The organism is Shewanella sp. SM29 (genome assembly GCF_025654245.1).
GTDB lineage: Bacteria > Pseudomonadota > Gammaproteobacteria > Enterobacterales > Shewanellaceae > Shewanella > Shewanella oncorhynchi.
Genome location: NZ_JAKKRN010000027.1, coordinates 1 through 55,454 on the forward strand (window position 1 = coordinate 1; position 55,454 = coordinate 55,454).

The following is a 55,454-nucleotide window of genomic DNA, read 5'->3' on the forward strand; positions in this document are numbered from 1 at the left end:
GAAATCTGTCATTCCAAGGCGCCGCTATAAGAATACACCCTATAAGAATACACCTCAAGAAAGAGTCGATTGGTGCTTATATCGGTATCGACATTTAGTGGAGAATGCTTTTGGAAGAATTAAGCACTATCGAGCAATATCAACAAGATATGACAAGCTAGCAAGAAATTACGCCAGTATGGTGTCACTGGCGTTTATGTTAATGTGGCTGCCGATGTATTGCTGAACAACATTTGTACAGCAAAGATCAACAGACCCTAGTTTTTATTGGCAATATATATCTATTAAAGCTATATCATTTAGTTTTTCACTTAGTCGCTTGAGACACTAAAAAATGAATTCTGAAGTTTTGAAGTATGTAAACGAGCATCAGCTTTCGTCTGTAATGAATAAAACAAAGTGGTGCGAGCTTGAAAAGGCTTTGAATGAGTCTGAAGACTTTATTCCCTATGTGCGATACAAATTGATTTATGATGAAAACCCTAATGCAGGTTTTACTGCCGTGTGGTGGCACGAGTTACTTGAAATAGCAGAAACCATTGAGTGGTTAGAAGTTGATCCATTCAAAAGAGAATGGCTAGGCAGATTAGTGGCGGATCGAGTGACGGACTTTTCTGATGTTGTAAGCGCACAATTAGCCCAATATTCAATTCCTTATTCGATAGAAAATGGCATGTTTCGAATTTGGGGTTATCTGAGGAGGGATGAATCTCCAGAATTTATCTAACTGAAGAGTTTTATCTCTGTAAGTTACTTATTTTAAAGCTAAAACCACTCAAAACTGAGACGTCAATACTGATTGTTGGGATTGAGCATAGAGACAAAAGACATTAAAAAAGTGCTTTATTTTTCAATAAAGCACTCATTTTAAAGCGACTCAAGCACTCGTTAACCTACTGAGCACAGTACTGATTAAAGGACCGATCAAAGTACTATGTAGAGTGGCCAGCCGAGGAGGCCGACGAGACCTTCTTTATGTTCGAATCTTTCTAAGCGCTCGGGTGAAGCGTCGCTGAGTAAGAGTTCGCGATAGCTTTTCGCAAAGTGCAGGGTACGCAGTAGGGCGGGGACAAAGTTTTTACCGAGATCTTTACTGATGGTTTCAGCGAGTTCTGCGGGTAATTCTGCTAACGCTTTCTGAGTTTCCAATTCAATATGCTCACGGGTAAACCACTCCTCTTTTAAGGTGATTTTGCCGATACGCTTTTTCAAATCTTGTCTGACTTTGGCGCCATCAAACAACAATCGATACAGTACCGCTTCGGCTAATACACTCTCTAGATTGAGAAAATCTAGCGGATCATAGCTCGATTGCGCGTAAAACTGTGCCAATAAGGCCGCAATTGACTGTTGGCGTTGGTGTTCAAGCAGGGCATCTTGATAGGCTTCATAGCCTAACCACTCTTCCGCATCTGGCGGGCTAGACACTTGTTCTAGCAAGAACTTGTCGACATCGCCGTACAGTGACTTGCCGTTGACGAGTTTATGCTTGCTGACAGTGCTGAGCATGCTCCAGCCTTTTTGGAAGCATTTGACTACGCCATCGGCGGTGATCAACAGGCGTATCGCCTGCTGCAGGTTTTGGTTTGATAATTCCATCAAACCAAGGCTGACCACACCAATGACATCGTGCGCTGCTTGTTCGAGCAGGTGCATTTTGTACTTGTTGTAAAACTTATCGGCCAGTTTGAGGCTCATCAAAATGGCTTTGGATTTGATTTGTGACAGCTGTTCACCGCTCAGCGTTTCGTCTGCTTGGCCTTGGATCAATACCTTGCTCAGGTAGGGTCCTTGATCTACATCACGCAGTACCAGTTGCATCAAATAATTCCTTAATCCAAAAAGCTAAACATATCATCGACTTCAGCGTATTCATCCGTCACTTGGTTTTTCTCTTTGGCTTGAATAACCAGCTCGTTGACAAACTTGCTGATGATCATTTCCCAACCTGAGCTTTCGTTTCGTAGCAGACTCTTAATGGCTTTTTCAACATCGGGCGCGAGCTCGTGGATCAAGGCCATTAGGCTGCGTGGGTCGTCTATGCTAAGGCTGTGTGCATCTTCACTGGCGACGCGGCTGTCGTAGCCGATGGTTTCAGTGTCTTCTTCATCATCGTAGAGATCTGTGTAGCCGTCTTCATCTTCATGTTTTTCGCCTAACATCATTTCGATGAAAGGGATCGACAGGTAGAAGAGGCCCGCAGGATCTTCGGCGATACATTCTAAAATCGCAGTTTGCTTTTCTTCGCTATCTTGAATGCGAATTAAATAGGTCAAAAAATCAAAGGTATGCTGAATAAGTTCTTCGGCATTGTTTTTGATTTTTTCTTCCCAGTACAAAGGTTGCTGACAGACGATGTCGCGAATTTGTTCCGGGGTCATGAGTTCAGACATGATCGAAGGGCAAGAGATATCATGGTGACTGTTGATTTGGGTCAGCGTGACGATATCCATGTGTTCGATGACTTCGACTAATTGCTCGTCGCTCATGGTATTTGCAATGATTTCAAAGCGTTTGCTCGCTTGTTTTGGCTCTACGTCCGCCAACTCTTTAATTTCGGCGACGGTAATCTCAATGAGACTAGTGTTCATTAGCGGTCCTCATCATCGTAGTGATCGTAGTAGCCATCTTCCTCTTCGCCTTCATCATCATCGTCGTTATCTGAGGTGCCAACATAATCGTTGTCATCATCTTCATCGTCGTGATGTTTTGCTGCTGGCGTTGCTTTACCTTGAGTTTCAAGTAAATACAGCACGGCGCAGCTTTCAATCAGTAAGGTTTCCGAGTAACCACGCACGGCTAACACTAAAGGTAAATCAGCATTGTTAAAGCCAATCGTGACTTTAAACTCATCCCACTCGGGTTGAGTTGCCGTGTTTATCCAATGTGCCCACTTGAGTTTGGCTTCGGCGGGAAATTTAATTCGACCGTAAAGCGCGACAGGCAGGTACTCAGGCACAGTATCGAGCATCTTAGGATCGGCTTCTAACACCTTTTTGATTTGGCTAGTAAATTGCTCTAGCGCTTTAGGTGTATCGGGATCGTCGTAGGACTCGATATTGTCGTAGGCATTATTTTTTAGCTCATTAATGCGTGAGATATTCAGTTTTTTGACCATTTGACACTACTCTAGAAAACGCTCAAGGATAAAATTGATCCCACAGCTCGCGCATGGCGCTAGCGGGATCGGTCACTATGACGTTATTGAAATCTTTGATAAACGCATTACGTCGCTTAGGATCGGACAACACATCATAAGCATTTTTAACGCGTTCAAGTTGTACGGCGGCTTGCTGCTTTTCCTCTTCCGAGGCGCCTAACAACTTGTCGGGATGATATTTGTTTGACAGCCGTCGATAGGCTTTTTTAATGTCGTCTTCTTTGGCACTGGGTTTTATACCAAGCACACTAAAGTGGTTAATCATACTTGTACCTGCAGGCGATGGGGCTGATATCGCGAGATAAAAAGGGTTTGACTCTGATTATCTTTAAATTCGTGGAATTATGATTAGTCAGCCGTGGATGATAGCAGAAATCCCCACTCAGCGGCAAACGCGCGAGCAGGAATTTGTGCTTTAGTGAAGGGTTAAAAATCCTTTAAACTTTAATCTGTTGTGGCGCATGGATTAAGTCTACCGCTATGCTGTTGAAATCCCATTATCAAGCCAGATTCACTGCTAACTTAACCTTGTTTTTAGGCGAGATAATGGCCCTCGATTAAGGGCAATATTTTAGCGCCGAACAGTGTCGAATCCTCGCTAAACGCATTCACACAGAGCTAACTTATACTCGCCTCGGCCACGTTAGGCAGAGCTAACGCCGTAACCGCTAAGTCAGACTAGACACTAAACGCAGGTTCATTCCAAGGGTGAGCATTTGTTTTTGTTCTCGCTGTAAATCTTTCATAAACAAGCTGATTTTCCGCTTATGGCTTGGTAGTACTAGCATGAGTCCATCGGGGATCACTTTAATATGATCTAAGGTCAGCGTCTTAGCGATACGGCCAAGATTGAGCAAGACAGCGAGCCTAAGCAGGCTGAGTAGGCGATTGAGCGTGAGCTTATGGTTGGGATCGAGTTCAGCGAGCATTAATTCGTTAGGCTTTTTTCTGTGGTTGGTGATAAGTCGTGCTAAATCCAGCTGTAATGCTTCGCTAAATCCTGGTAAGTCACTGTTACTGATAATGTAACCGCCGTGTTTGTGCAGGGATTTTGAATTAATGTGTAATCCGATTTCATGTAAAGTCGCGCTATAGGCGAGCAAGCGCGCATGGGGCCTTAATTGCCATTCGTCGGCGACCTGTTCAAACAAGGCCATAGCAGTGTCGCGTACCTTAGCGGCGTGGGCCATATCGATATGATAAAGCTGGGCAATACTGTCGACGGTGCGGTGGCGAATATCCTGATATTGACCAATCTTTGCCAGTTCATAGAGTACGCCTTCACGCAGTGCGCCTGGGCTAAACTCAAGTTTTTGAATCGGTAAGCGCCTAAAAAAGCTGATCAAAATGGCAAGTCCGGCGGGCACTAAGGGAATGCGTTTATCATCGACGTTGGCAAATTGGATTTGGCTAATATGGCCACATTTGATTAACTTGATTTTGAGCTGTTTGAGTCGTGGCAGCGTGATGGTTTCATCGCCGTGCTCTTCTTGAATTGCTTCGCAGATGGCTTTCACTGTACCTGAACTACCCAAGGTGAGTTCCCAGCCGCCCGCGAAATATTCCTTTGAGAGCGACGCGAACTGCTTATCGGCCGCACTTTGGGCATCGCGAAATGAGGCTGGGGTGATGAGCCCATCAATAAAGAAACGCTCATTAAAACTCACACAACCGCAGCGCAGGCTAGATAACTGAGTTGGGGTATTTTTCTGGCCGATCACCACTTCGGTAGAACCGCCACCGATGTCGATGACTAAATTACTTTTTCCTAGCACTTGGCTTTGGGCAATACCGTTATAAATCAAACGCGCTTCTTCATGGCCCGAAATGACCTCCACCGGATAGGGCATGATGGCGAGCGCAGCCTCGATAAACTGATCGCGGTTTTTGGCGATTCTCAGAGTGTGGGTGGCGACTAATCGCACTTGCGCTTGGTCGAGATTGGAAAATCTTTGGTTAAAATCCCGCAAACAATTGAGGCCACGTTCTATGGCGTCATTGTCGAGAATATTTTGCGCATTGAGCCCAGTGGCGAGCTGAACCTGTTGTTTTTCTTTATGTAAAATCTGCAAACTGCCATCTTGCTCGCGGGCAATGACCAGATGAAAACTGTTCGACCCCATATCGATGGCGACAAAGTGGCGCGATTTAGAGTTTGCGAGTACATTGCTGGGCGTAGCGTGTGACTGTGTGTGCGAATATGTGGTTACCAATCGGATTATCCTTAGGCAATCAAAGCGATATAAAGCCAGTGATTAGCTGGCTTTGGCCCGTAACTCAGGTGTTATGTCAGGCTGAGTTTTCACTTCTCGCTCAGCGTCACCCTCATGGGTGGACATACGTAAGGCATTAAATTCTTGCAGTTGGCGCTTCTCATAATTAATCAGATATTGATAAATGGCAATTTGAGAACGCACTTTTCGTTTGTTACCGCGATTCCGATAAGGATTACTTTGTTCCTTGTTAATGACACGTGCTTTAGTGTTGTCATTGAACTGTAAGGATAAAATATCCATTATCATCTGTTTTAGGCGCAGATCATAAATCGGCACACTCACTTCAACGCGATTATCTATGTTGCGGCTCATCCAGTCGGCGGAGCAGATAAAGAGTTTGTTCTCTCCACCCGCGTGGAACAGCATCACCCGTGAGTGTTCGAGGAATCGGTCGACGATACTATAGACTTCGATGTTGTCGCTGATCCCCGGAATTTGCGGGATAAGCGAACACATGCCGCGAATAAGTAACTTGATTTTGACCCCAGCGGCTGAAGCCTCATAGAGTTTTTGGACCAAGGATTCATCGAGTAAGTTATTTAATTTTAAGGTAATCGCCGCCTTCATATGGCTCTGGGCATTAACGATTTCATTATCAATTAAATGGCTCAGTTTTTGTCTGGCATCGTAGGGCGACACAATTAAATGCTGGAAATTATCGCGGCGATACGGATGTTCAATCAAGTCAAATACTTGCTCTACTTCTCGGGCAATTTCTTGATTGGCGGTGAACAGCGACAAGTCAGTGTAAACCCGCGCCGTGCCTTCGTTAAAGTTGCCTGAGCCGACGTGACAATAGAGTTTGATTTCCCCTTGTTCTTCGCGGCCAATCAAGCACAACTTGGAATGCACTTTTAAACTGGTGATACCGTGGTGAACTTTGACGCCCGCTTCGGCCAAGATGCGGGTCCATTCGATGTTGGATTGCTCATCGAATCTGGCCCTGAGTTCAATGACGGCGGTGACTTGTTTGCCGTTCTTCACTGCATCGATAAGCGATTGCATTACATGGGATTTTTTCGCCACTCGATATAAATTAATTCGAATAAAGCGCACCGCCGGATCGTATGCCGCTTGGCGCACCATTTCGGTAAAGTGGGAAAACTTATGGTACGGATAATTGAGCATGATATCGCCCATCCGAATCGCATCGAAACTGTTGGCACTGCGGCCAAAACCTGCGCTATTGAGCGCCGGTAGTTTTTCGTTTTCGAGGTAGTCGCGGCTCGGGTTGGGGAAGGCGATAAAGTCTTTAAAGCTGTGGTAACGCCCGCCTGGGATCAAACATTCGGTCGAGCTGATGTTCAGGTTTTCTTTGAGCATCACCAACATGTGTTCAGGCATTTCTTTGTCGTACACTAAGCGTACAGGCTCGGCGGTAAGACGTTTTTTCAATCCCTTGGTCATTTTCTCAAGCTGGGTTTGTTCAAGCTCGTCAGTGATATCAAAATCGGCATCGCGGGTTAACTTCATCGAATACACTTCGATAGCATCGTACTCGAAGAAGGGACCAAAGAGTTCATCTACGCAGTGGCGAATAATATTATCTAATAAAATCAGATATTTTTTCGCTTTACTCTTTTCAGCTGGGAGTTCGATAAATCGCGGTACATTTTTAGTCGGCACTTCGACTAAGGCGTATTGGCGGCGCGCCTTAGTGAACAAACAAACACACAAATAGGTGGCGTCGTCGTTGATTTGCTTGATCAGATCGCGATTATTATTGACCATAAGCGGCGCGATATGGCGTTTGAAATGGTCTCTAAAATGCTTTTTCAGCCAGTCGCTGTGGAACTCGCTTAATTGTTTCTCATTGATTAACAAAATATTACGACGTACAAGTTCGCGCATTAAATCCGTGTATATGCCATCGAATCTTTCTTGCAATGCCATCACTTTCGATTGGATCTTGGCCATTAAATGGCGGCTATTACTGCGACCTTCCTGCAGGGATGACAGCAAAATGGAGCGTCTGACCGCAGCCACACGCACCCTAAAAAACTCATCCATGTTATTGGAAAATATCCCTAAAAAGCGGACTCGCTCCACTAAGGGAACATTGTGATCGCAGGCTTCTTGCAATACCCGCTCATTAAAAGACAACCAAGAGAGTTCTTTATCAATCGAAAGTTTATCGGTATTCGGGGACACTGCACAGCTCCTTTAAGCAAGCGTCATGGCGCAATATACAATAGCATTCATCCGCCGTTGTGCAATCAGATTTACTGCCGACAAGTGAAGGAATTTCAATGATAAATATTGCGTACACGCCAAAATCAGTCTGGGATTTATCTGGGATAAAGATACGAGGGAAATATGTCAACTTGATGACGAGTGTGACAGAAATATGACCTTATGATGATCATCTTGGATTGAGCTCAAACTCAGTTCGCGTTACTGCGATTTAAGTCTTGAGAAACTGTGCAAGCGCGGCTTACTGGGGATAAATCCGTCAGTGTTAACTCCTTGGGCATTATCGCAAACTATGTTATCTTGCTCGGCTTTTTTATCGCGGGAGTAAAAGGTATGTTTGTTGGATTTGATTATGGTAGTGCTAACTGCGCCGTAGGGATCATGCTGGATGATGGTGTGCAGTTATTGGCGTTATCAGAGCAATCAGCTTATTTGCCTTCGACCTTATACGCGATGGACAGGGAACTGATCGCCGAGGCGGTTTACCGTGGTCTTCCTATTGAGTTAAAAGCCGATTACGCCAAAAAGCGCGCCGCGCAATTGAGTCGTGCCCGTATGGTGCGCCATGAGTTAGATCTCGATGCCGATGTTCAGGCTGTATTTGTTGGCGAGCAGGCGGTGAGCGCGTATTTAGAAATGCCGGAGGAGGGATTCTATGTCCGTTCGCCAAAATCCTTTTTAGGCGCGACAGGGCTTAGACCCGAACAAGTGGCCCTGTTTGAAGATATTGTTACCTTGATGATGCAGCACATTAAAGTGCGCGCCGAATCTGTGTTAGTTGAAAAAGACCTTGTGAAACAGGGTAGCACTGCGATGATCACCCATGCGATTATTGGTCGTCCGGTGAACTTTCAAGGCATAGGCGGTGAAGAGAGTAACCGTCAGGCCGAAGCCATTTTGACCTTAGCGGCAAAACGTGCGGGTTTTATTGACGTTGATTTTCTGTTCGAGCCGTTAGCGGCGGGGATGGATTATGAAGCGACCTTGACCGACAACAAAACGGTATTGGTCGTCGACGTCGGCGGCGGTACAACGGACTGCTCTGTGGTAAAAATGGGACCCGCCCATAAACAAAAAGCGGATCGCAGTGAAGATTTCCTCGGTCACAGCGGCCAGCGGATCGGCGGTAACGATCTCGATATCGCCCTTGCAATGAATGCCTTTATGCCGCACTTTGGTTTAGGTTCCTTGATGATCAATGGCAAACCTATGCCCAGTAAAACCTTTTGGAATGCGGTTGCAGTGAATGATATTAGCGCCCAGCGAGAATTCAGTACCTTAAGTAGCCGTAAATTGATTGATGAATTGGTTAAAGAAGCCGAGCAGCCACAGTTACTGAAGCGATTGTTAAAGGTGCAACAGCAGCAGTTAAGCTATCAACTGGTTCGCCAAGCCGAGCGTGCGAAAATTGCGCTGTCAGATACCGATAATACTGATGTTAATCTGGATTTTATCGAAGCGGCGCTGCACGCGGGTGTGAGTCGTGAATTGTTTGAAAATGCCATTGAGCCGTCGCTGACGAAAGTGGAAGCCCTGATGCACCAAGCGCTCGCGCAAGCTGCAAAAACTTTGGCTGCAACAAATGTCGCGGTAAACCGCTCAGCAACTGATGATTTATCCGCTGAAGCAGAGTGTAAACCCGATGTGATTTACGTGACGGGGGGGACGGCACGAAGCCCTGCGATTTATGCGAAAATCGCTGGTATTTATCCCGATATTCCGGTCGTGGTCGGCGATCACTTTGGCTCTGTGACAGGCGGATTAACCCGCTGGGCACAAAAGCTATTCGCTACGCATTAATATATAAGCGCTAGCATATAAGCACTAATGTAAAAGGATGTATGAATGAAAACTCTGTTGAAGTGTGCGTTTGCGGCCTCTGTAGGTTTATTGCTTGCGGGTTGTGGTGACGATGTGGGTAAGGTGAGCTTAGGGCTTTTTACCACTAAAGATGTGATTATTGATGCTAAAAACGATCCTAAAATACCTGGGGTGACTTGCCATATCAGTCGTATCGAAGCCAATTTAGATTTTGCTGATCCGTCCGATATGGGGATCAGTTGCCGTCAAACTGGGCCAATTACTGCGGCCGATCTGGCGAAGATAGACATGGGAAAACACGGCGAAGTGATTTTCACCGAATCCCTGAGTATTTTATTTAAGTCATTAAAAGTGCGCCGAATTTATGATGCGCAAAATCAGACTCTGTTGTATTTGTCCTATTCGACGAAAGAGACCAATGGTAGCCATAAACATGCGCTCTCAACAGTGCCGCTTTATGGCTCTGCGGCTTGGGTCGATCCTGCATTAAGTATTGGAACGAAAGCGCATTAATCGCTGTAGAGTTTATGGTTTAGCGGTTTATTTGCTATAAGCATAATGATATTGCAATAAAAATTCGTATTTGTGTCAGTATCGATAAGAGAAGGGGCGGAATATTTATTCAGCCCCTTTTTTATATTCTGCTAGCACTTAGTACATTAAATATCGTTACTTAGCTTTGGCCGCCAATACTGCGTTAAAGCGTTCAAACCCAGCACTGAGATCGGCGATTAAATCAGCGGGATCTTCTAAACCAATATGTAAACGGATCAAAGGTTTGCTCGCATCCCATTGAGTTGCTGAGCGGATTTTTTCAATACCGAAAATGCCGAGGATTAAACTCTCGTAGCCGCCCCAAGAAAAGCCCATCTTAAAGTGACTCATATTTTCAACCAGTGCGGTGACCGCATCGCCATCGCCCTGTTTTAAGATAAAGGAGAACAAGCCGTTGGAGGCACTAAAGTCGCGTTTAAAGAATTCGTGCCCAGGGCATGTATCAAACGCGGGATGACGTAGATGATCGACTTCTGGCCGGGTTTTCAACCAGTTGGCCACTTGCAGGGCATTTTTTTCATGTTGCGCCATACGCACGCCTAAGGTACGTAGGCCGCGGGCAGCAAGGTACACATCGTCTGGCGATGTGGTTTGTCCCATCAAATAACTGTGTTCACGTAATTGTGGCCAGTATTTCTCGTTGGCCGTGGCCGTGCCTATCATCACATCTGAGTGGCCGACGATATATTTGGTCGCCGCTTGAATTGAGATATCTACACCCATTTCAAAGGGTTTGCTATTGATGGGCGAGGCCCAAGTATTGTCCAGCATAGTGATCAGCCCATGTTCGTGGGCGATGCGGCACAAGGTCGGTACATCTTGCACTTCCATGGTGATTGAGCCCGGAGACTCTAAAAACAGTACCTTAGTATTGGGGCGAATGAGGTCGCGAATGCCTGCGCCAATCAGCGGATCGTAGTAAGTGGTTTCGATACCAAAACCGCCGAGAATATGGGTGCACAGATCCCGCGTTGGCTCATACACGCTATCAACCATTAACAGGTGATCGCCCGTTTTTAAAAATGACAGTAGCGCCGCACTGATCGCCGCAGCGCCAGAAGAATACAGCGCCGTACCGACGCCGCCTTCTAGTTCGGCAATCGCGGCCTGAAAGGCAAAATGGGTTGGGGTGCCACGGCGGCCATAAAACATCTCGCCATTGGTTTTATTTTTTGCGGCGTGGCGCATTTCATCCATGGTTTCGAAGACGATAGTCGAAGCGCGAAAGACGGGCGGATTGATCACGCCTTTGGTCCATTTTTTGTCTCGACCTAAGCTGACGATTTGAGTAGCTTGATGATGTTTATCTGTCATTGGATCATTACCTTGGCATTTAGGTTGAACGAAGAGGTTGAACAATTTGGGAGAATAATTGGCGTTTCTTATCGATTGTTATGGCGGTCATCTTAGCATCTGCACGCATAAATGACAGGAGGCGCGTGATGAGTTTGGCTCATGTTATTGGCCTCCTGTATTTTAGCTGTTGAGATTATGACGCAGGGCTTAAAAGCTGTAACACGCTTAACTTAAAGGCCGTATGTTCTTAATTTAAAGGTAAGGTAACAAGGATATCCACACCATTATGTTCGCTGCGATTACGGGCAAGGATTTGTCCTTGGTGGAACTCGGCGACCAATCGCGCGATATACAGACCTAAGCCTAGGTGGGGTTTATCTTGGGCTTGATTTATCCGTACCGACACCATGGAATCGAAAATCTGCTCCGACATATCAATGGGCAGTTCAGGCCCTAAGTTACTGATAAGCAGAGTCGCTTGCTTACCCACTTGTGTGAGCGTGACTTCGATAGCACTGTCTTTATGGCAAAACTCAATGGCGTTGGCGATAAGTTTGTCCATTAACTGGGCGATATATTCTGGCACACCTTGCATCATCAGTGGTTGTTCGGGCACTTTCACACTAAAGCCTTGTTCTGGATAGGTCATTTGATAACCTTGCATACAACCGCTGACCACTTGAGAGAGTGGGAACTTAGTGATATCGGCCTGCGTTAAACTCTGTTCTAAGCGTGTTGCCTCGCTCATGTTATTTAAAATCATGCTTAAGCGGCTGACACCTTCTTGGGCGCGGTCGACATATTTTTGCGTGTCTTTATCTAAGGTCTGCAGGTTTAAATGCTCAAGGGATGAACGCACCACAGCCACGGGCGTACGTAATTCATGGGACAGGCGCGATGACATGTTCTCCAGATAATGGGTATATTGGCCGAGACGGCCGACTATGCTCGAGAAGCTACGGGACAGATCGCCAATTTCATCCCGAGCCTTCGACGGTTTGAGGTGATTACGGACACGGCCTTGGCTATCGATGGCGTTTTCGGCTTCATCGCGCAATTTACGGATGCGGTTAGAAATACTCGAGGCGAAGAAGAACAGCGCCAAGGTGCCCATACTCATTATGGTCAAAATCACGTTAAAGAGTTTTTCCAGCGCTCGGTTACGTAGAGTTCGAATTCCGTGGGTGGTTTCTTCGGCGACGACGGCACCCATCACATTGTTATCAATCCAAATGGGGCTCGCGGCGGCGAGTACCACAGCTTTGTTGTCTGGGGTTAACCGCCAAGTCGAACTTTGCTGACCCGCGAGGGCTTTTTGGATATGACTGCCGTCAAGCTCGGTGGAATCTTGTAAGGAATCAATAAAGTCTTTGGGCGGTTTAGTGAGAATTTTATAGTACAGCGGATGCAGATAATCACGCTTGAAGGTATCCCACAGCGCGGTGCTCTTTTCATCTTCTAAGGTGCGGGTCCATACACTGTCATTAGCGCGAATGTCACCGGATTTTGCCAGTACGCGGCCGTGTTTATCAACCACCCAAATACGTGAGCTATAGTGGCTCATGCCTTTGATAATACTTTCTATTTCCGGTGATGGTACCAGCACAGTGCCGAGATTGTCGACCGTATCTAAAGCCGAGGTGCCGACAACTGCAGCCACATCACGGTATTTGCTGTCGTTGACATCGGCAATGGCAAATCCGAGTTTGCTGCCGACCATGTCTAAGGGAATACGCAGCTCGACATTGTAGCCCACATCGGTCGTCGCCCATTGTCCTTGGATACGCACCTCAGGTGTGACGGGCACAGTTTGCTTAGGATTAGCGGGTAATTCGAAGGCGCTGATCCAGCCGGGTTGAGTCGTGGCAACGATATAGCGTTTGAATTTATTGTCGGGCGCGAGTGTCGCAATCGAGAGATGATCGTTTCTATCAACACTTAGAGCATTTTTACCCCGCAGTACCACTGTTGGATCAATGACTTGAAAAAAAGCATACAGATAACCATCGTATTGGCCGACCATGTGGGTAAAGCTTAAGGTCAGGGGAGCGTTCGGATCGGCACGCATAATTTGGTGCGCCTCACCGTATTGGATAAATCTGTGCTGATATTCCTGCCATTCGTTGAGTTTGCCGTCGAGTAGAATCGCCCCCGCCAGTGGATAGGCGTATAGATCGCGGCTTTTTTCCACTTGTTTTAAAAAACTCGCTTGCCCATCGAACAATTTCGGCCGCTCGTGCAGCGCGGTGGCCAGTGCTTGAGTGGTGCCTTCTAAGGTGCGTTCTTGGCCGTGGCGAAGATACTTTTCCATTTCCCACACATATTGGTACCCCAACCAAGGTAGGCAGAGCAAGAACAGGCTAAGGCCGATGACTTTAGTGCGTAGACCAAAGGGGAAACGTGTCATAAGTTAGGGATCAGCATTAATGGGTTTAAAAGTTCATTCATCCAAGGTTATCTGGTTCAACGCCGTGCGCTTAAAGGTTGGTTAAGCCATAGATCAGGCTAAGCTGTCCCAGCGATAACCCATACCATAGACAGTATCAATACAATCAAACTCTGGCGCGGTAGCGATAAACTTTTTGCGAATGCGTTTCACATGGGAGGTGATAGTGCTGTCATCGACAAAGATTTTAGCCTCTTGCATTAATTCATGGCGACTGCGTACATGGCCTGGATGTTTGGCTAACGCATGCACCATCCAAAATTCGGTCACGGTAAGCTCGATTGGTAACTGGTTCCAATAGACTTGCATGCGGTTGGCATCAATGGTCAGTGGGCCACGTTCGAGCAAGTTTTCCTGCGCCGTTTGGCTGGCCGCAAGTTCAGATCGTCGAAACAATGCGGCTAAGCGTGCGGTTAAATGGGGAAAACTCACTTCTTTACTCAAGTAATCATCGGCGCCTAAACGCAGGCCACACACAGTATCAAAGTCACTGTCACGGGCGGTTAAAAAGATGATCGGCAGCGTGCTCGACATGGCGCGCAATGACTGACATAGCATAAAGCCGCCGTCAATTTCATTACCTAAGCCGATGTCGATAATGGCTAAATCTGGTAAACGGGTATTAAAGGCTAGCATGGCCGATGGTCTGTCGGCGTAGGTTTGCACGCTGTAACCGTGTTGTTGCAGCACGTCCTTGTAATTTTCGCGAATGGCCGCTTCATCTTCCACTATGGCTATACGCTTCATAGAGCCGTATTCCTATTGACTTGGGGGAGTAAGTTTTCGTGACTATACAGGATTTTACCCGAGAAAAAAGGCCACAAATGCAATTGCCATTTTGTTGCCACAATTGATAGTTGTATTGCCATTTTCCATCCCTGCTCATGCCATTCCACTTGTGTTTAATAGCCCCATTCAGTTTTGTACCCGTTTGACCTGATGTGGTGTTGAGTGGATTGCTTCAGGTACGAGTCCAAGCTCAGCTAATAATCAAAAAGGAATGAGATGATGAAAAAGACACTAATTAATCTATTGGTTTTGAGTTTATTAAGCGCACCTGTAGCCAGTGTGTCGGCGCGGGTTTCACTGCAAAATAAAGTGATAGGACAAGACCTCACCCTAGAAAATGATGCCTATGCAAGCGGTATAGCGATGGATGACGAATACGCAAGCGAGGACGAACAACCGGAAGCCCTCATTGGCCTCGGTGGTGGAGCCTTAGTAGGGGCGTTAGTCGGTGGTCCAGTGGGGGCCATTATTGGTGCGTTCACAGGCACCTTAATTGGCAAATCGGTCAGCGATACAGACACACTGCACGTTCAGCAAAGACAGATCCATTTGCAAGAGTCCCAGTTATCCGAGTGGAGTGTAAAACAGCAAGCCGCCGAAAAACGGGCGAGCGAATATACCAAGGCGCAGCAAGAGCTGGATGAGTTGCTGTCAGCGCAACGTCAATTGCTCAGTGAACTCGCCTTGGGGCTTAGCGTACAGTTTCGTACCGGTTCCTCTGAGGTTGAATCGCATTTTTTGCCCCAATTAGATGATGTGGCTGAGGTGATGAATTTGTCACCAGAACTCAATCTTGAGCTGAAGGGTTATGCCGACCGCCGTGGTGATGAGAGTTACAACCAAGCCCTTTCTGAGCAGCGTCTACTGGAGGTGCGTGGCTACCTGATTAAGCAAGGCGTCACTGCCGAGCGTATGACCACTCAAGCCTTTGGCGCTTTATCGCCTTTGCAAGCCGACCAAGACAGAGAATCGGATGTGTTCGACCGCCGCGTGACATTAACACTACAGCCTCATTTGGCCTTGACGGCCAGGCACGCTGCTGACTAGCGGTCAATTTAAGTAGTCCATTTTACGTCGTTCATATTAACGACAACCAACATCAGTTCATATTTGTTAATAAAGGAAGCCTTTGTGATGATCACAGGGAAAAGGGTAAAAGAAGTGAGTGAAGCGGTAGCGGTATTGCTGATCAGTGCCGCCGTGTGTTGGGGTTTGCCCTTTGTGGCATTGGCTTCGCCGAATAGTACCGGCACATTATCTGCGCCACAGAATATGGCTTCGGCATTGGTCGGGCAAAATAGTGCTCACAGAACGGCAGAGTCACACATCATTAATTACGATGATATTACGCAGGGGCTGTTGCTTTATCGCCAGCCGAGCGGTGCATGGGTGCCATCTTTGCCGCTCGATACACAAGTGTCGATGCAAGTCTCTGGCTTAAGTAATCGCGTGAGCGTGAAACAGGTTTTTCGCAACAACACTGAATTTGTGTTGAATGGGCAATATTTGTTCCCGCTGCCCAATGAGGCTGCGGTGGATTCGTTGCGATTACATATAGGCCAGAGAGTGATCGAAGGGCAAATTCATCCTAAGGCCGATGCCAAGCAGATTTTTGAGCAAGCGAAAGCTGAAGGCAAACGTGCCAGCTTAGTGAGCCAAGAGCGGCCTAATATGTTTACGACCGAAGTCGCAAACCTAGCACCTCAAGAGGAGCTGATTGTAGAAATCAGCTATCAGGAGACCATTAAATATGAAGATGGTTTGTTTAGTTTACGTTTTCCGCTGGTGGTCGCGCCCCGTTATATTCCGGGATTAACATCGGATTCAAGTGCTAGCGACTCACATGATCCTATGGCATTGGTTCGCCAATCAAGCCGAGTGACAAGTTCGCAGGTGTTTGATGCTGACCGGATTGTGGCACCAGTGCGGGACGGCGCCAGTGGATGCGATCCTGTGCTGAAGGCAGACATTCAAGTTTTACTCTCAAAGGGGGTTGATAAAGCGTCCATTGAGAGTCCTTACCATGACATCAAACTCAAGCAAGACAACAGCGGCGCGGTCGATGTATCGCTGGCGCAACGTGTGCCCGCTAATCGGGATTTTGTGCTGCAATGGCGAGTACAGCAGGGCACTAGCCCAATGGCTTGGGTGTTTAATCAGCAAGGTAAAACCCATAAGCTCGATGGCGAAAATCTGTCTCAGGATACACTTGAGACAAGTAAAACCAGCGGCGTAAATGATGATAATTACAGTCTCGTCATGGTGTTGCCTCCTAAGGTTGAAAATAGTACTCAGCCGAGTTTGCCCCGTGAATTAATTTTAGTGATTGATACTTCGGGCTCTATGGCGGGGGATTCTATCGTTCAAGCTAAAAATGCACTGTTATACGCGTTAAAAGGACTGAAGCCGGAGGACAGTTTTAACATTATCGAATTTAACTCCAGTTTGTCTCAGTTCTCAGCAGTGCCATTACCGGCGACCTCGTCGAATTTGTCACGGGCCCGTCAATTTGTGAGCCGTTTACAGGCCGATGGTGGCACTGAAATGGCGTTAGCACTGGACGCTGCCTTGCCAAAATCCTTGGGCAGTGTATCGCTTGATGCAACGCAGCCTTTGCGCCAAGTGATCTTTATGACCGACGGCTCTGTGGGCAATGAACAAGCGTTATTTGATTTGATCCGCTATCAAATTGGCGAGAGTCGCCTATTTACTGTCGGCATAGGTTCGGCGCCTAATTCTCACTTTATGCAAAGGGCGGCTGAACTCGGTCGTGGCACTTTTACCTATATTGGCAAAGTGGATGAAGTCGATGAGAAGATCAGCGCCTTACTGAGCAAAATTCAATATCCGGTGTTAACCGATATTCAAGTGCGTTTTGATGATGGCAGTGTGCCCGATTACTGGCCATCACCGATTGCTGATCTGTACCGCGGTGAGCCAGTGCTCGTGAGTTTAAAGCGCAGCGCCCGTGAGCCACAGGAGTTAGTGATTTCAGGACGCCAAGGGCATCAAAACTGGCAACAGTCGCTCTCGCTGCAGGACAACTCCGCAGGATTGATGACCCATCAAGGTGCAGGTTTAGACTTACTGTGGGCGCGTAAACAGATTGGTGCATTGGAGTTGAGTAAAAATGGCGCGAATGATGACAAGGTCAAACAGCAAGTGACGGCCTTATCAATGAATTATCACTTAGTCAGCGCCTATACCAGCTTAGTGGCGGTGGACTTAACCCCAATTGATTCAACTGCAATGAGCCGTGATGCCGTGGTTCGTCAGCACTTGCCCTTAGGTTGGCAACCTTTTGGAGCCTTGCCGCAAACCGCGACGTCAAGCCGTTTGGATATGTTATTAGGTGCGCTGACCTTGCTACTCGCCTTGATTCTTACTGGATCGATTGTTCGACAAAGACGGGAAGAGAAGGCGGCCTTGGTGGCACTTACCAGTGAACGATGAGTTAAGCGCGATGAGCAAAAGCAGAACACAGCGATTCTTAGTGGTGGGATTATTTTTAATTGGCGCAACATTGTTAGGAAAGGGACTCTATATGCAAGCTAAAGCACACTTTGCCCAGTATTTGATTGAACAGGCGTGGACTAAAACCTTGGCTGATGGCCAATCCCATAAGCCTTGGTCATGGGCGGATACTTATCCCGTGGCAAAGCTGTCTATTCATCGTGAGCAAGTGGCGGCGAACAACAATATTGAAGCAGAGCTTAATGACAGTTTATACGTTCTTGCGGGGGCTTCTGGGCGCAATTTGGCCTTTGGTCCGAGTCTGGTGTTGTCCAGTGCGCCAGCGGGGCAAAAAGGCAATACTGTGATTGCCGGCCACAGGGACACGCATTTTGCGATACTTAATGGCATGGCGGTGGGGCGTCGATTATCGTTACAAACGCTTAAAGGCAATCACATTATTTATGAAGTGGTGGCGACTCAGGTCGTACATGAAACAGAAACTCAATTTATGGCGCCATCCGATGATAATCGCTTAACGTTAATTACGTGTTATCCCTTCGATTCACTTCAAGGTGGTGCTGAACTGCGGTTTGTGGTGCAGGCGATCCCTGTCGAAAATGAGTCGATGGAAACACACGGTATGAATGTATCCGTTTCAATAGGGAGTGGCGTGCAAGGGAATATTGGAACTGTTTCTCGCAGTTTCAAACATTAATCTGAAATCTAATTTAAATCCTTCATATAGCTTTCAAAAAAATGCTCTTTTGTTAATCATCTTAGCCTGAAGCTGAATTATCGGCTTCAGGCTAAGTTATAACCATCAGTTACTGATAGGCAGCACACGATTTCGTCCTAAGCGTTTGGCTTCATAAAGTAATTTGTCTGCCGCTTCAATCAATTGCATACCCGTTTGTTTTTCTTGCCATTGGGCGACGCCAAAGGAAGCACTGATATTATTGATGCGTTCGTCTTTGCGTCTGTCTTTTAAACTGAGTTTTTCGAGTCCACGGCGCATAGCTTCGGCCAGTTGCCTTGCGATACGTAGCTGACTTTTAGGGACAATAATCGCAAATTCTTCACCACCAAAACGATACAGTTTCGTGCCATCGCGGCAGGATTCCTGTAGCCGTTTTGCCACGGCGCGTAACACTTGGTCGCCGAGCTGGTGGCCATAGGTGTCGTTAAACACTTTAAAATGGTCGATATCGGCCAAGATCACACAAGTGCCTAAGGGGGCTTGGGCTATCATTCCTGCAAAATCAGTGTCAAAGGCGCGGCGATTAAAGCAGCCCGTCAGTGCATCGTAGAGAACGTCTTTTTCTGTTTGTTCAAGTTTTTTCTTTAGTGCGTCTATTTCGGTTTGAGCCTTCTGCAGCTGACCGGTAAAGAACTCTGTGCTCGAGCGAATATTGTCCGACTCTTTCACTAAGCTGCGGACCAGATCGAGTACTTGTTCGACGCTAAAGCCTTCGTCTTCGATGCGGTTGAGCTTTTCAAAATTACTTTCGATACGTGACTGGAAGTCATTGGCATCTAGATTGGTATCTTTGAGTGATTGGGAAAGCTCAGTCACCATAGCATCCAGATTTTGGCGCATTTCTCTGACATCGAGTTCAACTGGGTCGGCAACATATTGGCGATACAAGATTTCGCTACTGACAGGAGGGCAAGTATTGTATTGGGCAATAACAGTATCGAGTTGTTGATTTAATTCGGGATTTTGTTCACCAACATAAGTGTACCAAAGCGCATAGTTAACGGGGGTGGTCGGAATTTTATGTTTGAGCATCAGAGGCACTGCTTTTTTGAGGTTCAGTGCAGCGGCTTGTAATAACTCTAGCGACATATTGTTACCTTACTCAATGAAAATACACGGATATTTTAAAATTTCGCTATTTTTTATTCTGTTGCAGTCAGGTTTAGGTCAACGACAAGAATATCGGTCAGATGGAGACATGATTACCGTTTACTCTTGGATGCAGCGACTCCGTTTGCGCTAAGACTTCCATCATAAATTAAAGATGATATGGTAAAGTCTATCCTTAAAACCAAATAATGATAATAACTTGGGAGAAAGTTGTGAAAAATTTAATCATAACCACAAGTCTGTTGGCCACTATTTCATTACCTGTCTTTGCTGAAACGGCATTTGTGAAAAGTCTCGATCTCGTGCAATACCGAACCGATGTGAAAACCTTAGCGAGCGATGCTTTTGGGGGACGCGCGCCCTTGTCTGAAGGTGAAACGTTAACTTTAGACTATTTAGTGACAGCATTTAAAGATATGGGTCTCAAACCCGGATTTGGCGATAGCTATTTACAGGCGGTTCCTTTGGCGCAAATTAGTGCCGATCAAAACATGCAGCTTGATATCGGCGGACTTAAATTTGCCAATGGCAGTGAATTTACCGCGAGAACCCAAAGAATCGCCGAAAAAGTCAGCTTGAATAAAAGTGATGTGGTATTTGTTGGCTATGGTATCAATGCACCCGAATATGGCTGGAATGATTATCAAGGGTTAGATGTAAAAGGCAAAACGGTCATCGTACTCGTGAATGACCCCGGCTTTGCGACCCAAGATCCAACAATATTTAAAGGCAATGCTATGACCTATTATGGTCGCTGGACTTATAAATATGAGGAAGCGGCGCGTCAAGGCGCTGAGGCCGTGTTTATTGTTCACGAAACAGCGCCTGCCGCCTATGGCTGGGGAGTGGTGCAAAATTCCAACACAGGGACTAAGTTTACTCTGGTCGATGCCAATAATAACCAAGGTCAAGTGGGCGTGATGGGCTGGGTTCAGCACGAGGCCGCACAAAAAATCTTTGCCAAAGCGGGATTGGATTTTGATACCTTAAAACGGCAAGCAGCTAAGCCAAACTTTAAGGCTATCCCACTTAAGCTGAGCGCGCAGCTCACCTTAAACAATAAAATTGAACGCGCCGAGTCCCATAACGTCGCGGCCTTACTGCCCGGTAAAACGCGCCCCGACGAAGTGGTGATGATGCATGCCCATTGGGATCACCTTGGCACTGTGATTGAAGACGGTAAGTCAGAGATTTTAAACGGTGCGGTCGATAATGCCAGCGGTGTGGCGGGGGTTTTAGCGTTAGCGCGTTACTTCAAACAGCAAGCTAGCACGGCGCCACTGGATCGCTCGGTGCTCTTCAGTGCCTTTACTGCAGAAGAAACGGGTCTGATTGGTGCACAGCATTTTGCTCAGCATCCCAGTGTGCCAACCAAAAATATCGTCGCCTTTTTAAATATCGATGGCATGAATGTAAATAAAGGCGTGGATTACATTTTGCGCTATGGGGAAGGGGTATCTGAGTTGGAGCAATACTTAGATAAAGCTGCCAAAGCCCAAGACCGTTCGGTAAAAGCGGATCCAAGACCACAGAATGGATTGATGTTTAGATCAGACCATTTTGCGCTGGCCCAGCAAGGTGTACCAGGATTGTTATTTATGAGTCTTGGGGATACAGATCCTGACTATATTGCGCATAAATATCACCAAGGAGCCGATGATTATGATCCAAATTGGACGTTGGAGGGCGTGAGTCAAGACCTAGACTTGATCGCCAGTATGATAACCACCTTAGCGAATGGTTCTGATTGGCCCCATTGGCTTGAATCATCAGACTTTAAAGCCAAACGTGAGCAGGATGGCCGTAAATAGGTTTAATGGGTTGGATCATGAGGGCGTCCAGTAGGCGCCCTTATTTTTTAGCACTAATTTGGGCTAGGGTTCGGGCAACTGTTTGAGCGAGAAGGGGTGTTTAATACAATATGGGAAGAGATTTTTATAGAATTAAAAGGAATAGCTGATAGAAAGCATAGGGCCAATAAAATTGTAATAGATGTTGTAATCGGCGATTTGAGTATCTTTATTCGGCGAATTTTGGGCGATATCAACGTCAACTTTATAGTAGTTATAGGCCACGCTCATACGCCAGTTTGGGGTGATTTGTGCATTAACCCCCACTTTAATATCAACCAGTTCGCCTTTGACATCATTGAGTTTGATGTAAAAATACTGTGCATGGCTGGTGATTTGCCAACCAGGAACAAATTCATACTGACCATATATGCCAATGTCGGGCAGTGGCGCAGTGACATTTTCGTCAACAATGCGCGGAATTGCTTGGCTACCGCAGACATTATTGAGTAATTCCGATGAAGCGCAAACACCAATCACCCCTTCAAAACCTGTCTTGATAAACATAGTATGTAAACCAAGTGATAGACCGACATCATAGTTACTGCCTTGAAATACATCATAGCCATAGCCGAAGCGCAGTACATCAATGTTTAAGGTTGAATTTAGATTACCGCCTGCTTTGATATCGTAAATGGTGTCGTTAATCTCGAGCTGGAAGGGTTTCGTTAAGGCTTGGGTTTCGGCGTTACGATGAAGCTGTTTCCAGTCTAGGTAGATATTGTGCCGTTCGTTAAAGTGATAATTTAACTCGATAAAGGGTAAAAATTCGTTTTCTGCAAGTTGTAGATCGGACTCATAATCTAAGGTGAAATTATTACCCGAAATAGGGTTAGTGACTTCCATATTGGTGTCTGATTGCGAATAAAAGCCGCCTAACTGAATAGTAAAATCATCGGCTTGCACTTGAGTGCTGAGCAGTGACGCTATGATTAGGGGTAATAGGCGGATCGACATGTTAAGGAGTGACTCCTGCATTATTCTTATTATGTTTAGCGATAAGGTCAGAATTTAGTGCCATAAAAAAACAACATTTGGAGTTTAACAGCAAATTTTTTAATGTGAACAAAATGTTTTAAAAAATTCAAAAAATTGTGATTCAAAACAAAAGTAGGGCTGGTTCTCGTGAGGTTGAATGAAATTTGGGCGAGCGATCACATCAATTGTGGATTGAAAGACTCAGGGCAAGTGTTTCCTTCCTGAACGGCTTTAGGATTGTTGCGTTGTTGATGGGGCTAGATACAAATGGATATAGACACAAACATGGAGGAGAATCATCGATATTGAGAATATCTAGCGGTACGATCCCGCTAGATATTGATATGTCCTAGTGCTTCTATTTCGTCTCGATAGAGGACGCAGACGATAGAAGTGACGGGGTAGAAGTCTCAGCCTCTACGCTATCAGCTACGATTTTTGGGCTACTTGGTTCATCTTTATTAAACATGCCTAAACGGATGCGAATAAAATGCAAAATTTGCGCGGCAATATCCACATTCAAACAGGACTCTAAGCCCTCAAACCCTGGAGATGAGTTAGCCTCACAAATTTTGTAATGGCCGTTATCAAACAATAAATCGATACCTGCAACATCAAGATCGAGAATATTGGCTGTTTGGGTGGCAAGCCATTCAATTTCAGGAGTGATCTGAAATGGACGCGCTGAACCACCGGCACTGACATTGGCTTTGAAGCTGTCTTCTTGACCACGTCTTTCATAGCAACCCGCCACACGACCACCAATAGTGAATACGCGTAGATCGCGCCCATGACTGTTAGCGATAAACTCTTGCAGAATGATGTTAGCGTTTTTATTGGTCGCTTCAATCAACTGCATTAAATCGTCAAATTCACGCGCCTTATGGGATAAAAACACACCACTGCCCTGTGAGCCTGAAAGTGTTTTTATCACCACAGGAAAACCGAGATGGCGTTCTACGAGGGCGATATCGACGGGGAATTTAACCAACATGGTTTTAGGCGTAGGCAGATTTTTCTCGGCCAACAATTGTTGGGAGAATAACTTGTCTTTAACGATTTCAATGGCTTTAGATGGATTGAGGCAATATACCCCTAATCTTTCTAAGTGACGAATAATGGCTAAAGCAAAGTAGGTCGTGCCTGAGCCCATTCGCGGAATGATAAAATCGGGCAGCTCGACGGCTTGCCCATTCAATAAAATACTCTTGTTATCTTCTCTGGTGACAGTCAGATCAAATTCATCAGGTGCGTAAACTTCCAACTCTATGTTATCGGCTTTTGCTGCCGCCAGTAGACGCTCAATTTCATACCATTCAGGTTTTAGCTGAGTCGCGGTTTCTTTATATAAAATCCAACCACGCATTTAGTAGCAAACCTTAATCTTCATTCTTTATCCTCGGGTTCAGGTTCATCCTGAACATCATCTTCAATATCAAATACAGCCTCAGCCTCTATTTCTATCTCGGGCTTGGTTGCAGGCAAATGCACTGTACCAACCACGGCATAAAAGGGTTTCCCCATGGCGAGCCTGCGATACTTTACCCAGATCTGCTCTAACAAGCTACTGGGGGCGATATTTCCTTTGGCGACTTCCACAAATTGGGCTTCATCAGAGGTGCAAGGCAGCGTTTTCCCTTCCGCTAAATTCTTCATCGCATGACCATGCAATTCAAGGAGTTCAGCTTCTTTATTGGTAAAATCGCCGCTTCGTTTAAAGCCTTTGGGGAAATTAGCGTCGTCGTAGAAACGTTTTTGAGAGACAAAACTGGCAGCAACTGAGCCGTTAAACGTCTCAGAACCCTTGTTAGCGTTAAAAAAAGACTGTTCAGACATGGCAGATACCCTCTAGTTTTTGATATACAAAGATTTGCAACTGGAGTATTGGCTAGTATTATTGATTTATAAATCAAAAAAATTTGCCTATGTTGGTCAAGAATTTTTATGGATACCGATTTACTAAAAACCTTTCTCGAAGTCTCCCGTACTCGCCATTTTGGTAAAGCGGCTGAGAATCTTTATCTCACCCGAAGCGCTGTGAGCTTTAGGGTGAAACAGCTTGAGAGCATTTTGGGTGTCGCCTTATTTGAACGGCAACGTAATAATATTCAGCCCACGCCAGCAGGTGAACGTATGCTTGGTCATGCCGAGGCGGTGTTAACAGCATGGGAGCGGGCTAAGCAAGATGTTTCCCTCAGTCAGTTACAGACAACGCAGCTTGCCATTGGTGCAGGGCCGAATATTTGGGACGCTTACTTGCAAGGTTATTTACAGGGATTGCATGTCGGTTTACCAGGCGTGGCGTTGCGCACCGAAGTGCTACCCGCGAATGCAATGACGCGTCAGCTAATGGACCGTACCTTAGATATTGCGATTTCATTCGATCCGCCAAAGCTTGATCAATTTGAGATAGTACAACTGGGGCAAATTAATTTGTTGTTGGTGTCGAGCTTAAAAGGTCAAACGGTAAAAGCGGTTGTGCCGGGGCAATATGTAAAAGTCGATTGGGGTACGGCGTTCAATATTGTTCACGCACAGGAATATGCCTCGCTGCCAGTGCCAACGCTGCACACGAGTTCAGCACGTATTGCGTTAGATTTCATCTTGAATAATGGCGGCTGCGCATTTTTACCTGAGCATCTAGTGCAACATGCATTGCGCGGCGGCGAATTGCATCTCGTCAGCGGCGCGAATGCCATTTCACGAAATGTGTATCTTGCGTATTGGGCTGAGAATGACCGCTTAGCCCAGATCAAACAAGCCATCGACTTTTTAAGGGACGATGGCTCAATGGTTGTTCATGCGACGGTTTAGAAACTAAGAATTAAAGCACTAGCGGCGTTAATACAACCAGCCAAGTTAATCCACAAAGCGCAAGACTCATAAAGACGGCAGCCGAGGCAATGTCCTTGGCTTGGCCACTTAACGGGTGTATTTCACTGCCGACACGGTCAACCACAGCTTCAATCGCCGAGTTTAATAGCTCAACAATCAACACGATAAACAACGTGAAAATCAGCATAAGGCGTTCAATAGTGCTGATATCAACCCATAAGGCTACGGGTAACATGACTATCGTTAAGATTAATTCCTGTCTGAAGGCGGCTTCGTGGATCCAAGCGGCCTTTAGGCCCTTCATCGAAAATCCCGTCGCTCTGAATATGCGCTTAATACCGTGATTATTGGCTGGTTTCATAGTGTTTCCAATTGACGTTAGCGACAAAGCGCTGAGGTTCTGCTCATTCAAAACAGGGGGGAATAAACCCTACTGTTGTCTTTGTTAACATTTGACTGAGTCATAAATTTGGCCGCAGTATAGCCTGAGATGAAAAGTGCATAAACAATTAACTGAGCAAATTTGATCATCAACATTCGTTGTTAACTTAGGGAGTTAGTGACTTTTGCGGTTATTTTAGTGCAACTTTAGCCGTGCGGCCTAAGCTTGATGAAGGATATATTGCAGCGTGGGCAAGGGAATGACTCATACAAACCCGTTACGAAATTTAACATTTAATCATTTCATCCGTTTTAGTATTTTTAAGCTCAGCTTGCTTATAATTTGCGGTTTAACTCTTTCGGTTAACGCACACACCTCACCTCCTGCCATACAACTTGCTACCGAGTTTGATGCGACTCGAACTTCGCAAGATATTAATATTCAAAATTTTTTGATTAGTGAGAAACTCGACGGGGTTCGAGGTTACTGGAATGGCAAGGAATTATTCACTCGGCAGGGAAATGCCATCGCCGCACCCATTTGGTTTACTGCGAATTTCCCGAATTATCCTCTCGATGGTGAATTATGGCTTGGGCGGGGCCAGTTTGAAGCGATGTCGAGTTTAGTTCGACAAACTTCGGCTAAGGATGATGATTGGCGTAAAGTGCGATTTATGGTGTTCGATGTCCCCAAGGCGAGTGGCGACTTTCAGCATCGCTATCAATTTGCGCTGACTGAACTGAGTGGCAAATCGAATTATCTTGAAGTCATAGTGCAGTTCCAAGTAGAAAGCCTTGAAGCCCTGTATCAAAAACTCGATGCCTTAGTTGCAAAAGGTGCCGAAGGCTTGATGCTGCATCGCAGTTCTGCGACTTATATCAGTGGCCGCAATCCTCATCTGATGAAGTTAAAACCTTATTATGATGCTGAAGCTACTGTTATCGCTTATATCCCTGGTAAAGGTCAATTTGCAGGGCAGATGGGCGCATTAAAAGTGCAAACGCCAGACGGCCGAATTTTTAGTATTGGCACAGGTTTTAGTCTCGCAGAGCGCCAACATCCCCCCGCAGTGGGCACTATCATCACCTATAAATACCTTGGGCTTACCGTTAACGGTTTACCGCGGTTTGCCAGTTTTTTACGGGTAAGAACCGATGTTGAAACTGAGTAGCCGTTCCTAGTAAATCAAATTGCGCATAAGTCTTTACGCTGAGTAATGCGCAATTGATATTTTGATAGTATTATTCGTAATAGGCGACTGTCGATAATAGTTGTTCACTGAAATTAAAAATATCATCTACAGAGTTAATAGGATAACGAGTTTCATTTTTATTTTCATCCACTAATCCTAGATACTTTTGTTTAGCATTGAAGTGTAAGCGGCATAAGGGTTTTCGGTTATTATCATCCAATAGTATGCCAAAGTAACTTTGGGTATCCCTTGCGATGATTCGATTAACTTCTATTTTTTGCCTCAATATAGCTTTTATCACATTGAAACCGTCAATTTCTTCTTCAGTAGTAACTACTTTAATTTTTTCATCATTGGATGGTATTGGGGTATCGATTAAATTTTTGTTTTCATCAGTTGGTTTATCATTGCCAATAGCGGATTTTAAACGTTCATTAATGCTGTCGTTGAGAAATTGTCTTAGTGCTTTATGAGTAATTTCAGCAAATTGATGTTTTACTTTAGGTGTAAGAACCCCATCATAAGCCCTTGAGGCAAAAAAGCGAATAAACTCTTCTTCCGGTTCTTTAAATTGCTCACTAATAACACGTTTTATCTGACTCAAGTATTTTAGTTCTCCTGCCGCGCTGACTATTGAGTTAACGTCGAACGAGTTTTTAGTCAGCTTTTTAACTTCTGGAATTAAGTGTTCATCAATATTTTCAAGATCTAAGATCAGAAATGGTTTTTCATCCATTTTGTTAGGAGCATCAAGATCGGTATAAAATTGATATTCAGTACCGTTTGTAAGAATAGCTAAGCGTGCGTTGGTGACAGAAAAATAACGAAATAGTTGTGACGCATGCTTTATGGACAGCTTTTCATTGTACTTTTTGCATTCAATAAGGATTTGCACTTCACCTTCCTTAATTAATGCGTAGTCAACTTTCTCACCTTTTTTACCTATAGTATCTGCCGTAAATTCTGGGACAACTTCGCTAGGATTAAAAACATCATATCCTAGAACTGTATGCAAAAATGGCATGACTAAGGCATTCTTAGTCGCTTCCTCAGTTTGAAGGCTATTAGCAATTTGAGGGATGCGTTTTGATAGAACATCGATTCGTTCAATAAAATCCATTTTACTTTTCCTCTTCTTGTACTTTGTGGTGTATTTTTTATTTGAGCGAGTATGCGGTGAACATTCAGTTTTATTTTAAACCGTACTCTGACATATAAACCTAGTCGATAAAAAATCCTTAGCAAGGAGGCTAATTTGTTTCTGTGCTGTTTATCGTATATTTTACGGGTTAGGTTAAATTTTGTGCGTACTTGGTATGTATATGGCTCAAGGGGAATATTTTAGCTGAGGTGACACCCTTAACTTTCGGATCGTAGCGCGCATTTTATTTTTGATAATGGTTTGGCGTAAGAATATTTTGTATTTCTAGGTTTAACATGTTGTATTTATAGGTAAATAATTAATGTTTTAAGCTGCTTATCATATTAAGTTTACATCTAGGTTTAAGCACATTAGATAACTTATTGATAATACTAAGCTATGAGGTATTCATGTTAAAAGATCAAAGTGTACGGCGAATATTGATGGTTTGTATGGGTAATATCTGCTTGAAATTTAACTCATTGTAATTGTTAGATAAAAACCTCTCTCCAAAATCTCTCCAAAATTCCTCTCCAAAACGCTGTGTGATTTCTGGTGCTAAATCACTAGCTCTATCCACATCTGGCCACGTATATCATGATATGCAGCAGTGGTTCGCGGGTCTTTGTGACCAAGTAAGATTTGAGTGTCGATTCCCTGACCGCTATAGAGTCTTTCTGAAAGTGATCGCAATTCGTGAAAGGTCGTGGTCGATGGACCAAGCTCATCGCGGCATTCAGAAAAGCGTTTGGTAATGGTATCAACAAACACTTGCCCACCTATGGTTGCACCTCTAATACCGTGTTGATGGTGGATCAGGTATTTAGATACACAGCGGCTACGGCACGATAAAACAACATTGCCAATGCTCAAATCTAACGCCTCAAGTTTAAGTCCCAGCGGCAGCTTGAGCATTGTTGAGGTTTTCTGCTGAAACACATGCAACCATTCGCCTTCAACGTAGGAGTAGGGCGGCTTCGAACGGTTTCCTGTTTTCCAATTTTGATACAGTCTTTCCCAATCGTTGCCCTTTTTAAATTGCATGTTAGCGATATCAACGCGGCGCTGCCCAGTCACCAATGCGAGCAGAATGGTATTTTTAACCCACGGCTCTTTGGTTTCGGCAACCGTGAGGATTTGTTTCACGGCCTCTAGTTCAAGCCGATCCCGAACGACGTTTACCCGTGGGGATTTGGTCGCCGATGCGGGATTAAATCCACCGGTGATTTCTCCCGCTTGAGCGGCTTCTTTGAAAATATCAATCAGTACTGATCTCACCGCCTGCGCAGTTCTTTCTTTTCCTTGCGCTCTTAAAGACTGCATCAGCTCGTAACAGTCTTTGGTTGATATGTCTTTGAGGGGAATATTGCCCATCGCTTTTATAGCAATCGTCGCCTGAGACTTACGGGTTTTAAACGTGTTGAGTCTGATCTCGCCGTTATTTAATCTATCGCCCTGGATAGCAATATATTTTTCAACCCACTTTTTAAAGGCAATGCCATGTTGTGCCACACGTTCCGGCCTAGTGTTATAGTTATCGATAAACGCACTTGCAAGTTGTTGAGCAATTAACAGATTTAATGCGTTTGCTCGTTCCTTTGCGATGGTTCTATCTTTACCTAGCCCTCTAAAGGCCCCATTGCGGGGATCTCTGTACTGGTAATAAACTTCACCATTGCGAGCGTCTTGCCGGCAATAAAGGTTTTCTACACCTAGGTCGAACTTACGTGGTCTAGCCGCCATTGAGGATTCTCCTGATAACAGGGTCGCTTATATCACTGACCACAACCTGAGTCGGGTCTACGTAAATCGCATTGGATTTAACCGCCCAGCGTCTACCGAGCTTAATTGGTCTTGGGACAATGGACCCTGACTTTGCCCAAGCCTGCAAAGTCGCTTTTGATACAGAGAAGGCGATATGCATTTTCGCCCAATCTTCAAGGGTAATATATTGCTCGATCATATCGGACTCCTGATTAAGTCAGCGCCAGCATTGTTGCAGTGTTCATCATCGTGCCTTACTTGCTTTAAACAACCTTCATCCTCATCTTCTTGCCATTCACCTGAGTCGATTAATGCTTTGGTGCATTGACTGCAAATCTGATGGGTACTGCCGCAATGTTCGACAAAGGTTGGTCTATGCGCTTCACAGAAATAACCCTCGCAGCTGATCTCATCTTCGCCATGCATACCACCACACGCATAAGAAAGGCCGCGGTCGATTTGTTTGTGGCAACCCGGATGATCACAGGTTGCTTCGAAGGCATAACCAATGGGTCTGCCGTTACTATCCTCACCACAATTTGACCAGCTCATTGCTTACCATCCTCAATATAACGATGAAAATCATCCTCGCCACACGTTGCAAACTCCTTTTCGCAATGCGCCCATGAACAGACAAATTCGTTTTCGCATAGATCTGATGCGTAAATCGTATTTTCACCGCCACAGTGTGGACATGAAACTATTAGCCCTGCAGGCTTTGCCATCTTCTTCATTGTTTACCACCATTTGGAACGCTTTTTTCTTGGCCGCAAATTTTTAGAAGCTCGTTCGCATCAGTTATTGCACTCTCGATTCCTAGGCACTGTGGATAGTCATTACTTAATACAAATAGGTTTGGCAGTGCTTGTGTAGATATGAAAGTTTTGAGCTTATCCACCTGCATCGCCAGCTGGTCGTGCTCAGCTGTTAGAGTGTCAATTTCTTGCGCTGCCTCAGCCGCAAGAGCCTTTTCACCACGACGAGATAAGTCGTCTTGATCTGTAGCGAACTGCTTTAGCCGTTCAGATAGTGAAAGCTGCTTCATGCTGCTTCCTTATTTTTCGGTGCAAAGAACAGCGCGACGGGGCCATCTTCGGTGTCGTGAATACTCAGCAAGAATGAGCCGGCCTTGTCGCAAACGGGGTTCCAATCGCTGATATCGTTATCGCCCTCGTCAAAGTAACGCTCGATGAGGTTTTCAGGCGCATCGAGTTCAAACCAAATCGCCACAAACTCGCCGCCTTGGCGTGCAGCCCATGCTTCACACTCCACACGGGTCACACCTTCATCCCACTCGGGCAAATCGGGATGGGTCCAATAACCTTCTTCACGTTCTACAGTTGCTGCTTGTATCGACTTCATGCTGCTTCTCCTTTTATCCTGAGTTTTGATTCTGCGTTGAGTGCAAATACTTCGGCGTCGGCTTGGCCGAAGTCGCTGCACTCGATGGCGTTAAAAGACTTACAAATGCCCCAGCCGTGATAGTTGTTGGGGGTGTACTTCACTTCGATTTGTTGCTGATCGCACATCAAGGTGAAGTAGGGCTTAGATAGCGTGACCACGCCCGCTTTAGTGCTGAACGTATTCATGCCGCCTCCTTGTTTTGGTTGTCGCTTGTTTGGCTGACTGGCGGATGGCAGGGCAGACGCATTGGGTGATATCGGTACGAATACACTATGGTGCGGCTAATGCCCTTGGCTAAGTTGGTTAAGCCGTAGCCCAATGCTTGCCAGTACAGGCAATCTAATACGCCCAGTGCCAGTGCGATTTTGATGCTGTCGCCCGTTGTTGCTTTGAGTAACAGGCTTAACTTATGGCTGCGATAATGATTTAGCAGATGGCGAAACGCCGCTGATTGAGTCATTTAGGCCACCTGCTTCGGTTGCAAAGGAGTTGTTAGCAAAGCGCTTGATTGCAAATGAGTTAATTGCAGCTTGGCCCAGTCGATGGCTTTAATGGCCTCGACCGTGGCGGCGATTTGCTCTAGCTTCTTTTGCCCGCGCATAAAGTTCGACAGTTCAATACCGTGGCGAGCGGCCGCGCGTTCGGCGGGTAGGGCGCTGGTGTAATGCAGCGTTAACGCGGCAATCACCTCGGGCGAACTAATGCGGGTAAGCGATAGCAATAACGCAACGCGCTCTTGTGATTCAAAGCCTGGGAGTAAGTGGTTCATGCAGCCTTTCTCCTTGCCTTCAATTCTTCGCAGCTTATGGATACCGTGAAATCAAGCTCCATGCGTTCGCTATATTGATCAGCACAGCTATAGGCTTCGTAAGGATTTAATCCCCAAGTAATGCAGCCACAATGTGGGCAATTGCCACGCGTTTTACCTGTGGTGCGGCGGGTGCGTGGTCGCTTGGGTTTACGAATGCCAGCAGCAGTGATCATGCTGCGCTCGTTGATGTTAGCGGCTTGGAAAGTGCGGCGTGCGATGGCGTCTATGTCGGTTTTGGCATAGATAGTGGCAACGATACCTTGTGTCTTGAGTTCGTTTACTCTGACTAGCGCAACTTGGTATGCAAATACGGCAGATGCCTTGTAACTTACAGAGCTAAAATCGACTGTTAGCCAATAAACATCGTTGCCATCAGTGCGATCCCCAATGCGAATAACGTATTCATCACAGCCTGACTTTTCACCCTCATCGCCAAGATACTGGTGATCCACGCGCACGGTTGATTGCTCATCGACAAGCTCCTTGCTAAGTGGAACGTCAGTGTGACGGCTATTAAATTGGCGCTGTGCTTCTTCAAGGGTAAAAACCTCAGCTAGTTCTAAGTTGCTGGTGTAGCCGCCACGGTCTGCCCAAAACATGCAAGTACTGCCAACATTGTCGCGCGAATCACGCAGGTAGAATAATGGGTTCATGCTGCCACCTCTGCCTTAGTTAGTGACAGGATCCAGTTGCGTAGCTCAATCATTTGAGGACACAAATACATTGACGCGACATAGGTATATAAATGTGGGTAATCATGCTGTTTACGCCTGATAAACCAATTCGCATCAGCTTCGGTGAGGCAGGATTTAATGACCTCTTCAATTTCTTGAAAGTGAAGTTTGGTGAGGTTTGATGGCAAATCGTAATGATCTGAATCAACATCAAAATCTTCGATAAACGCTTGAGTGAATACGTCGGCAAATGATTCGATTTCATCGTGATAAGATTCGATCTTGTCGTTCTCGAATAACCACGTTTTGCACCATTCGGCATCATGCTCTAGCAACCATTCAGCAAGGTTGCTTTTATCGCCATCATCAGAGCGATAGAGTGTTGAATAATCGCCGTCTTCACCGTAAAAAATCTCCCAGTGATGATCGTTGTAGCCTTCTTGAGTCACTAAGTAGCGCTTGCAGCGCACCTGCCAGATTGGCTCCGCAGTTATGCGATTATCTTGCTGGTGCATTTGCTGAGACATTTCAAGCAAGAATGCGGGGATCTCGATGTGTTGGCTCATGTTGATTTCCTTATCTTCTAACCAAGAAACGGTGCAAACCTTTGGCGGCACGAATGGCGACAGTGCGGTCGGTGGTAAACTTGCCACCGGGCAACATCCAACCTTCCTTAAACGCGACGATATGGCCAACGCCGATTTTGATATCGCTGTGTAGCGGTTTGTCATCAATTAACATGCTGCTTTCCCTCTCTCGTCATCACACACCGCAGGGCTAAGCTGCGGTTTCGCCGTTAAACACCACCAGATTGATGATGGGTTTCTTGGTTTTGGGGTTCACCTTGTCCGACAGCTTGTGATAGCGAATATGCACATCGCGGTGGGCTTCTTGGGTCATTGCTAACACGATATATTGCTGGCACAGCGCGGGCGTCGATAACGAATGCGACAGGCGTTGTGGCTTCATGGTGTCAAACAAGTGCTGCGCCATATCATCCAACTTAGCTTGGTACTCGTCGGGGCTCAGTTGACGGCGGTTAGGGTGCGCACCGACTGAGGTGCTGCACTTCTTGGCCGCTTGTTTTTTCGCTAAGGTCATGGACACGCCGTAAACAAAAAACATAAATGCCTCCAACAAGGTGAAACTGTCGCCGTTATCGTTACAGGGATATGGACCATCACCCCTTGGTTGCTTTGCCTTGGCTGTTTTGCCTAGATAGCTAAATCGTGAATGTTCGCGGAGGCTCTGCGGCTACTGCTTAGTGGCCGACTGGCGTGGCTGTCGTCATGGTGTGCAGCGGATGCACATTAGTGACGGCTTGCGAGTCGTTGCGCCACACCATCACCTTGCCGTACAAACCTTGTAGGGGCTCAGTAAAGCGCAGGCAGAAGTTGAGCCCTAGTTCACCTGTGTGACGAATAAACTGGCGGTAAAAGGCGGCACTGGGGTGGTGATAGGCAAAATGCTTGACCAGTTCGGCGCAGCGGGCTTGTACACGTGGGCAATCCATCGGGTCGGTGTGGCCCTTGGCCAGCGCCATCAAGCAGGCAAAACGTATTGCAACCAGTAGACGAAACTCATCGCGTTGCTTAGGTGTGGTGTGAACTTTCGCTAGAATCATTTCCTTGTCCTCGGTAGTGGGTATGCTACAAAGTTAAGATAACTTGACTTTCTAGTCAATAGCTTTGGTTTAATAAACTTGACTTTAGTCATGTTGGTTATGTGCTTTTGTACTTCAAAATACTTAATAAATGATATAACAATATGATTTTATGGATTTTATTCTGGTGGTAGAGAGGTTTTGATAGCGGGAGAGTTTGCTAGCCTTTATCAGGTTAAAAGATGCTTCTTTAACTAGGGAAAATTAGAGTTAATGCATATTTAGAACACTTTCATTTTTGTTTTAGTTTATTAAAAGATGTGATTTTTTGTTTGTAAGACAACATTTAAGCGAATATTTAACATAAAAATGTTAATATAGAGCCACTTGTTTAGATTGTTGAGTAAGTCTTAAGGTATTTTATGGATAAAAAAATGTTTAGTAGGGACTATATATCTTTAGCCGATGTATATTTGGCCTATAGAAAAGCAAAGGCGGAGGCTTTCTATGATAGTTTTTATCCAAATGCTATTGCTTTCTCTGAGTTTGAAAAAAAACATTAAGACAAAAATTTTAAATCTACATTCTAAAATAATAAATGGAAGTGATTCAGATTCGTGGTGGGAAGATATCAAGTTTATTGGTGATTTCCGTTATGTCCCCAAAGAATTAGATGATAATAATTGGAACAACAAAGTAAATGTTCATTACCGTTCTGTAGATCCAATTACTGATTGGAAACAACGTTTTAAAGAAAATTCAAATAAACGATTAAATGTAAAGTATAGACAGATATTGTGTCCGTCTGTTGAATATCAAATATTATCTGCATTGTGGATACTGAAAGTTGGTCATTTGTTCGAAGCTAAATTAGATAAGGAGTTATCTTATGGAAATAGGCTAAGACGTAGGAGTGGTTTAGTACCTGATTCAGATTCTTTACAAGACCAATTAAACTTAGACGCATCAGGATTATTTTCGCCTTATTTTTCTGCTTATAAAAATTGGAGGGGAAATGGGCTGGATGCTATGAAGAAACTTATAAGTGAAGGGCATGATGTGACTGCAATCACTATGGATTTAGCTGGGTTCTATCATAATGCATCACCTAATTTTTTACTAAGACCTTCATTCCTTAGGAAACTTGGTTTATCACTCAGTAGTGATGAAAGGAAATTTACTCGCCTTATATTAGAATCGATTAATAACTGGTATTTAACCACTCCTGACTATGAACAGCGCACGGATGGGGCATTGCCAGTAGGATCTTCTATATCAAAAATCATATCGAATGTTTTATTGTATGAGCTAGATAAGCAGATATCAGAAGGCTTAGAACCTGAATATTATGGTCGATATGTAGACGATATTTTCTTGGTGTTCAAAACGCCGGATGAAGAGTTAACTGGTGACTCAATTTTATCTCATATGTCGAAGCATGTTGAGTGTTTGAAAATTAATAGAGTAAAAGGCGAACAACCAGATTTACGACTTAGATTTGTGTATGCACAAGATAGTGACTTAAAATTTACGGCTAGTAAACAAAAAATATTTAGTCTTTCTAGTAAGCACGGATTGGACTTTATTAATCAAATTTCAAGTCAAATTAGAGCTCAATCTAGTGAATATCGAATGTTGCCAGAGGTGCCTAGAGATTCTGTGGTAATGGCTGACAAAACATTGTTAGCATCGCCAGATGCTTCTTTGATTCCAGATGCACTTAGGAAGGCTGATGTCGTTTCTATTCGGCGTCTTGGCTTATCACTTTTATTGAGGGATATTGAAAGTTACTCTGAAGATTTATCTAGCGCGAATTGGATTGTAGTTAGAAATGAGTTTTATGGTCTTGTTGAACGCTATCTGTTAACACCTAAAGGTCTGTTTGATATGTTTGGGTATCTACATAGAGTATTCCAAGTAATGATATCAAATTATGATTTTATTTATGCAAATAAATTTATTGATAAGTTACAAGTATGTTTAGACTTGATTGGTAAAACGACAGTAAGGTCGAAGTTAAATAGAGTTAGCATGGAAAATTTTCATGTGTATTTATTTGAGAAGTTATCAGAGGCAGCCTTGAAAGCTTCCACAAAAAAAGATTTTATTAAGTGGGAAAGCTTGAGGAAACTTATTGTAAAGTTATCTGGTATTTCAAAAAATGATATTTATAAAAAAACTAAATCTCAATTAAAAGCAATTAGCAATGAATTATTGTTAGCAGATTTCGGCGTTCGTTCATATAAAGATTATTGGTACTATTCGCAAGCAACTGATTCTAAAGCGATTCTAACTCCTAGGGCTAGAAGTGTTAGAGCAGTCCTTAGGCTTGATTCCATACATCAGTTCGCAACTGATGCTAATTTAAAGAAGCCATACTGGCCTGCTCTAGCGTTTTCTACAAGACCTTTGAGTGTTCAGGAGATCGCATTAATATGTCCAAAGGTACTTGATGATAGTGTTTTTTTCAAAGATGTTTTATTTGGACTTAGAGGTGCAAAGACAAATCAATATAATATTAGCAGGAAGTATTCAGCTTTAGATGGTTGCTGGATTAATGTGCCTAAGCCAGTTAGTTCTAAAATATATGTAGCTCTAACTAATTTCGAGACAACTCAAGTTCAATATGATAGCGCTTTAAATGAAATACCTGATGAGAGTTTGGATAGGTACGAAAAAATTAATAGATTAATTAATGATATATTAAAATCGAGTCCTAAGTCTGATTATATAGTTTTTCCTGAATGTTCATTGCCTCGACGTTGGGCTGTAAATATTGCTTCAAAAATGGCGAAGCAGAAAATATCATTAATAGCAGGTATTGAGTATTATAAGCATAGTAAAGGTAAAAATATAATTAGGAATGATTGCTTAGTCTCATTGGTTACTAATTGGCCTGGGTATAATAGCAATTTTTTATTTATGCAACCAAAGATTCTCCCTTCACATTGTGAAAAAAACAGGTTGGAAATAAAACGTTTAAAGCTCTTTACGCCTAATAATGAATTAGACTTGTTGCCAATATATAGACATGGTGATTTTAATTTCGGAGTTTTAATTTGCAGTGATTTGACGAATCCAAGGAATAGAGTTAGATTTCAGGGTGAGGTTGATTGCTTATTTGTGCTGGAGTGGAATCAAGATGTGAAAACATTTAGTTATTTAGTTGAAGGTGCAGCACATGACATTCACTCTTTTGTAATACAAGTAAATAATAGGGAGTATGGAGATAGTCGAGTTAGAGCACCATTTCGCGTTGACTATAAACGCGATTTGGTACGTGTGAAAGGTGGATTGTCCGACACGTTCCTTATATCTGAAGTCGATTTTAAATCCTTGCGAAAATTTCAAAAAAATGGCGTGATGACTGATGATAATTCTGATTTTAAACCTGTGCCTATAGGTTTTAAAATGTCAGATTATCGAAAGTAAACTAATAATTTTAACTGCTTTGCGATAGGGGTTCAACTTGGAAAAGTCTGATGTTACGTGTTTTCATACAGGATGGTCTGTGTTTTTAGATATTACTATGTGGAGTAAGTGGCTAGATATTGCAGCGAATATAGCGACAATAGGGGCTGTTTTGATCGCATTTTATGCGGCACATGTTGCATATAATCAACTTCTATCAAATATAAAAGAAACTAGAAATGCAACTGCATATAATTTATATAATCAATATTTATCATTGTGTATGGCGAATCCAAATTTTTCATATGGTATGGAAATCCCTAATTCACATTGTGTTGAATATGCAAAGTACTGCTGGTTTGTTTCTACTATGCTTTTTTCTTTTGAGCAGATAGTGGAAACTCAAAATAATAATCCTCAATGGATTAGCACGATTAAATCTCAATTAAGAATACATAAAAAACATTTAAAAGTTTCTACATCAGTATCTAATGGAGACTGGGAACCTAGGCTTTGTCTTATTATTAATGAGGTTATCGCAGAGGCTGATAATGAGGTTGTTGCTGAAGGCTGATAAATAGATCAATGAACAACTAATGATTTACGAGTTTTACTTGTGTATTTTAATTTTAAGCCAGATGTTGCTAGTTCTGGCTTAATTTATTTGATAGTTTATTTTAAATTAAAACTGAATACCAAAATACTTTTCCGATCACTTTGATCTGTTTGACTTGGTCAGTATCGAGGCGTTCATCAGGATATTCGTCAGTGTTGTAGCTGCGTAGGCGTAAACCACCACCGGGTAATTTATACAGTACTTTGATGCGCAGCATGCCATCGTGGTTCACGGCGTACATTTTGCCGTCGATCACATCGGTGGCCGAGGTATCGACGCCGACTGTTGAGCCGTGGGGTAATATGGGCTCCATGCTGTTGCCATTCACTTTGACACATGCTGCATAGTCACTATTCACACCTTGACGTTTAAGAGTGCTCTTAGTAAAGCGCAGTTTTGGCCCTTTAAATTCGCGGCTATCGAGAATGCCATCCCCTGCGGCTAGCTCTACTTCCATGTAAAACGGTATTTCAACTTCATCTTCCCCTAATGGGGTATCACTGTCCCATATCTCAAAACCGCCAGCCCATTCAGCGTTGGATTCCGGTTTAGTTTCTTTATTTCCAAAGAGAAGATATTCGGGTGAGCAACTTAAGGCTTTCGCTAAGGCATGCAGGTTCTCGCCTTTGGGAGAGGTAGAGCCTGATTCCCAAAGCGATACTGTGGCTTTAGTTAAGCCTATTTTTTTTGCAATGGCTGGCTGTGTAAAACCTAGCTCTTTGCGTCTTTGTTTAATGCGTTCATTCATCATAGTAAAGCTATCTTAACTTAACGTAAGTCAAGTTACCTTTTCTTTTGTTGACATTTGAGTTGAGTTTTCTTAACCTCGGTTAAAATTACTTGTCGGAGTTTGTCTATGAAAACGAAAGATGCGATCTCGCATTTTGGAAACAAGCTAAAACTGGCTGAGGCTTTGAGTGTTACTAAATCGGCAATTAGCCAGTGGGGGGAAGACGTTCCCGAACTCCGCGCTTATCAAATCGAACGGTTAACTGGTGGTGAACTCAAGGCGACTGAGTCGCCGTTAGTGAGTTCTGAGCATGCCGCTTAATACCGAACCGTTATAACACGTTAACAGAGAGAGGCTTATTAGCATGAAAACCAATTCACGTAAAAAAGATAGCCGTTTGAATTTGTTGATGAAAACGATTCATCGGGTGTTGGAATTGCCCAAGATGACACGCTTTGCGCTGGCGATAGATTTTGTTGCGGCGGTTGAGCGCCTTGGGCTGAGTGAAGTGTTAGTGGCGGAGGGCATTAGCTTTGCGAGCAGTCAAGACGTGCACAACGATGCGCGGATTAATGCCCAAAAGCTGTTCCGTTGGCTCGGCCAGTACGAGGGCCAACATCCACAGGCGGATCGCTTGTTTCATGTTGAACAAGCACTGGTGGCGGCACTGCCTGAGCATTTGCGGGTGCAGTATCTCAACGATGTGTTTGGTTGCACTGGGGTGACGGTGATTGCTGATCGCATGAATGATGGTCATGTGTTGCATGTGGCCGATATGGCGGCATCGTTAACCAAAGAGAACGCCGAGGCGCAAGTGGCGGTGATCCACTTGGGCTGTGAACCCAAGCGCGAGCAGTTAGTGGCGGCGCACCGCGAGTTAAAAGAGTCGGCGGCAACCACGCAAGCCAGCATGGCGGCGTTAGAGCTGGCGTATCCGTATTTAGCGAGTCATGGCGGCAAGGCGGCGCAATACGCGGCCGAGAAGTGACCGCGATGCCGCAATCGAACCTTAACATCAATGTTATTGCCCGCGCTAAGACTGAGCTGCATCAGCAGTTGATCCGCTTGGGCGACATGATCGGCGACGGTTTGCATTTAGAACCCGATGGCAAATGGATTGCGAAAGAGTATGTAAAAGTGGCGCGGGCGTTAGGTTATCGGCCCAAACGAGCGAATCACAGCGCACAGATTAATGCGGTGATGCTTAAGCGGGTGGCTGATGTGCCGTGTGGCCAGTGCGGTTTGGCTTTAAAGCAAACCAAGTCGGGCTCAAAACGCGCCGTGTGTGCTAATGGGCATAAGTGGCAGTTGTTGAAATGAGTTGTTGAAATGACTTGTTGAAATAAGAGAAGGAGTGAATGGCATGTTCACAAATCAGTTAAGTGATAACTGGGCGCGTAAAAAACGCCGTTATCAAATTGCCCGCCACAGTTTGGCGACCGATGCGGGCTTGATACCTAAGATCATGAAGTGAGGAGGATAACGATGTTTGATCCTGAATGTTTGATTTGTTGTTTGGAGGGCGGCGCCGCGTGTTCGGTGCATGGGCAAGTTAGCCGTGATGATGGGCCCACCGTGGCCGCGCTTACCGAAATGGAAACCGCGCAAGTGACGTTACTCATGATGCAAGCAAGGCAGTTAATGCTTAAGGCGATGGCGCTTAAATCTAAGTCGAACATGCCTAATCGCACTGAGCCTAACGCCAAAGATCCTAGCGCGGCAACCTCTGAACGGGCAGCGTTAAGTGGCGTGAACATGGGCAAAGACATTGCCTGTTTTCATGGGCAGACCACGGCGGAGTTGTTTAGGCGAACGCAGGTGGGCCGAATGGTTGAGGTGTTAAGGAACTGCGATGAATTGCAGCATAGTCGCCCCGAGCGTTTGGCGGTTATCGCGACCGACATCGTGGATAAGGCGTTGCTGGGCAGTAGCAAGCAGTTGTTGCTGCCGACGGTGAGCATCGATTGGATTATGAATTATCTGTTGATGGAAGAACAACGCGCGGAACGTTCTATTGCGCTATTGGCAGCGGATGTAGGCGCGGCTGATGTGGGCGGGGCTGATATGAGTGCAGCTAATGTGAGTGCCATAGCGAAAAGCCGCAACGTGCACATTAAACGGCGTGATTTTTTTAGCCAGTTGCGCAGTAACTTGGCGCACAAGGTTTACTTGCTTGGCAGTGAAGGCGAGCGAGCGGAGGGCAACGGGGCGCATTGCAGTTGACCCGTTGCTGTAGACATAAGAAAGCCCGCTGAAGTTTTGGCGACCGATGCGGGCTTAATGCCAGAGAGGTAGGCAATTGCATGTTACTGAAATACGGCGTTGTGGTCAAATTTTGACCTTTGGTCGAGTGGTTAGGGATTCAGTTTAATGTGTGAAGCAGGTGCCGCTGAGCCGTTTCATGATCGCAGCCGGTTGCTTCGACATAAACGAAATATTCTGCTTGAGCGGTTTGGTTGAAAACGAAATAACCACCGAGTACATCAAGCGGTCCAAAGAGGATGTGGTCTATTTCAAAGCATTTGGGATTGTAAATATCCATAACGCTGATGTTGTCGGTATCAAGTTCTACGGCAATGCGGCTGCGGTTTTTACTTATGCCGATAACGGTTCCATGTGTCTGTCGGGGCATTTAAACGTCCTGTTTAAAGTCGATTGTAAATAAGAAAGCCCGCTGAAGTTTTGGCGACCGATGCGGGCTTAATACCTAAGTGAGGCAATATTATGTTACTGAAGCATAGAGTTTGCGTCAATTCGAGTTTGTGTGTTGCTCCGTTTGGGGGTGACTTATGAGTATGGAATTGATGGTAAAAGCGATGAAGGCCAAGGTGGGTAATCCACTGCGCAAGCTGGTGTTGATCAAGCTTGCCGATAACGCCAATGACCAAGGCGAATGCTGGCCGAGTTATCAGAACATTGCTGAGCAGTGTGAGATAACCCGCCGTAGTGTGATGAACCACGTAAAAACGTTGGAGGATGACGGCTTTTTACGGCGCGAATATCGCAAGGGTGAGAAGGGTAACTCCACCAATATTTTCCACATTCGTTTTGAGCCGATGGCGCCAAAATGTAAGGGAGAGGCCGCTGTATTAGGGGGTGAAGCAAATTCACTATCCCCCAATGGCGCAGATTTGCCCCCTAGTGAATGTGGTTCACTACCCCCTAGTGAAGCAAATTCACCCCCTAGTGAATATGGTTCACCAGCTAGTGAACGTGGTTCACCACCCCTAGTGAATCTGGTTCACCCAGAATCTATCAATCTTGAATCTATCAATGAATCTTTAAAAGACTCTTGTCCAGCAACGAGTGCTAAGTCGGTTTTCAATGCGTTTTTCAAAGCCTATCCCGCCCATCGCAAAGGCGGCTCGGATTCGGCTGCATGGAAAGCGTGGAAGGCCGAAAAGCTGACCGATGCCGATTGTGTGTTGGCTGTGACGTGGTTGAAGGAGGCTGCGGCGCTGGATACGAGTTGGGGCTTTAGTGCGAACGGCCAGTTTGTGTTGGGTATTACCAAGTTTATCCGCGAACGCCATTGGCTAACGCCGTTGCCAAGACCGATGGGTACCGCGGTTGGGCAAGTGGATTGGAGCTACGCGGTGTATGACCCAGAGGACCCCTTGATATGACGGCCAACCAAAATGCGAGCATGAAATCACTGCAAACCTTAATCCGCCAGCCGCTGGTTGGGCAGGGCGCACGGGTGACGCAACCAGAGCCCACGGCAATGGACATGGCGATTGTGGACAGTGTGTTTAGCAAGTTGCGGGTGTTGTTTCCGGTGAGTGCGCCGCGGCCTGAGGACGAAGCGACCCACAAAGCCGAGTGGCTTAAAACCTTGGCGGCACAGGGCATTGCCAGCCGCGAGCAAGTGCAAGCGGGGCTGAATCGCGCCAGACGCGAGCAGGGCGATAGGCAATTTTGGCCGACACCGCGCCAGTTTGCTTTGTGGTGCCAACCCACGGCCTGTGATTTAGGGCTGCCTAAGTTAGAGGCGGCGTTTAAGGAAGCAACGCGCCATTACCATCACCCTGACAAGCATACGTGGAGCCATGATGTGGTGCGCTTAGCAGTGCGCGAAACGGGCAGTTGGATGTTTGCCACTGGGCTTGAAAAGGATGTGTTAATGACCTTTGAGCGCAATTACACAGTGTTATGCAGACGCTTTAGCCGTGGCGAGTTGACCGATGTGGAATTGCCAAAGGCATTACCTGAAACGGTGACGCGGCCGACTGAGGCGGCCAAGGCGAAATCAATTATTGCCAATTTACGAACCAACCTTGGGCTTAAGGGGGCAAATGATGGCGACTAAACCACTGACCCAGCGCGAACGCTTGATGCGCATCATCACAGGGAAACGGTTTTGGACCCTGTTTGAAATCCAGCAAGAGAGCTTTAACCGCTTTGGGGTTCACGACAGTGAGACAGCGTTAAGTGCACGGTTTCGGGATATGCCGATGAACCAGCGAGTTAAGCGCATACGCTCGGGTACCCATCACACCTTTGAATATCGGTTGGAGGGTTAGATGGCGCAGGTGATGACAGCAACAGGCGTGGAGCAAGGCAAGTTAAACGATGCAGTATTGCGCCGTTGGTTGCGGGCAGGGATAACACGGGACTTTCGGGACACGCAGTTTCCGGCGGTGCGGTTACGGGCCTCGACCGATAGACGCCAAGCCTCGGTGTATTTAGTGATGAACGAAGCGGGCAAAACCGTGTGGCAAAAGCAGGGCGTGTGGCCCGTGATGTGCTTGAAGACCTTTTTAACCGAGTTACCCAGTTTGCTCGCCAAACGCAGCATGGGCCAAGTGGTAATCAGCAACGAGTTTGCCACCGTCGCGCAATTGCTGGCGTGGTTTGTCACCCATGTGGAGTGCAACCGCACCTTAAGCAACAGCTGGCGCAGTAACTGTAAATCGTTAGTGAGTAAACATCTCAGTGGCTGCTTTGCTGAGTTACCACTCAATGAACTGAACTTTATTGCAGTGGACAGTTATTTAGTCAAACCCATGTTGGCGCAAGGCTACTCGGCCAATTACATCAAAGCCGCGGTAAAAGTGTTGAAACGAGCGCTATCGGTTGCGGCGGATTTACGGGTGTTAGACACCAATAGCTTGGCGGGGTATCGGGTGCAAATGAGCTTGAATATGCCCCCTTTGGTGGGCACGCAATTAAGCGAGTCGGACGTGGGCCCGTTATTTAGCGCCCTACGGAATGCAGCAAGACCAGTGGCCATGTTGTTTGTGTTAATGCTGATGTTCGGTACCCGCATAGGTGAAACCCGCTTGGCACGTTGGGACCACTTCGCCGGCGATTACTGGTTTATTCCCGCCGAGAATGCCAAGAACCGCCAAGAGCACCGACTGCCCATGACGCCCACAGCCAAGAAGCTGATAACCCATTACGCCCATTGGCAATACACGCATGTGGGCAAGCGGGCGTTTTTATTCCCAGGCGAAGTGGGGCCGGTGAGTATTCGCACCGCGCAATATTGGAGTGAGACGATTCGGTTTAAGGCGTTTACATCGCATGCACTAAGAAAACTGTGCCGCACCATTATTGCCGACATGGGCGTAGATACCATGGTGGGTGAGCGAATTTTGAATCACACCTTGCCATTACTGCTGCGCACTTACGTCAACAGCACCTTAGATAAGGGCATGTTGATGGCATTAGATGCCTACCACGCGCACTTAATCACGCTAGGGTTTGATGATGTGGCGCCCGAGATTATGCGCCAATCGACCACTGAGCCGAGTGAGCCAGACGAGCCCATGTTAGTGGGGTGGTTATGACGCTAACAATGACAATAACAAATAGAACGAGTGAGTTATGGACTTCACGCAGGAGGATTTATGGCTAATCGCGCCGCGGATGTATTGAAAGTAGGGCGCCGTTTACGGGGCATGACCCAAGACGAAGTGGCTGAGATTTACGGCATTAGCCGCAACACTTATCAACGTTGGGAAAATGGCCGTACTACTGCGCCCTATGACGATGTGACATCGATATGCCTTGATGTGTTTAAGCTTTCGATTGAGAAGATAAATGAGGTGGCCAATGGGCTTTAGCGATGAACCCGAGCAGAGGATGAACATTAAGGCGTTGCGGTTAGGGCTGTATCGCTGGGGCCGTTATTGGGTGCACCAAGAATTGGGTAAGGGGTTTTCAAACCGCAGCGCCTGCGACCGTTTAGGTGAAGCTCTGGGCGGCGGCAACTTAAAGCACGAACTCAACGTGCCAGCCCATGTCGCCCATTTTGACCACCTCGTTGAGCAGTTATCCATTAACTGTAAACGTGCCATTCGCGCCCATTACCTGTGCAAAGAGCAGTGGGCCTTAATGGGATTTGACAGCAAAAAGTCCTACATCTTCTGGCTAAGAAAAGCCGAAATGGCACTGCTAGATAGGATGAATTAGAAGGAACGCCCTCTTGCGAGGGCTGGCGGGTTAGACGGTTGTCCACCAAGACTGCTAACCCGTTGACCGGATTTTATCAAAGGTTCAGACAGATACCTATGCAAAATCATTCGCGATTAAATGATGCACTGAGCTTAGGTGTGAGCTCTATATTGATCACAATGAAACTAGGCTTTTACAAATGATTGTTTTGTGGATTTATCGTTCTGGTGCTCTTGCCGCAATACGTCTTTATGCATTTGTTTGGGCTAACGCCAGTTACCCCCAAGTGTTTTACGGGGCAACCCAAACACTCTGTAAGTTAAGTGTTAGTTTACCTAAATTAGTAACACTACTAGAGGCAATCGAGATTGCTTTATTACTTAGAATTTATAACTTATCTAATGGACTCGTTGTCCCTGCGTAATGTTGGCCAAGCACATGGGTGTAGATTTGTGTTGTACTAACGTCATTATGGCCAAGTAGCTCCTGAACACTTCTGATATCACTGCCCGATTGAAGTAGATGGGTTGCAAAGCTATGTCTAAATGTATGACAGGTAACACGCTTAGTTATTTTGATGTTACGCACCGCATTGCCGAGCGCTTTACGAATAACACTCTGATGAAGATGATGCCTGCAAAGCGTTCCTGTATAAGGATTAATGCAGGTTGTGGTTGAAGGGAAAATGAACATCCATCCGTGTTGCTTAAAGGCATTTGGATACTTACGCTCTAACGCATTGGGTAGGGAAGGACCGATCCCTTGTTGGTTGTCACTGTGTTGAATCTCCATTGCCTTATTAATATATGCTGCGAGTTTAATGGCACATTTATGGCTGAGGATTGTTTGTCTATCTTTATGACCTTTACCATCCCTCACAGTCAACGAAGCTTGTTCAATATCAATATCTTGGATACGTAACCTGAGGCATTCTGAAACTCTCAGTCCACTACCATAGAGTAGTTCTATTATTAGCCTATCGCGGCCATCAAGCTCATTTAGTATTAGTGAGATTTCTGAAGGGGATAACACAGTAGGTAAATAACGCTGTTTTGTGGCATAGCAAAAACCTAAGTTTCCAAGCTCATGATGCAAATGTTTCTGGTACAAATAGGCTAACGCGTTTAGTGCAATTTTTTGAGTGTTGATAGCCACATTCCGTTGATTGGCAAGGAAGGTTAAGAATTGTGCGACCTCCTCTGTTCCCATCGTTTCAGGGTGACGCTTGTGGTGAAAGTTAATGAACGCCTTGATCCAATACAGGTAGGATTTTTCTGTTCTAATACTGTAACCACGCATGCGCATTTCTTCTTGAACACCGCTTAAAAAAGGGCTTTTTATACTCATGATAGCAATCCTTGCTTTTACTGTTTATATATACAGTATTATTTAGAAATAGCTTAAATCAAGGAAGAGTGTAAATTTTTTTGCGCGTTTACACTTATGTTAAATTATATATTGTATTAATTATCAATAAGTTATTTTTTGATGGTTTGAGATAATAGGTTTGGGAAACGCGCATGCGCGTTTTTCCAGATGGTGTATTTGAAAAAAAGCTGATAAGTTCCTTTTATTACAAGTAATTAACAGTGCGCGTTTTTACTGGTCTAATGAGGTAAACGCGCATGCGCACTAATAAAATGTTATGAATCCAGGAGGGATCGATGTATATCTATGAAATAGTGAAGCCAGGAACTTGGCTTGAAAGCGAAGATCGAGAATGGAGTTGGGAAATAGAAGGCATTCTTCGTAGCTTAGAAGGTCAGTTTTACGAAGCTAATCTTGCTCTTAATATGTTCCTACATACTTTACAAAGAGATAGAAGGCCTCCATCTAGAGAGCAATGGGAAGCAGATGCTAATCGTCGATCTGAAATCCGACGAGAAATAGAGCAAAAGTACGGAAACCCATATGACCATTCTGTATGGGATGAAATACATCTACAAACAGAAATAATATTTAAGCGAGAGCAGTGGCAGTCCGGCAAATTACCCAGAGAATTTGAGCACAATCAAGCCTTTATGCATGCTCGTGCATTCTTGTATGCTCTAGATTCATTCGACAAGTTTCTAATAGTTCTAAAAAATCAGCCAAATGTTCCTGAAGAAATCTCAGGGCTGCACGATGAAATCGGAATCTCTTTTCCTGACCTACGAGGCGTAAGAAATACTTCCCAGCATATGGAAGATAGGTCACGAGGGCTCGGAGCCGGACGAAGAGGTCTGCCACCTCAACCCCTTGAACTTCAGCCCATCGACAATGAACTCGTAAAATCCGAAAACGGTGCCTTGATGTTAAATTGCCTAAATGGAACCAAGTATGGGAACACCATGGCTGATGGTCATTATGGAGAGGTCGATGTATCTCCAGCATCAATGGAAGCACTACACTCGATCTTTCAGAAGTTGCTTGAGGCATTTTCATGGAAAGGCCCTAAAGTACATTTGCCAAGCATATGATTCATAACAAACCAATCAACTACGCGCCTGCGGCGCCGGACAGCTTACACTGCGCTTCGCTACATTCCAGCTGCCGGTTATTGGGGCGTTAAATCAAAAATATGTACTACTGGAATCAAGATAATTTTGAGGGGTTGAGGTCTGTAGGGGAGAAATACTCTTCACTTGATGGCTATGAGCTTTTTGGCAAGTACTGCCTCCAAAAAGAGCAAGGCTTTAAAAAGCTAGCCGTCACCACTGTGAAAGAATTTGTATCATGCTCGAAAAGTAGATCACTGGAAGAGCAGAGGGTCATTGCAGAAGAGTTGTCATCCTTAGGCTTCTGGAATGGAGAAATACATCAGCTCTTGTCTCACCCGTTGGTGGAGTTTCTTAAGGAGGTTTTAGAGCTGTGGGCTTTAGATGAGCCCCATAACCCGACACCTCTCAGGTGGCTTGGTTATATTGGTGGGGATATCTCTTATTATGAAAAAGCTCTTGAACTTGATTCTGCGGACGAAATTTGTATTAGCCGAATTGCCCAAGCTCATTTGAATGATGTGGACTTTCAGACGCACCATTTATCTGAATCTCTCTTCTTGGGTGATTTCAACGACGCCAAAAATTCTTTGCAGTCAGCTCATTCCTTGATCGAAACGTTAAGCACTGAGGGTATAAGGTCGAAAATGCAAAATGAATTGGAATACTACAACAGCCTCTTGGGGTGTTGGGAAGAGTATTCAAAGTTAGGCATAAATGAACCATTTCCAGAATGGTGTGCATCTAAAGGTGAGAAATTTAACTTTTGGTCAATTGTATACTATGACCGGTGAAGATTTAACAAACGGCTGCACCGGACAAATTTCCGCTGTCACCTTTTTTGCGTGGCAAAAAAACCGCCATCAAAAATTTGCTCGGTGAGCCGGGCGTTAGAGCATCAGTAGCATTGGAGTTAAATTGAAGGTACTCATTTTCTTATTAGCGCTGTTTTCTTTAAGCCTAAAGGCTGAGGAAACTACAGTGCCTGAAAACGAGAGCGTGGGGTATTCTTGTTTTAAAGAGCCTGCTTGGCCCAATGAGGAAAAGATTCGCTACTTGTGTGTCTTTGCGTTGAATACAGTCAGCCCGTTTTACTCAGAAGATAATCGCAATCAAGTGTTAAAACGGTTTGTTCGCACGGTAAACTCTGAATGTGAAATTTCTGAAGGTAAAGAAATGACCGATCCTAAAGCCACTGTTGATCACACAATGTTTTTAATCATTTACCATGTCAAATGTAGTTAAGGTAGGCTCTAACAAGCGCCTAAAACATCGCGGCCTGCGGCCGCTGGACTCGCAACAAGTTGCTCGCCGTTTAGGCGTGCGTTAGGTTGAATATGGTTCGCGCACGCCTGATCTCAACGGAAGGTCCATATCACGAAGCCGTAATAGAAACTTGCGGGCAGCGCCTACATGTAATGGATGAATTCAGCGTCTGTGAAGATGCGTGCCCACGAATCGGTGAAGAGTTTGAATTTGAGTTCTATCCGTTCTTGGGTGAAAACGAAGAATGGGAGGCTATTTTCGCCGGTAATCCATCTGGGCACGTAGGTTTAGAACATCTTGGCGGTTGGCGTTATCGTGCTTTTGGTAAGGTCGTCGGCGTTAACCCTGTCGTCGTAGACTGTGGCCTTTTCACCGTCGAAGATGTAGTGAGTTCGAGTGACGCTAGGTTGGTCGGTGAGTCGGTAGCATTCATAATTTCCAGGCTAGGCGGATACGCGTGCAAAACCTAACAACTGGTTCAAACCGTTCGCTTCGCTCACTGGGACGGGCTAAAGCCCGCCCCTTAACCAAACGTTATATGCCAATGGTGGACCATGCTAACTGTTGAAAAAGATGTAGAAGCACTCCAAGTGTACATACATGGAACACCTGAAAAGTTGCGTTGGCTTGCTAGCCGATTGGAAGCGATAGCAAATCAGGCTGAAAAATCAGGGCAAGCTCATGATCACTTCATGACAGAGGATTGGGGTGGAAATGAATTATCAAATGAGCTTCAAGGTAATCCTGAATCACGGCAAATAATCAATCATTTAATAGTGTATGGCCATAAAGGTTCATAAATTGGAATATAACAAGTTGCTTAATTTCGTTCCGGCCACAAAAAGCATGGCCTCCACGGGACTGCCTACGCTGTGCTGCGGCAGCCCATTAGCAAAGCGTTAGTTCCCACCAGTGATCCTCGCTGCCGCCCGCTTAATCCGTCCGTTGAACCAGCGCCGGATTGCGTACCCGCGCGCCAGGCTCACGGCGGTGAACCACGCTCCGATCCACAGGTTCGTGGTCAGCGACACCGCAATTCCAAACAGCGGGAAGATCGCCAACTGCGACGCGAGCGCGACCACATAGCCAATGACCGTATTGATCGCGGTTTCCGCAAGTGATTCGAGTCTTGTCTGCTGCAAGCGGGTGCCCTCACGTGGGAACTAACAATTCATTCAAGCCGACTGCGCTTCGTACTGGCTTGATAGGTGGTGTGCAGCCGCAGCGCAGCGGCTTAACTCAATCGTTATACGCAGGAAGAGTATGGATCTAGCTAAAATTCTTATAGAGGAAAAAGGCGATAAATCTCAGGCGATTCTTGAGCTAAATATCCGAATCGCCCAAAAAATTGAATCTCCCGATATAGATATTTTTGAAATTCTATCACCTACAGAACTCTATATATTATTAATATCTCGAATTAACGTATATGTATGTAATGGAGGCTATGAACACTATTTTTACTATTCTGGCCAGTATACAAAAGAAACCGTTCAAGCCATTTCACATGTTGGCTTAAACAATCTACTTTTCAATTATCAAGCGGCGTTGAAAGTATTTGACAACAACCACATCCCTAAAGAAGATGAAAAACGTCAAAAACTAATAGATGGATTAACGGAGAAACAGCGGGAGGTGTTAGATGAGCTTTCCAGCGAATATTATGATATCGCACACCTTGAAGAACTATTTGATTATGCCTACGAGCATCAATCTGATATCAGCGTATAACAAAGCTGTCATAGGGACATTTTTTGCTTCGCTCCGTTTTGGGGTGGCTACGCCACTTTACCCCAAAACTCTACTACACAAAAAATGCCCCATACAGCGGCGTTATGTGTTTTGGTGAGCCATGGAAGACTTTATTTCTTTAATAGCCAGAGGTGTTTTTTGGCTTTTCGTTGAAATGTTTTTTTATAAATTATGTTACGTTGTGGGTTACTACTCTTTACGCCTTATCTCGGCGGGAAAGCACCCCAAGTATGAGCTTGAATTGCATGAAGAAGTTGAAAACTATCTATGAGGAAATTCTTTGGTTTCGCTCTTTGGGCTGCTACTAATCGCATTTACTATAGGAGTACTTTTACATTGCGTAATTTGAGAAAACACATAACAAACAAAGGCAAGGCGACGCATACCGCGCGCTTGCTTTGAGCGTTATACATCACAGGCTTGATGTTGTGTCGAACCAAAATCTACAAAGACACAGAGGGCAATACCGTTTTTGGTACCCTATCGACTATCGCTATGAATATTATTCATGGCCAAAAACCATCATTGGCAGGTGCTCTCACTGTCAAGGGCGAGTTATCTTCGATGCAGTCATTCCTGAGCGATTTGTAAAAGACGAAAACTCCGGCGGTGAACGACTAGTAATAGCGCCTATTGGTGGAAATATTAATGGTCGTGGTGTCTGTACAAAGTGCAGTCATTTATCGGGGCATTTATCATGGCCGCAAGAGGCATTTTACAAAGTAAGTATAGGCGGCCAAGACATATGGGCCTGGAATGAAAAATACCTTGAAGTACTGAAGGCCAAAGTTTCTGGTGATCGTGTCTTAGAGCGTAAGCTTTGCTTGGAGAATACCCTTTACCGTTATTTTCTCTCGCGCATACCAAAGCATGTAGTTGAAAAAAGAAACAGAGAAAAAATATTAAGGAAATTTAGTTCAATAGGGTCTGGTTAGTGCCGTATAACAACTGGTTCAAACCGTTCGCTTCGCTCACTGGGACGGGCTAAAGCCCGCCCCTTAACCAAACGTTAACTGTATGGATTAGCATGGTCAAGTTTCTGAAAGTAATTGCATATGTTCTTATTGGAGGAGTGGTCATAGTTGGTGCATTGCTTTTGTGGTTTGACCGCTCAAAAGATATAGATTTTACCATTTACCATCCTGATGCTTGGGTTACATGCAACGGAAAAATCAACAAGGATTCAGTTGAATATGCTCAGCTTAATAAATGGTTACAACTGAATAACTCAAGTTGGCAAAACTATGTAGCAACTGCTGCTCCTGGTTATTTTTATAAATCAGACGATATTACGATTCATGTATATAAGCATGGCGTAGTCGTTAATTATTATGACGGTCAAAACTGGTCTCAAGTGCAAAAGTCCGTTGATACAAAGGAAATTCATGGTATTTGCAAAAGCAGTTAACAAGCCAAGTCAGCGGAAATTTTACTCGCTGAAAAACGCTCATAAAATCCCCTGCTTGGGGCGTTAGTACGATAAATGACGAATCGAGAAATTATCACTCTCATGCACAAGCTATCACACGGCAGAATAGGACCTTGTGGTAATTGGGTGCGGGTTTTTAATGATAGTGAAGAACTGGACGATCGGAAGTTTAGTAAACTCCTAAAAGATACTATTCAATCCGACATCGTTCTGATATATCAAAGTTCAATCAATATCACTGAAGCGAAAGCTTCTGAAGCTTTCGAAATAGTTGCCCAGTTTGTTAAGCACGGTGTAGTTAAAATAGCATACGTAAGGTTTACGTCGCAGATTGAAATAGACCCGTTAGGCGTTGGTGCGGTATATCGTACTAACAAGTAAATTATGTTCGCCCAGCAAGCTGGGCTGGGACGCGAAAACAGCACGCGCCCCATATTTAAAGCGTTATAACTCAAGGAAACACCGTGCTGCGCAAGCTATTTAAAAAGGATGATTACAAATTCTCTGATCCTAAGAACACAGCCTGCATAGTTTGCAGTCACGTTTTGAGCTTGAATGCGCCAATATTACGTGTAACTCACGATGAAAATAATGGCATGTGGCAGTTTCTTTGTGGTGCTGAGAATCACGAAACTGACCAAGCAAAAATTATTGCGCTAGGCGAAGCTGCGTCAATTGATTTAAGTGTTAATGAGCTTTATGAAATGCCGCTGGGAGTTGGCGCAGAAAGAGAGTCAAAAAATGGCCAATGGCAACCATTCAAGCTTTAGTTATAACAAGGCGGTCAATGTCGCCTGCGGCTGGACAAAGTGCTGCGCACTTTGCCCATTACCTTAGCGTTATGTGTTTTGGTGAGCCATGGAAGACTTTATTTCATTAATAGCCAGAGGTGTTTTTTGGCTTTTCGTTGAAATGTTTTTTTATAAATTATGTTACGTTGTGGGTTACTACTCTTTACGCCTTATCTCGGCGGGAAAGCACCCCAAGTATGAGCTTGAATTGCATGAAGAAGTTGAAAACTATCTATGGGGTAATTCTTTGGTTTCGCTCTTTGGGCTGTTACTAATCGCATTTACTATAGGAATACTTTTACATTGCATATTTTGAGAAAACACATAACAAGCAAAGGCAAAGCGACGCGTGCCGCGCTTGCTTTGAGCGTTAGGTGGCCGGAGAAACGCTGTGCAGTACATCATGAAAATGAAGAAGGTTCTGCTGTTGCTGTCGATTGCTGTCAACTCCGTCGCGGCATACTCGCAGAACGGGTCAATCGAAGCTGTGATGCAAGCTAACAAGCTCACTGAATATGATCTAGAAGAGCTGCCCATGCTGCAGTTCTTCAGCAACCCGTATGTTGTATCAAAGCGGGGAAGCGAAGTCCTTGTTTCTACCGAATGGCCGCAAGAGCATCCACGAAAATTACAAGTAGCTTCACGGCATTACCAGTGGGTTAATGGTGGCGAGTTTGGTGGGCGCCTGGAGCTAGCTACTAAGCATGGCTCCGTCGAGATCTTGAAGGGCAACATCGTGGATCTCCTGCCGATGGGTGACGAAACCTTGGTTATATCTGGTCTCGCGCATCTAAGTATGCGATCCGGTGCAGTTCACGTGATCTCTGAGTTGTCCGATCCGCCGACGCCGACGTTCGTGACAAAGCTTCCTGACGCACCAACGATTGTTTACTTAGACGACGAACTAAAGGACTATCCTTTCAAGGTACTTGTTGGAAGCATGAGTTTGATGTCGCTGGATCCGTACAACAATGTAGACATAATATATTGGGACGCTTTTTGGTCGTTTGGTTTGGGTCCGACCAGCATCGTCCGCTATATGGACCATTATCTTATCGGTCTGCCGCACGGCATTGCAGTGATACCGGCACCGTGGGGTCCGACTTCTAATTACTGCCGTAGCAATTCTTCATACCGTGGGCCTGACTCCTGTACTCGGGTTCGATTCTATGCAGATGAGGCATTCCGTAGTGAAATCAAAGATAAGCTTCCACTTTATACGCAGCCTGCCACCTAACCAGCGGATCCAGCCGACGTCCGTCTCGTCGCTCGCTCCGTTCCGGCCACCACTGAACTTGGCGTTAGGTGTTTAAATGAAGCAATCCGAGTCTGACAAACTTCTGAGTAAGCTATTAAGGGAGTATTCAACTCGCTTTGGATGGAAATGTAGTCGTGGCTTTGTGTTTAAAAAAGAAAGAGAGTCGTTTTTCACTATTTTGGTTACAGGAATTCCAAAGGCGAAAAAGTTATCTTGGTCGATTAGCTTTAAACACTATGATTTCGATGATGTTTTCTGGGGTGTAGTCAAGCTCCCAGAAAACAAAATGCAGCCCCTAAGTTTTCGAGCCTGTGGTGCTTGGGTTGCCCCAAGCATGGAAATTCAAAGTGGTTCTGCTTTTCTCAATGAGTGGGAAGAAGAAAAAATATCAGAGCAAATACGAAATATATTTGAAGAGCTAGACCCACTAAGTATTAAAGTTGCATCATCTATTAACACGTTCAGTAGTAATCTTGAAGTATTGGAAAATTACTACGCGCAATTAATGGGGAAATATCCAAATGCAGTAAGAACCATTTGGGTAGAACGGCTCTTAACAAGGTTGCTTGAATCCAACCTAAAAGAAGCCAAGGAGATTTCAGATGCAAGAATTGCGGAAGGCGACGAAGGTGGTTTCAATTACGCAGGCCGCTCCTTGTATAAGTTGGCAAATGAATATATTGAAACATTTAAAAACACCTAACCAGCGCATCCAAGTGACGCCCAAAAGCGGCTCACCTGATGCTTGTCGTTAGGCATACAGGGAAAGAATGAGAGATATTGCCAGTAATGAGCATTATTCTGAAATGCTCAAAATTCAGGAAGAGTTAAA

65 protein-coding genes (1 of these 65 running past the window's edge) are annotated in these 55,454 nt (G+C 45.1%); 33 read left to right on the forward strand and 32 right to left on the reverse strand.

Annotated features, from left to right (window positions below):
• The coding region (locus tag L5L77_RS16620) for a transposase (RefSeq protein ID WP_263223192.1) at nucleotides 1-226 on the forward strand (226 nt) is incomplete at its 5' end.
• 108 nt (nucleotides 227-334) lie between these two features.
• A complete protein-coding gene (locus L5L77_RS16625) occupies nucleotides 335-727 on the forward strand; it encodes a DUF6678 family protein (RefSeq protein ID WP_263181820.1) in 393 nt (130 codons plus the stop codon).
• Nucleotides 728-924: 197 nt separating this feature from the next.
• On the opposite strand, the gene atcC is transcribed toward L5L77_RS16625, so the two are convergent.
• The 6 genes from atcC to ppk1 form a co-directional block, all read right to left on the reverse strand.
• Entirely contained in the window at nucleotides 925-1,821 is an 897-nt protein-coding gene (gene atcC / locus L5L77_RS16630) for a cold adaptation protein AtcC (protein ID WP_263181821.1), read from the reverse strand.
• An 11-nt stretch (nucleotides 1,822-1,832) separates the two neighbouring features.
• Entirely contained in the window at nucleotides 1,833-2,591 is a 759-nt protein-coding gene (gene atcB / locus L5L77_RS16635) for a cold adaptation protein AtcB (RefSeq protein WP_006086363.1), read from the reverse strand.
• A complete protein-coding gene (atcA, locus tag L5L77_RS16640) occupies nucleotides 2,591-3,118 on the reverse strand; it encodes a cold adaptation protein AtcA (RefSeq protein ID WP_115015148.1) in 528 nt (175 codons plus the stop codon). Before atcA ends, atcB begins: the two co-directional genes overlap by 1 nt.
• Nucleotides 3,119-3,140: 22 nt before the next feature.
• Complete coding sequence (locus tag L5L77_RS16645; RefSeq protein ID WP_006081330.1) at nucleotides 3,141-3,425, reverse strand: J domain-containing protein; 285 nt, start codon at nucleotides 3,423-3,425, stop codon at nucleotides 3,141-3,143.
• Nucleotides 3,426-3,828: 403 nt separating this feature from the next.
• Complete coding sequence (gene ppx, locus L5L77_RS16650) at nucleotides 3,829-5,373, reverse strand: exopolyphosphatase (protein ID WP_173496575.1); 1,545 nt, start codon at nucleotides 5,371-5,373, stop codon at nucleotides 3,829-3,831.
• A gap of 42 nt (nucleotides 5,374-5,415) precedes the next feature.
• A complete protein-coding gene (gene ppk1 / locus L5L77_RS16655) occupies nucleotides 5,416-7,587 on the reverse strand; it encodes a polyphosphate kinase 1 (protein WP_028760273.1) in 2,172 nt (723 codons plus the stop codon).
• A 375-nt stretch (nucleotides 7,588-7,962) separates the two neighbouring features.
• On the opposite strand from ppk1, the gene yegD reads away from it, so the two are divergent.
• The gene (yegD, locus tag L5L77_RS16660; protein WP_263185180.1) at nucleotides 7,963-9,429 is read left to right on the forward strand and encodes a molecular chaperone; all 1,467 of its coding nucleotides are present in this window, start codon (nucleotides 7,963-7,965) and stop codon (nucleotides 9,427-9,429) included.
• Nucleotides 9,430-9,474: 45 nt separating this feature from the next.
• Complete coding sequence (locus L5L77_RS16665; protein WP_113941505.1) at nucleotides 9,475-9,963, forward strand: CreA family protein; 489 nt, start codon at nucleotides 9,475-9,477, stop codon at nucleotides 9,961-9,963.
• Between the two features lie 156 nt (nucleotides 9,964-10,119).
• Here the strand turns inward: L5L77_RS16665 and L5L77_RS16670 are convergent, their stop codons facing one another.
• The 3 genes from L5L77_RS16670 to pdsR all read right to left on the reverse strand — a co-directional run bounded on the left by L5L77_RS16670 (nucleotide 10,120) and on the right by pdsR (nucleotide 14,494).
• Nucleotides 10,120-11,319, reverse strand: coding sequence for a cystathionine beta-lyase (locus L5L77_RS16670; protein ID WP_263185173.1), 1,200 nt, complete (start codon nucleotides 11,317-11,319; stop codon nucleotides 10,120-10,122).
• Nucleotides 11,320-11,548: 229 nt separating this feature from the next.
• Nucleotides 11,549-13,708: a proteobacterial dedicated sortase system histidine kinase gene (gene pdsS / locus L5L77_RS16675; RefSeq protein ID WP_028760269.1), complete on the reverse strand. Its 2,160-nt coding sequence runs from the start codon at nucleotides 13,706-13,708 to the stop codon at nucleotides 11,549-11,551.
• Between the two features lie 93 nt (nucleotides 13,709-13,801).
• On the reverse strand, nucleotides 13,802-14,494 hold the full coding sequence (gene pdsR, locus L5L77_RS16680) for a proteobacterial dedicated sortase system response regulator (RefSeq protein WP_006081337.1): 693 nt from the start codon (nucleotides 14,492-14,494) through the stop codon (nucleotides 13,802-13,804).
• Between the two features lie 258 nt (nucleotides 14,495-14,752).
• Between pdsR and pdsO the strand changes: the two genes are divergently transcribed.
• The 3 genes from pdsO (at nucleotide 14,753) to L5L77_RS16695 (ending at nucleotide 18,707) form a co-directional block, all read left to right on the forward strand.
• Entirely contained in the window at nucleotides 14,753-15,583 is an 831-nt protein-coding gene (pdsO, locus tag L5L77_RS16685) for a sortase-associated OmpA-like protein PdsO (protein WP_263223194.1), read from the forward strand.
• Between the two features lie 87 nt (nucleotides 15,584-15,670).
• Nucleotides 15,671-17,989, forward strand: a complete 2,319-nt coding sequence (locus L5L77_RS16690; RefSeq protein ID WP_263223196.1) for a marine proteobacterial sortase target protein — start codon at nucleotides 15,671-15,673, stop codon at nucleotides 17,987-17,989.
• 10 nt (nucleotides 17,990-17,999) lie between these two features.
• Nucleotides 18,000-18,707 carry a class GN sortase gene (locus L5L77_RS16695; RefSeq protein ID WP_263223197.1) on the forward strand — a complete coding sequence of 236 codons (708 nt, stop codon included), beginning with the start codon at nucleotides 18,000-18,002 and terminating at the stop codon, nucleotides 18,705-18,707.
• Between the two features lie 105 nt (nucleotides 18,708-18,812).
• Here L5L77_RS16695 and L5L77_RS16700 read toward each other — a convergent pair whose 3' ends face one another.
• The gene (locus L5L77_RS16700; RefSeq protein ID WP_028760265.1) at nucleotides 18,813-19,838 is read right to left on the reverse strand and encodes a GGDEF domain-containing protein; all 1,026 of its coding nucleotides are present in this window, start codon (nucleotides 19,836-19,838) and stop codon (nucleotides 18,813-18,815) included.
• Nucleotides 19,839-20,047: 209 nt separating this feature from the next.
• Here L5L77_RS16700 and L5L77_RS16705 point away from each other — a divergent pair, with 209 nt between their 5' ends.
• Nucleotides 20,048-21,670 carry a M28 family metallopeptidase gene (locus L5L77_RS16705; protein ID WP_219252712.1) on the forward strand — a complete coding sequence of 541 codons (1,623 nt, stop codon included), beginning with the start codon at nucleotides 20,048-20,050 and terminating at the stop codon, nucleotides 21,668-21,670.
• A 132-nt stretch (nucleotides 21,671-21,802) separates the two neighbouring features.
• Here L5L77_RS16705 and L5L77_RS16710 read toward each other — a convergent pair whose 3' ends face one another.
• From L5L77_RS16710 to L5L77_RS16720, 3 genes are all read right to left on the reverse strand, one after another.
• Nucleotides 21,803-22,666, reverse strand: coding sequence for a hypothetical protein (locus L5L77_RS16710; protein WP_028760263.1), 864 nt, complete (start codon nucleotides 22,664-22,666; stop codon nucleotides 21,803-21,805).
• 379 nt (nucleotides 22,667-23,045) lie between these two features.
• Nucleotides 23,046-24,053 (reverse strand): RimK family alpha-L-glutamate ligase, encoded by a 1,008-nt coding sequence (locus L5L77_RS16715; RefSeq protein ID WP_105252744.1) that lies wholly within the window; start codon nucleotides 24,051-24,053, stop codon nucleotides 23,046-23,048.
• Between the two features lie 20 nt (nucleotides 24,054-24,073).
• Nucleotides 24,074-24,523, reverse strand: a complete 450-nt coding sequence (locus L5L77_RS16720; RefSeq protein WP_028760261.1) for a DUF413 domain-containing protein — start codon at nucleotides 24,521-24,523, stop codon at nucleotides 24,074-24,076.
• 108 nt (nucleotides 24,524-24,631) lie between these two features.
• Between L5L77_RS16720 and hdfR the strand changes: the two genes are divergently transcribed.
• Nucleotides 24,632-25,501: an HTH-type transcriptional regulator HdfR gene (hdfR, locus tag L5L77_RS16725; protein ID WP_212599819.1), complete on the forward strand. Its 870-nt coding sequence runs from the start codon at nucleotides 24,632-24,634 to the stop codon at nucleotides 25,499-25,501.
• Between the two features lie 10 nt (nucleotides 25,502-25,511).
• On the opposite strand, the gene L5L77_RS16730 is transcribed toward hdfR, so the two are convergent.
• Complete coding sequence (locus L5L77_RS16730; RefSeq protein ID WP_028760259.1) at nucleotides 25,512-25,883, reverse strand: diacylglycerol kinase; 372 nt, start codon at nucleotides 25,881-25,883, stop codon at nucleotides 25,512-25,514.
• Nucleotides 25,884-26,163: 280 nt separating this feature from the next.
• On the opposite strand from L5L77_RS16730, the gene L5L77_RS16735 reads away from it, so the two are divergent.
• Nucleotides 26,164-27,075, forward strand: coding sequence for a DNA ligase (locus L5L77_RS16735; protein WP_263185170.1), 912 nt, complete (start codon nucleotides 26,164-26,166; stop codon nucleotides 27,073-27,075).
• 70 nt (nucleotides 27,076-27,145) lie between these two features.
• Here the strand turns inward: L5L77_RS16735 and L5L77_RS16740 are convergent, their stop codons facing one another.
• From L5L77_RS16740 to L5L77_RS16805, 14 genes are all read right to left on the reverse strand, one after another.
• Nucleotides 27,146-28,216 (reverse strand): type I restriction endonuclease, encoded by a 1,071-nt coding sequence (locus L5L77_RS16740; RefSeq protein WP_263223199.1) that lies wholly within the window; start codon nucleotides 28,214-28,216, stop codon nucleotides 27,146-27,148.
• A 579-nt stretch (nucleotides 28,217-28,795) separates the two neighbouring features.
• Nucleotides 28,796-29,980 (reverse strand): phage integrase Arm DNA-binding domain-containing protein, encoded by a 1,185-nt coding sequence (locus L5L77_RS16745; RefSeq protein WP_263223201.1) that lies wholly within the window; start codon nucleotides 29,978-29,980, stop codon nucleotides 28,796-28,798.
• The gene (locus tag L5L77_RS16750; RefSeq protein ID WP_012088952.1) at nucleotides 29,970-30,200 is read right to left on the reverse strand and encodes an excisionase; all 231 of its coding nucleotides are present in this window, start codon (nucleotides 30,198-30,200) and stop codon (nucleotides 29,970-29,972) included. Before L5L77_RS16750 ends, L5L77_RS16745 begins: the two co-directional genes overlap by 11 nt.
• Nucleotides 30,197-30,553 carry a hypothetical protein gene (locus tag L5L77_RS16755; RefSeq protein WP_113941496.1) on the reverse strand — a complete coding sequence of 119 codons (357 nt, stop codon included), beginning with the start codon at nucleotides 30,551-30,553 and terminating at the stop codon, nucleotides 30,197-30,199. Before L5L77_RS16755 ends, L5L77_RS16750 begins: the two co-directional genes overlap by 4 nt.
• A gap of 178 nt (nucleotides 30,554-30,731) precedes the next feature.
• Nucleotides 30,732-31,046, reverse strand: coding sequence for a hypothetical protein (locus tag L5L77_RS16760; protein WP_263223203.1), 315 nt, complete (start codon nucleotides 31,044-31,046; stop codon nucleotides 30,732-30,734).
• A complete protein-coding gene (locus L5L77_RS16765) occupies nucleotides 31,043-31,363 on the reverse strand; it encodes a hypothetical protein (protein WP_263223205.1) in 321 nt (106 codons plus the stop codon). The genes L5L77_RS16760 and L5L77_RS16765 overlap by 4 nt, the downstream gene beginning before the upstream one ends.
• On the reverse strand, nucleotides 31,360-31,590 hold the full coding sequence (locus L5L77_RS16770) for a hypothetical protein (RefSeq protein ID WP_011847800.1): 231 nt from the start codon (nucleotides 31,588-31,590) through the stop codon (nucleotides 31,360-31,362). Before L5L77_RS16770 ends, L5L77_RS16765 begins: the two co-directional genes overlap by 4 nt.
• Nucleotides 31,587-31,865: a hypothetical protein gene (locus L5L77_RS16775; protein ID WP_263223206.1), complete on the reverse strand. Its 279-nt coding sequence runs from the start codon at nucleotides 31,863-31,865 to the stop codon at nucleotides 31,587-31,589. Before L5L77_RS16775 ends, L5L77_RS16770 begins: the two co-directional genes overlap by 4 nt.
• Nucleotides 31,866-32,174 (reverse strand): hypothetical protein, encoded by a 309-nt coding sequence (locus tag L5L77_RS16780; RefSeq protein WP_012197003.1) that lies wholly within the window; start codon nucleotides 32,172-32,174, stop codon nucleotides 31,866-31,868.
• Nucleotides 32,171-32,869, reverse strand: coding sequence for a hypothetical protein (locus L5L77_RS16785; protein ID WP_263223208.1), 699 nt, complete (start codon nucleotides 32,867-32,869; stop codon nucleotides 32,171-32,173). The genes L5L77_RS16780 and L5L77_RS16785 overlap by 4 nt, the downstream gene beginning before the upstream one ends.
• The gene (locus L5L77_RS16790) at nucleotides 32,866-33,456 is read right to left on the reverse strand and encodes an ead/Ea22-like family protein (protein WP_263223210.1); all 591 of its coding nucleotides are present in this window, start codon (nucleotides 33,454-33,456) and stop codon (nucleotides 32,866-32,868) included. The genes L5L77_RS16785 and L5L77_RS16790 overlap by 4 nt, the downstream gene beginning before the upstream one ends.
• A gap of 10 nt (nucleotides 33,457-33,466) precedes the next feature.
• Complete coding sequence (locus tag L5L77_RS16795; RefSeq protein ID WP_263223212.1) at nucleotides 33,467-33,631, reverse strand: DUF1317 domain-containing protein; 165 nt, start codon at nucleotides 33,629-33,631, stop codon at nucleotides 33,467-33,469.
• A gap of 36 nt (nucleotides 33,632-33,667) precedes the next feature.
• Nucleotides 33,668-34,015, reverse strand: coding sequence for a hypothetical protein (locus tag L5L77_RS16800; protein ID WP_263223214.1), 348 nt, complete (start codon nucleotides 34,013-34,015; stop codon nucleotides 33,668-33,670).
• A gap of 136 nt (nucleotides 34,016-34,151) precedes the next feature.
• Nucleotides 34,152-34,514 carry a hypothetical protein gene (locus L5L77_RS16805; protein ID WP_263223216.1) on the reverse strand — a complete coding sequence of 121 codons (363 nt, stop codon included), beginning with the start codon at nucleotides 34,512-34,514 and terminating at the stop codon, nucleotides 34,152-34,154.
• Nucleotides 34,515-35,000: 486 nt separating this feature from the next.
• Here L5L77_RS16805 and L5L77_RS16810 point away from each other — a divergent pair, with 486 nt between their 5' ends.
• Together L5L77_RS16810 and L5L77_RS16815 are read left to right on the forward strand one after the other, a co-directional pair.
• A complete protein-coding gene (locus L5L77_RS16810) occupies nucleotides 35,001-37,925 on the forward strand; it encodes an RNA-directed DNA polymerase (protein ID WP_263223218.1) in 2,925 nt (974 codons plus the stop codon).
• Between the two features lie 37 nt (nucleotides 37,926-37,962).
• Nucleotides 37,963-38,478: a hypothetical protein gene (locus L5L77_RS16815; RefSeq protein ID WP_012197555.1), complete on the forward strand. Its 516-nt coding sequence runs from the start codon at nucleotides 37,963-37,965 to the stop codon at nucleotides 38,476-38,478.
• Nucleotides 38,479-38,581: 103 nt separating this feature from the next.
• Here the strand turns inward: L5L77_RS16815 and L5L77_RS16820 are convergent, their stop codons facing one another.
• Nucleotides 38,582-39,271, reverse strand: coding sequence for a S24 family peptidase (locus tag L5L77_RS16820; protein WP_012197554.1), 690 nt, complete (start codon nucleotides 39,269-39,271; stop codon nucleotides 38,582-38,584).
• A 105-nt stretch (nucleotides 39,272-39,376) separates the two neighbouring features.
• On the opposite strand from L5L77_RS16820, the gene L5L77_RS16825 reads away from it, so the two are divergent.
• The 4 genes from L5L77_RS16825 (at nucleotide 39,377) to L5L77_RS16840 (ending at nucleotide 41,473) form a co-directional block, all read left to right on the forward strand.
• Nucleotides 39,377-39,571, forward strand: a complete 195-nt coding sequence (locus L5L77_RS16825) for a Cro/CI family transcriptional regulator (protein ID WP_263223221.1) — start codon at nucleotides 39,377-39,379, stop codon at nucleotides 39,569-39,571.
• 43 nt (nucleotides 39,572-39,614) lie between these two features.
• Nucleotides 39,615-40,238: a hypothetical protein gene (locus tag L5L77_RS16830; protein WP_263223222.1), complete on the forward strand. Its 624-nt coding sequence runs from the start codon at nucleotides 39,615-39,617 to the stop codon at nucleotides 40,236-40,238.
• Between the two features lie 5 nt (nucleotides 40,239-40,243).
• Nucleotides 40,244-40,570: a hypothetical protein gene (locus tag L5L77_RS16835; protein ID WP_259559687.1), complete on the forward strand. Its 327-nt coding sequence runs from the start codon at nucleotides 40,244-40,246 to the stop codon at nucleotides 40,568-40,570.
• Between the two features lie 165 nt (nucleotides 40,571-40,735).
• Complete coding sequence (locus L5L77_RS16840) at nucleotides 40,736-41,473, forward strand: hypothetical protein (RefSeq protein ID WP_263223224.1); 738 nt, start codon at nucleotides 40,736-40,738, stop codon at nucleotides 41,471-41,473.
• A 139-nt stretch (nucleotides 41,474-41,612) separates the two neighbouring features.
• Here L5L77_RS16840 and L5L77_RS16845 read toward each other — a convergent pair whose 3' ends face one another.
• Entirely contained in the window at nucleotides 41,613-41,882 is a 270-nt protein-coding gene (locus L5L77_RS16845; protein ID WP_263223226.1) for a hypothetical protein, read from the reverse strand.
• A gap of 157 nt (nucleotides 41,883-42,039) precedes the next feature.
• On the opposite strand from L5L77_RS16845, the gene L5L77_RS16850 reads away from it, so the two are divergent.
• The 6 genes from L5L77_RS16850 to L5L77_RS16875 are packed head-to-tail and all read left to right on the forward strand — an operon-like array spanning nucleotide 42,040 to nucleotide 45,667.
• Complete coding sequence (locus L5L77_RS16850) at nucleotides 42,040-42,876, forward strand: helix-turn-helix domain-containing protein (RefSeq protein ID WP_263223227.1); 837 nt, start codon at nucleotides 42,040-42,042, stop codon at nucleotides 42,874-42,876.
• Nucleotides 42,873-43,559 carry a replication protein P gene (locus tag L5L77_RS16855; protein WP_263223229.1) on the forward strand — a complete coding sequence of 229 codons (687 nt, stop codon included), beginning with the start codon at nucleotides 42,873-42,875 and terminating at the stop codon, nucleotides 43,557-43,559. Before L5L77_RS16850 ends, L5L77_RS16855 begins: the two co-directional genes overlap by 4 nt.
• Nucleotides 43,549-43,773, forward strand: a complete 225-nt coding sequence (locus L5L77_RS16860; protein WP_006082025.1) for a hypothetical protein — start codon at nucleotides 43,549-43,551, stop codon at nucleotides 43,771-43,773. The genes L5L77_RS16855 and L5L77_RS16860 overlap by 11 nt, the downstream gene beginning before the upstream one ends.
• The gene (locus L5L77_RS16865; RefSeq protein WP_263223231.1) at nucleotides 43,774-45,042 is read left to right on the forward strand and encodes a tyrosine-type recombinase/integrase; all 1,269 of its coding nucleotides are present in this window, start codon (nucleotides 43,774-43,776) and stop codon (nucleotides 45,040-45,042) included. It begins immediately after the preceding gene.
• Nucleotides 45,043-45,102: 60 nt separating this feature from the next.
• The gene (locus tag L5L77_RS16870) at nucleotides 45,103-45,318 is read left to right on the forward strand and encodes a helix-turn-helix transcriptional regulator (RefSeq protein ID WP_006082023.1); all 216 of its coding nucleotides are present in this window, start codon (nucleotides 45,103-45,105) and stop codon (nucleotides 45,316-45,318) included.
• Entirely contained in the window at nucleotides 45,308-45,667 is a 360-nt protein-coding gene (locus L5L77_RS16875) for a hypothetical protein (RefSeq protein ID WP_006083861.1), read from the forward strand. The genes L5L77_RS16870 and L5L77_RS16875 overlap by 11 nt, the downstream gene beginning before the upstream one ends.
• A 369-nt stretch (nucleotides 45,668-46,036) precedes the next feature.
• Here L5L77_RS16875 and L5L77_RS16880 read toward each other — a convergent pair whose 3' ends face one another.
• Nucleotides 46,037-46,996: an integron integrase gene (locus tag L5L77_RS16880; RefSeq protein ID WP_263223233.1), complete on the reverse strand. Its 960-nt coding sequence runs from the start codon at nucleotides 46,994-46,996 to the stop codon at nucleotides 46,037-46,039.
• 317 nt (nucleotides 46,997-47,313) lie between these two features.
• On the opposite strand from L5L77_RS16880, the gene L5L77_RS16885 reads away from it, so the two are divergent.
• The 4 genes from L5L77_RS16885 (at nucleotide 47,314) to L5L77_RS16900 (ending at nucleotide 50,192) form a co-directional block, all read left to right on the forward strand.
• Entirely contained in the window at nucleotides 47,314-48,108 is a 795-nt protein-coding gene (locus L5L77_RS16885; protein ID WP_263223234.1) for a hypothetical protein, read from the forward strand.
• 101 nt (nucleotides 48,109-48,209) lie between these two features.
• Nucleotides 48,210-48,920, forward strand: a complete 711-nt coding sequence (locus tag L5L77_RS16890; protein WP_263223235.1) for a hypothetical protein — start codon at nucleotides 48,210-48,212, stop codon at nucleotides 48,918-48,920.
• Nucleotides 48,921-49,044: 124 nt separating this feature from the next.
• Nucleotides 49,045-49,371: a hypothetical protein gene (locus L5L77_RS16895; protein WP_263223236.1), complete on the forward strand. Its 327-nt coding sequence runs from the start codon at nucleotides 49,045-49,047 to the stop codon at nucleotides 49,369-49,371.
• A 575-nt stretch (nucleotides 49,372-49,946) separates the two neighbouring features.
• Nucleotides 49,947-50,192, forward strand: a complete 246-nt coding sequence (locus L5L77_RS16900) for an Imm32 family immunity protein (protein ID WP_173497768.1) — start codon at nucleotides 49,947-49,949, stop codon at nucleotides 50,190-50,192.
• A 99-nt stretch (nucleotides 50,193-50,291) separates the two neighbouring features.
• On the opposite strand, the gene L5L77_RS16905 is transcribed toward L5L77_RS16900, so the two are convergent.
• On the reverse strand, nucleotides 50,292-50,534 hold the full coding sequence (locus tag L5L77_RS16905) for a hypothetical protein (RefSeq protein WP_263223237.1): 243 nt from the start codon (nucleotides 50,532-50,534) through the stop codon (nucleotides 50,292-50,294).
• Between the two features lie 121 nt (nucleotides 50,535-50,655).
• On the opposite strand from L5L77_RS16905, the gene L5L77_RS16910 reads away from it, so the two are divergent.
• From L5L77_RS16910 to L5L77_RS16940, 7 genes are all read left to right on the forward strand, one after another.
• Nucleotides 50,656-51,123 carry a DMP19 family protein gene (locus L5L77_RS16910; RefSeq protein ID WP_263223240.1) on the forward strand — a complete coding sequence of 156 codons (468 nt, stop codon included), beginning with the start codon at nucleotides 50,656-50,658 and terminating at the stop codon, nucleotides 51,121-51,123.
• A 449-nt stretch (nucleotides 51,124-51,572) separates the two neighbouring features.
• On the forward strand, nucleotides 51,573-52,079 hold the full coding sequence (locus L5L77_RS16915) for a hypothetical protein (protein ID WP_263223242.1): 507 nt from the start codon (nucleotides 51,573-51,575) through the stop codon (nucleotides 52,077-52,079).
• A gap of 92 nt (nucleotides 52,080-52,171) precedes the next feature.
• Entirely contained in the window at nucleotides 52,172-52,552 is a 381-nt protein-coding gene (locus L5L77_RS16920) for a hypothetical protein (protein WP_006086983.1), read from the forward strand.
• Between the two features lie 485 nt (nucleotides 52,553-53,037).
• Nucleotides 53,038-53,343, forward strand: a complete 306-nt coding sequence (locus L5L77_RS16925; protein WP_263223245.1) for a hypothetical protein — start codon at nucleotides 53,038-53,040, stop codon at nucleotides 53,341-53,343.
• A gap of 412 nt (nucleotides 53,344-53,755) precedes the next feature.
• Nucleotides 53,756-54,601: a hypothetical protein gene (locus L5L77_RS16930; protein WP_263223247.1), complete on the forward strand. Its 846-nt coding sequence runs from the start codon at nucleotides 53,756-53,758 to the stop codon at nucleotides 54,599-54,601.
• Nucleotides 54,602-54,677: 76 nt separating this feature from the next.
• Nucleotides 54,678-55,325, forward strand: a complete 648-nt coding sequence (locus tag L5L77_RS16935; RefSeq protein WP_263223249.1) for a hypothetical protein — start codon at nucleotides 54,678-54,680, stop codon at nucleotides 55,323-55,325.
• A gap of 67 nt (nucleotides 55,326-55,392) precedes the next feature.
• Nucleotides 55,393-55,454 carry the beginning of a hypothetical protein gene (locus L5L77_RS16940; RefSeq protein ID WP_263223251.1) on the forward strand. It continues 268 nt past the right edge of the window, so 62 of the gene's 330 nt are visible here — the first part of the coding sequence; it begins with the start codon at nucleotides 55,393-55,395; its stop codon lies off the right edge, out of view.

Coding starts and splice junctions, on each gene's coding strand:
- L5L77_RS16625 (WP_263181820.1), top strand. CDS start 335: ATGAATTCTGAAGTTTTGAAGTATGTAAACGAGCATCAGCTTTCGTCT.
- atcC (WP_263181821.1), bottom strand. CDS start 1,821: ATGCAACTGGTACTGCGTGATGTAGATCAAGGACCCTACCTGAGCAAG.
- atcB (WP_006086363.1), bottom strand. CDS start 2,591: ATGAACACTAGTCTCATTGAGATTACCGTCGCCGAAATTAAAGAGTTG.
- atcA (WP_115015148.1), bottom strand. CDS start 3,118: ATGGTCAAAAAACTGAATATCTCACGCATTAATGAGCTAAAAAATAAT.
- L5L77_RS16645 (WP_006081330.1), bottom strand. CDS start 3,425: ATGATTAACCACTTTAGTGTGCTTGGTATAAAACCCAGTGCCAAAGAA.
- yegD (WP_263185180.1), top strand. CDS start 7,963: ATGTTTGTTGGATTTGATTATGGTAGTGCTAACTGCGCCGTAGGGATC.
- L5L77_RS16665 (WP_113941505.1), top strand. CDS start 9,475: ATGAAAACTCTGTTGAAGTGTGCGTTTGCGGCCTCTGTAGGTTTATTG.
- L5L77_RS16670 (WP_263185173.1), bottom strand. CDS start 11,319: ATGACAGATAAACATCATCAAGCTACTCAAATCGTCAGCTTAGGTCGA.
- pdsS (WP_028760269.1), bottom strand. CDS start 13,708: ATGACACGTTTCCCCTTTGGTCTACGCACTAAAGTCATCGGCCTTAGC.
- pdsR (WP_006081337.1), bottom strand. CDS start 14,494: ATGAAGCGTATAGCCATAGTGGAAGATGAAGCGGCCATTCGCGAAAAT.
- pdsO (WP_263223194.1), top strand. CDS start 14,753: ATGATGAAAAAGACACTAATTAATCTATTGGTTTTGAGTTTATTAAGC.
- L5L77_RS16690 (WP_263223196.1), top strand. CDS start 15,671: ATGATCACAGGGAAAAGGGTAAAAGAAGTGAGTGAAGCGGTAGCGGTA.
- L5L77_RS16695 (WP_263223197.1), top strand. CDS start 18,000: ATGAGCAAAAGCAGAACACAGCGATTCTTAGTGGTGGGATTATTTTTA.
- L5L77_RS16700 (WP_028760265.1), bottom strand. CDS start 19,838: ATGTCGCTAGAGTTATTACAAGCCGCTGCACTGAACCTCAAAAAAGCA.
- L5L77_RS16705 (WP_219252712.1), top strand. CDS start 20,048: ATGATAATAACTTGGGAGAAAGTTGTGAAAAATTTAATCATAACCACA.
- L5L77_RS16710 (WP_028760263.1), bottom strand. CDS start 22,666: ATGTCGATCCGCCTATTACCCCTAATCATAGCGTCACTGCTCAGCACT.
- L5L77_RS16715 (WP_105252744.1), bottom strand. CDS start 24,053: ATGCGTGGTTGGATTTTATATAAAGAAACCGCGACTCAGCTAAAACCT.
- L5L77_RS16720 (WP_028760261.1), bottom strand. CDS start 24,523: ATGTCTGAACAGTCTTTTTTTAACGCTAACAAGGGTTCTGAGACGTTT.
- hdfR (WP_212599819.1), top strand. CDS start 24,632: ATGGATACCGATTTACTAAAAACCTTTCTCGAAGTCTCCCGTACTCGC.
- L5L77_RS16730 (WP_028760259.1), bottom strand. CDS start 25,883: ATGAAACCAGCCAATAATCACGGTATTAAGCGCATATTCAGAGCGACG.
- L5L77_RS16735 (WP_263185170.1), top strand. CDS start 26,164: ATGACTCATACAAACCCGTTACGAAATTTAACATTTAATCATTTCATC.
- L5L77_RS16740 (WP_263223199.1), bottom strand. CDS start 28,216: ATGGATTTTATTGAACGAATCGATGTTCTATCAAAACGCATCCCTCAA.
- L5L77_RS16745 (WP_263223201.1), bottom strand. CDS start 29,980: ATGGCGGCTAGACCACGTAAGTTCGACCTAGGTGTAGAAAACCTTTAT.
- L5L77_RS16750 (WP_012088952.1), bottom strand. CDS start 30,200: ATGATCGAGCAATATATTACCCTTGAAGATTGGGCGAAAATGCATATC.
- L5L77_RS16755 (WP_113941496.1), bottom strand. CDS start 30,553: ATGAGCTGGTCAAATTGTGGTGAGGATAGTAACGGCAGACCCATTGGT.
- L5L77_RS16760 (WP_263223203.1), bottom strand. CDS start 31,046: ATGAAGCAGCTTTCACTATCTGAACGGCTAAAGCAGTTCGCTACAGAT.
- L5L77_RS16765 (WP_263223205.1), bottom strand. CDS start 31,363: ATGAAGTCGATACAAGCAGCAACTGTAGAACGTGAAGAAGGTTATTGG.
- L5L77_RS16770 (WP_011847800.1), bottom strand. CDS start 31,590: ATGAATACGTTCAGCACTAAAGCGGGCGTGGTCACGCTATCTAAGCCC.
- L5L77_RS16775 (WP_263223206.1), bottom strand. CDS start 31,865: ATGACTCAATCAGCGGCGTTTCGCCATCTGCTAAATCATTATCGCAGC.
- L5L77_RS16780 (WP_012197003.1), bottom strand. CDS start 32,174: ATGAACCACTTACTCCCAGGCTTTGAATCACAAGAGCGCGTTGCGTTA.
- L5L77_RS16785 (WP_263223208.1), bottom strand. CDS start 32,869: ATGAACCCATTATTCTACCTGCGTGATTCGCGCGACAATGTTGGCAGT.
- L5L77_RS16790 (WP_263223210.1), bottom strand. CDS start 33,456: ATGAGCCAACACATCGAGATCCCCGCATTCTTGCTTGAAATGTCTCAG.
- L5L77_RS16795 (WP_263223212.1), bottom strand. CDS start 33,631: ATGTTAATTGATGACAAACCGCTACACAGCGATATCAAAATCGGCGTT.
- L5L77_RS16800 (WP_263223214.1), bottom strand. CDS start 34,015: ATGTTTTTTGTTTACGGCGTGTCCATGACCTTAGCGAAAAAACAAGCG.
- L5L77_RS16805 (WP_263223216.1), bottom strand. CDS start 34,514: ATGATTCTAGCGAAAGTTCACACCACACCTAAGCAACGCGATGAGTTT.
- L5L77_RS16810 (WP_263223218.1), top strand. CDS start 35,001: ATGATAGTTTTTATCCAAATGCTATTGCTTTCTCTGAGTTTGAAAAAA.
- L5L77_RS16820 (WP_012197554.1), bottom strand. CDS start 39,271: ATGATGAATGAACGCATTAAACAAAGACGCAAAGAGCTAGGTTTTACA.
- L5L77_RS16825 (WP_263223221.1), top strand. CDS start 39,377: ATGAAAACGAAAGATGCGATCTCGCATTTTGGAAACAAGCTAAAACTG.
- L5L77_RS16830 (WP_263223222.1), top strand. CDS start 39,615: ATGAAAACCAATTCACGTAAAAAAGATAGCCGTTTGAATTTGTTGATG.
- L5L77_RS16835 (WP_259559687.1), top strand. CDS start 40,244: ATGCCGCAATCGAACCTTAACATCAATGTTATTGCCCGCGCTAAGACT.
- L5L77_RS16840 (WP_263223224.1), top strand. CDS start 40,736: ATGTTTGATCCTGAATGTTTGATTTGTTGTTTGGAGGGCGGCGCCGCG.
- L5L77_RS16845 (WP_263223226.1), bottom strand. CDS start 41,882: ATGCCCCGACAGACACATGGAACCGTTATCGGCATAAGTAAAAACCGC.
- L5L77_RS16850 (WP_263223227.1), top strand. CDS start 42,040: ATGAGTATGGAATTGATGGTAAAAGCGATGAAGGCCAAGGTGGGTAAT.
- L5L77_RS16855 (WP_263223229.1), top strand. CDS start 42,873: ATGACGGCCAACCAAAATGCGAGCATGAAATCACTGCAAACCTTAATC.
- L5L77_RS16860 (WP_006082025.1), top strand. CDS start 43,549: ATGGCGACTAAACCACTGACCCAGCGCGAACGCTTGATGCGCATCATC.
- L5L77_RS16865 (WP_263223231.1), top strand. CDS start 43,774: ATGGCGCAGGTGATGACAGCAACAGGCGTGGAGCAAGGCAAGTTAAAC.
- L5L77_RS16870 (WP_006082023.1), top strand. CDS start 45,103: ATGGCTAATCGCGCCGCGGATGTATTGAAAGTAGGGCGCCGTTTACGG.
- L5L77_RS16875 (WP_006083861.1), top strand. CDS start 45,308: ATGGGCTTTAGCGATGAACCCGAGCAGAGGATGAACATTAAGGCGTTG.
- L5L77_RS16880 (WP_263223233.1), bottom strand. CDS start 46,996: ATGAGTATAAAAAGCCCTTTTTTAAGCGGTGTTCAAGAAGAAATGCGC.
- L5L77_RS16885 (WP_263223234.1), top strand. CDS start 47,314: ATGTATATCTATGAAATAGTGAAGCCAGGAACTTGGCTTGAAAGCGAA.
- L5L77_RS16890 (WP_263223235.1), top strand. CDS start 48,210: ATGTACTACTGGAATCAAGATAATTTTGAGGGGTTGAGGTCTGTAGGG.
- L5L77_RS16900 (WP_173497768.1), top strand. CDS start 49,947: ATGCTAACTGTTGAAAAAGATGTAGAAGCACTCCAAGTGTACATACAT.
- L5L77_RS16910 (WP_263223240.1), top strand. CDS start 50,656: ATGGATCTAGCTAAAATTCTTATAGAGGAAAAAGGCGATAAATCTCAG.
- L5L77_RS16920 (WP_006086983.1), top strand. CDS start 52,172: ATGGTCAAGTTTCTGAAAGTAATTGCATATGTTCTTATTGGAGGAGTG.
- L5L77_RS16935 (WP_263223249.1), top strand. CDS start 54,678: ATGAAGCAATCCGAGTCTGACAAACTTCTGAGTAAGCTATTAAGGGAG.